Origin of the sequence: Clostridioides sp. ZZV15-6598, from assembly GCF_020657705.1 — a bacterium.
Lineage (GTDB): Bacteria > Bacillota > Clostridia > Peptostreptococcales > Peptostreptococcaceae > Clostridioides > Clostridioides difficile_F.
Window position 1 is genome coordinate 1 of the sequence record NZ_JAGWCS010000026.1, and the last position, 42827, is coordinate 42827.

General features: G+C 29.5%; 37 protein-coding genes. 33 read left to right on the forward strand and 4 right to left on the reverse strand.

Annotation, left to right across the window (positions count from 1 at the left end; all coding sequences use genetic code 11):
* Window positions 1–677 precede the first annotated feature (677 nt).
* From KGF50_RS07290 to KGF50_RS07425, 28 genes are all read left to right on the forward strand, one after another.
* A complete protein-coding gene (locus KGF50_RS07290; protein ID WP_227847447.1) occupies window positions 678–2003 on the forward strand; it encodes a solute carrier family 23 protein in 1326 nt (441 codons plus the stop codon).
* 374 nt (window positions 2004–2377) lie between these two features.
* Complete coding sequence (locus tag KGF50_RS07295; protein ID WP_413926803.1) at window positions 2378–2866, forward strand: (2Fe-2S)-binding protein; 489 nt, start codon at window positions 2378–2380, stop codon at window positions 2864–2866.
* A complete protein-coding gene (locus KGF50_RS07300; protein WP_227847448.1) occupies window positions 2859–5111 on the forward strand; it encodes a molybdopterin cofactor-binding domain-containing protein in 2253 nt (750 codons plus the stop codon). Before KGF50_RS07295 ends, KGF50_RS07300 begins: the two co-directional genes overlap by 8 nt.
* A 132-nt stretch (window positions 5112–5243) precedes the next feature.
* Entirely contained in the window at window positions 5244–5978 is a 735-nt protein-coding gene (locus tag KGF50_RS07305; protein ID WP_227847449.1) for an SDR family oxidoreductase, read from the forward strand.
* A 27-nt stretch (window positions 5979–6005) separates the two neighbouring features.
* Window positions 6006–6965, forward strand: coding sequence for a methenyltetrahydromethanopterin cyclohydrolase (mch, locus tag KGF50_RS07310; protein ID WP_227847450.1), 960 nt, complete (start codon window positions 6006–6008; stop codon window positions 6963–6965).
* 36 nt (window positions 6966–7001) lie between these two features.
* Window positions 7002–7982 (forward strand): thiamine pyrophosphate-dependent dehydrogenase E1 component subunit alpha, encoded by a 981-nt coding sequence (locus tag KGF50_RS07315; protein WP_227847451.1) that lies wholly within the window; start codon window positions 7002–7004, stop codon window positions 7980–7982.
* Window positions 7982–8959: an alpha-ketoacid dehydrogenase subunit beta gene (locus KGF50_RS07320; RefSeq protein WP_227827645.1), complete on the forward strand. Its 978-nt coding sequence runs from the start codon at window positions 7982–7984 to the stop codon at window positions 8957–8959. Before KGF50_RS07315 ends, KGF50_RS07320 begins: the two co-directional genes overlap by 1 nt.
* Before the next feature lie 17 nt (window positions 8960–8976).
* On the forward strand, window positions 8977–10242 hold the full coding sequence (locus tag KGF50_RS07325) for a dihydrolipoamide acetyltransferase family protein (RefSeq protein WP_227847452.1): 1266 nt from the start codon (window positions 8977–8979) through the stop codon (window positions 10240–10242).
* 138 nt (window positions 10243–10380) lie between these two features.
* The gene (locus tag KGF50_RS07330; protein ID WP_227847453.1) at window positions 10381–11778 is read left to right on the forward strand and encodes an amidohydrolase; all 1398 of its coding nucleotides are present in this window, start codon (window positions 10381–10383) and stop codon (window positions 11776–11778) included.
* A gap of 28 nt (window positions 11779–11806) precedes the next feature.
* The gene (locus KGF50_RS07335) at window positions 11807–12814 is read left to right on the forward strand and encodes a dihydrofolate reductase family protein (RefSeq protein WP_227847454.1); all 1008 of its coding nucleotides are present in this window, start codon (window positions 11807–11809) and stop codon (window positions 12812–12814) included.
* Window positions 12815–12872: 58 nt separating this feature from the next.
* Window positions 12873–14273, forward strand: a complete 1401-nt coding sequence (lpdA, locus tag KGF50_RS07340) for a dihydrolipoyl dehydrogenase (protein ID WP_227847455.1) — start codon at window positions 12873–12875, stop codon at window positions 14271–14273.
* A 107-nt stretch (window positions 14274–14380) separates the two neighbouring features.
* Window positions 14381–14728, forward strand: coding sequence for a TIGR03792 family protein (locus KGF50_RS07345; RefSeq protein ID WP_227847456.1), 348 nt, complete (start codon window positions 14381–14383; stop codon window positions 14726–14728).
* 163 nt (window positions 14729–14891) lie between these two features.
* Window positions 14892–16235 (forward strand): solute carrier family 23 protein, encoded by a 1344-nt coding sequence (locus KGF50_RS07350; protein WP_227847457.1) that lies wholly within the window; start codon window positions 14892–14894, stop codon window positions 16233–16235.
* 25 nt (window positions 16236–16260) lie between these two features.
* Window positions 16261–16935: a flavodoxin family protein gene (locus KGF50_RS07355; RefSeq protein ID WP_227847458.1), complete on the forward strand. Its 675-nt coding sequence runs from the start codon at window positions 16261–16263 to the stop codon at window positions 16933–16935.
* A gap of 231 nt (window positions 16936–17166) precedes the next feature.
* Window positions 17167–18456, forward strand: coding sequence for a hemolysin family protein (locus KGF50_RS07360; RefSeq protein WP_227847459.1), 1290 nt, complete (start codon window positions 17167–17169; stop codon window positions 18454–18456).
* Window positions 18457–18483: 27 nt separating this feature from the next.
* A complete protein-coding gene (locus tag KGF50_RS07365; protein ID WP_227847460.1) occupies window positions 18484–19164 on the forward strand; it encodes an HAD family hydrolase in 681 nt (226 codons plus the stop codon).
* Between the two features lie 101 nt (window positions 19165–19265).
* Window positions 19266–19799 carry a putative ABC transporter permease gene (locus KGF50_RS07370; protein ID WP_227847461.1) on the forward strand — a complete coding sequence of 178 codons (534 nt, stop codon included), beginning with the start codon at window positions 19266–19268 and terminating at the stop codon, window positions 19797–19799.
* A 196-nt stretch (window positions 19800–19995) separates the two neighbouring features.
* Window positions 19996–21012, forward strand: coding sequence for a Gfo/Idh/MocA family protein (locus KGF50_RS07375; protein ID WP_227847462.1), 1017 nt, complete (start codon window positions 19996–19998; stop codon window positions 21010–21012).
* A 46-nt stretch (window positions 21013–21058) separates the two neighbouring features.
* The gene (locus KGF50_RS07380; RefSeq protein WP_227847463.1) at window positions 21059–22030 is read left to right on the forward strand and encodes a Gfo/Idh/MocA family protein; all 972 of its coding nucleotides are present in this window, start codon (window positions 21059–21061) and stop codon (window positions 22028–22030) included.
* Between the two features lie 243 nt (window positions 22031–22273).
* Window positions 22274–23464, forward strand: a complete 1191-nt coding sequence (gene dltD, locus KGF50_RS07385; RefSeq protein WP_227847464.1) for a D-alanyl-lipoteichoic acid biosynthesis protein DltD — start codon at window positions 22274–22276, stop codon at window positions 23462–23464.
* Between the two features lie 120 nt (window positions 23465–23584).
* Window positions 23585–25099, forward strand: a complete 1515-nt coding sequence (gene dltA, locus KGF50_RS07390) for a D-alanine--poly(phosphoribitol) ligase (protein ID WP_227847465.1) — start codon at window positions 23585–23587, stop codon at window positions 25097–25099.
* On the forward strand, window positions 25099–26247 hold the full coding sequence (dltB, locus tag KGF50_RS07395) for a D-alanyl-lipoteichoic acid biosynthesis protein DltB (RefSeq protein ID WP_227847466.1): 1149 nt from the start codon (window positions 25099–25101) through the stop codon (window positions 26245–26247). Before dltA ends, dltB begins: the two co-directional genes overlap by 1 nt.
* 18 nt (window positions 26248–26265) lie before the next feature.
* Window positions 26266–26496, forward strand: a complete 231-nt coding sequence (gene dltC, locus KGF50_RS07400) for a D-alanine--poly(phosphoribitol) ligase subunit DltC (RefSeq protein ID WP_227434367.1) — start codon at window positions 26266–26268, stop codon at window positions 26494–26496.
* A 309-nt stretch (window positions 26497–26805) separates the two neighbouring features.
* Window positions 26806–27591 (forward strand): DeoR/GlpR family DNA-binding transcription regulator, encoded by a 786-nt coding sequence (locus KGF50_RS07405; RefSeq protein WP_227847467.1) that lies wholly within the window; start codon window positions 26806–26808, stop codon window positions 27589–27591.
* Window positions 27592–27856: 265 nt separating this feature from the next.
* Entirely contained in the window at window positions 27857–29767 is a 1911-nt protein-coding gene (gene phnW, locus KGF50_RS22535; RefSeq protein ID WP_227847468.1) for a 2-aminoethylphosphonate--pyruvate transaminase, read from the forward strand.
* 272 nt (window positions 29768–30039) lie between these two features.
* Window positions 30040–30873, forward strand: coding sequence for a hypothetical protein (locus KGF50_RS07415; protein WP_227847469.1), 834 nt, complete (start codon window positions 30040–30042; stop codon window positions 30871–30873).
* 39 nt (window positions 30874–30912) lie between these two features.
* Window positions 30913–31683, forward strand: coding sequence for a polymer-forming cytoskeletal protein (locus KGF50_RS07420; protein ID WP_227847470.1), 771 nt, complete (start codon window positions 30913–30915; stop codon window positions 31681–31683).
* Between the two features lie 7 nt (window positions 31684–31690).
* Window positions 31691–32311: a YhbD family protein gene (locus tag KGF50_RS07425; RefSeq protein WP_227847471.1), complete on the forward strand. Its 621-nt coding sequence runs from the start codon at window positions 31691–31693 to the stop codon at window positions 32309–32311.
* Window positions 32312–32536: 225 nt separating this feature from the next.
* Here KGF50_RS07425 and rbr read toward each other — a convergent pair whose 3' ends face one another.
* Both rbr and KGF50_RS07435 read right to left on the reverse strand, forming a co-directional pair.
* Complete coding sequence (rbr, locus tag KGF50_RS07430) at window positions 32537–33124, reverse strand: rubrerythrin (RefSeq protein WP_227847472.1); 588 nt, start codon at window positions 33122–33124, stop codon at window positions 32537–32539.
* A gap of 86 nt (window positions 33125–33210) precedes the next feature.
* Window positions 33211–33648, reverse strand: a complete 438-nt coding sequence (locus tag KGF50_RS07435; RefSeq protein ID WP_227847473.1) for a MarR family transcriptional regulator — start codon at window positions 33646–33648, stop codon at window positions 33211–33213.
* 120 nt (window positions 33649–33768) lie between these two features.
* Between KGF50_RS07435 and KGF50_RS07440 the strand changes: the two genes are divergently transcribed.
* A complete protein-coding gene (locus KGF50_RS07440; protein WP_227847474.1) occupies window positions 33769–34764 on the forward strand; it encodes a YhdH/YhfP family quinone oxidoreductase in 996 nt (331 codons plus the stop codon).
* A 199-nt stretch (window positions 34765–34963) separates the two neighbouring features.
* Here KGF50_RS07440 and KGF50_RS07445 read toward each other — a convergent pair whose 3' ends face one another.
* Entirely contained in the window at window positions 34964–35890 is a 927-nt protein-coding gene (locus KGF50_RS07445) for a carbon-nitrogen hydrolase family protein (RefSeq protein ID WP_227847475.1), read from the reverse strand.
* Between the two features lie 407 nt (window positions 35891–36297).
* Here KGF50_RS07445 and KGF50_RS07450 point away from each other — a divergent pair, with 407 nt between their 5' ends.
* Window positions 36298–37896 (forward strand): amidohydrolase, encoded by a 1599-nt coding sequence (locus tag KGF50_RS07450; RefSeq protein ID WP_227847476.1) that lies wholly within the window; start codon window positions 36298–36300, stop codon window positions 37894–37896.
* Between the two features lie 166 nt (window positions 37897–38062).
* On the opposite strand, the gene KGF50_RS07455 is transcribed toward KGF50_RS07450, so the two are convergent.
* On the reverse strand, window positions 38063–38605 hold the full coding sequence (locus KGF50_RS07455; RefSeq protein WP_227847477.1) for a helix-turn-helix domain-containing protein: 543 nt from the start codon (window positions 38603–38605) through the stop codon (window positions 38063–38065).
* A 370-nt stretch (window positions 38606–38975) separates the two neighbouring features.
* On the opposite strand from KGF50_RS07455, the gene serS reads away from it, so the two are divergent.
* From serS to KGF50_RS07470, 3 genes are all read left to right on the forward strand, one after another.
* Window positions 38976–40247, forward strand: coding sequence for a serine--tRNA ligase (gene serS / locus KGF50_RS07460; RefSeq protein WP_227847478.1), 1272 nt, complete (start codon window positions 38976–38978; stop codon window positions 40245–40247).
* A 198-nt stretch (window positions 40248–40445) separates the two neighbouring features.
* Window positions 40446–41939 (forward strand): histidine kinase, encoded by a 1494-nt coding sequence (locus tag KGF50_RS07465; protein ID WP_227847479.1) that lies wholly within the window; start codon window positions 40446–40448, stop codon window positions 41937–41939.
* 128 nt (window positions 41940–42067) lie between these two features.
* On the forward strand, window positions 42068–42766 hold the full coding sequence (locus tag KGF50_RS07470; RefSeq protein ID WP_227847480.1) for a response regulator: 699 nt from the start codon (window positions 42068–42070) through the stop codon (window positions 42764–42766).
* The last annotated feature ends 61 nt before the right edge of the window (window positions 42767–42827 follow it).

Here is a 42827-nt window from a genome sequence, read left to right on the forward strand (position 1 = left end):
CTTGTATAGGAATATTGTATCTTATTTGTTTTTAAATGTAAGTAGAGTACTTATCTAAATGTAGTAACCATTTATTTGAAACTTGTCTTTGGTAAGTAATTAGCTATTTAATAAAGGTTAGCTACTATTTCTTATTCATATAAAATGAAGATAAATATAATGTATATGAATATAATATGTATCAATATATATTATATTTACCGAAATAGCATTATATGGCGAAAATAAGAGATTGTATATACTTTATAAAAATAAATATTGAAATAAAATTTGATAAAAAAATAACGTGAATTTGAAAATTAAAGTATTTTAATACTGATTTTATTCTACAAATTGATTATTATTTTTACTTTAATAATTCTAAATAAAACTAAAATTAAATTATCAGAATAATCTTGACAGTCTAAAATCGTGACTGTATAATACAATTAAAAATCGGATTAATTACCTAGCTTACAAAAAATAAAAATAATGCTAAAAGCAAACGTTTTATTTTTTTAGTAACTAATCCTCCGCCACTCCTTAAATTAGAGCTTTTCTAATTTCAAAATGTATTACTACAATTTCATAATGTAACTGTGCAATATTTATTAGGCTCTAACTTTTAAGGTTACTAATAATTTATTACATGGCTCCATACATTTGGCGGCAATGGCGGGAGCGATAAGGGGTAAGATATGGAAAATTACAAGTATGGATTTAATGACAAGCCAAAGCTTCTAACAGCGATACCACTTAGTATGCAACATGTTTTTTCTGCTTTTGCAGGTACTATGTCGGGTGCTATTTTAGTAGCTGTGGGCATGGGTCTCTCACTAAGTGAGACTGCATTTTTGATTCAATGTTCGATGTTGATTGCAGGCGTGAGCACCATACTGCAATCTATGGGAATTGGACCAGTAGGGTCACGGTTACCAATTGTTACTGGTGGAAGTTTCACTTTTGTAGCACCATTAATTGCCTTAAGTACAAATAATGATGTTGGTATTGCTGGAGCTTTTGGAGCAGTACTTGTAGGAAGTCTAGTTTTAACTTTAGTAGGACCTCTTGCAGTAAAATATTTACATAAATATTTTACACCTACGGTTACAGGAAGTGTTGTTTTGGCAGTAGGTTTATCACTTATGAGTTCTTCATTTGACTATGCAGTATCTTTTGATGCTCATGGACCTAATGTAGTTGCTAATTTTTCTTTAGCTGTATTTACATTGTTGTTGACACTTATTTTAAATCAATTTGGAAAAGGTTTTCTAAAGGTGGCCTCTATAATAATCGCAATCATAGTAGGGTATGTGGTAGCAGTAGTATTTGGTATGGTTGATTTTTCTAGTATGGCACAAGCAAATTGGTTTGCAATGCCCAAACCTATATACTGGGGATTAGAATTTAATTTAGGAGCTATTGTAACCATATGTACAATTCATATTGTGACAATCATGGAGATAATAGGGGATACTACAGGAGTTGTCAGTTCTGTTGAAAACCGTCTACCTACACAAAAAGAATTGATGAGAGCTGTTAGAGCTGATGGAGTTGGAAGTTGTTTTGCAGCTTTGTTTAATGGGCTTCCAGTTATATCAGGTAGTCCAAACATAGGAATAATTTGTATGACAGGAGTAGCAAGTAGGTACATAGTAGCACTTGGAGGAGTAATGTTAGGTATATTAGCATTTTTCCCAAAGTTTGCCCAGATATTAGCTTTAACACCAGACCCAGTTATTGGAGGGACATTAGTTATGATGTTTGGAACAATTGCATCATCAGGTATTAAGGTTATTGGAATGGGAAAGATGACAAATCGTAATATAACAATTTTAGCAGTTTCGTTGGGCATTGGTATGGGTGGTTATTTTAATCAAGCTGCATTAGCATTTTTACCAAGCATTGTAGTCACTTTAATGACTGGTATATCTGGAACAGCTCTATTATCTTTAATACTAAATATTGTATTGCCTAAGGAAAAAGAAGATGTAGTGGAAAGTAAAGTAAGTTGTAAAGCTTAGAGAATGTAATTCTAAAGGATATCCAAGAAGGAGCGCCTTGCTTCTATTTTTTTTACCAAAAATAGGATTGAACTTTGAAGGAAACCTAATAGCTTGCATTTGAGCAGAATATAATCTGAAAGGATATCCAAGAAGGAGCGCCTTGCTTCTATTTTTTTTACCCAAAAACCTTAAAAAACAAAATAATCAAAAGATATGATACTCATTTTAATAAAAGTATAATCTAAAAGGATATCCAGGAGGAGCGCCTTGCTCCTCCTTTTTTAACAGTAATTATGGATTTTACTTGTCAAATAAGTATAAATAATTTAAGTAAATTAATCAAAAATTAAATCTCATAGAAAATATCAAAAATTAAATTATATGGAGAGAAGGTGGAGATTATAGATGTTATTGAGCTTGATATAAATGGCAGATTGAGAGAGGTGAGTATAAAAAAAAGCTGGACTTTACTTTATGTTTTAAGAGAAGTATTTAACTTAACTGGAAGTAAGTGTGGATGTAGTACTGGTGATTGTGGAGCTTGTAAAATAATTTTAGATGGAGAAGCAGTTAATTCATGTTTGATTCTAGCAAAAAACGCAGTTGGAAAAAAAATATTGACAATTGAAGGGTTGTCAGATGGAATCAATATACATCCAATTCAACAAGCATTTATTGATTGTGGAGCTGTTCAATGTGGCTATTGCACTCCAGGGATGATAATGTCAGCAAAAGCATTGCTAGATAAAAATCCAAATCCTTCTGAAGAAGATGTTAGAAAATCTATAGACAACAATCTTTGTAGATGTACAGGATATGTAAAGATTGTTGAGGCTATACTTTTATCAGCGAAAAGGATGGGAGGTATAACCTGTGAGTAATGATTTTAAAGTTATTGGTGAAAGAGTACCAATAAGAGATGCCATACTTAAAGCTACTGGTCAACTTAGATATACTGCAGATATGAAGGTTCCAAATATGCTCTATGCTAAAGTTTTATTCAGTCCTGTGGCACATGCAAAAATTAAAAAAATAGACACATCAAAAGCTGAGAAATTAGAAGGTGTAAAAGCTATAGCTACATATAAAAATTCACCTCAAAAAGCTTTTAATAGTGCTATGAGATTTTATGAACATGAGTTGCCAGAGGTTGAACATATCTTTGATGATACTGTTCGCTTTGTGGGTGATAAAGTTGCAGCTGTTGCAGCTGAAGATTTACAAACTGCTGAAAAAGCATTGAAGCTTATTGAGGTTGAGTATGAAGAATTACCCTCAGTATTTAATCCAGAAGAAGCAATACAAGAGGGTGCATATCCAATCCATAAAGGTGGAAACACGCTTGCAGTAAGTGTACAACAGTGTGGAAATATTGAAGAAGCCATGAAAAAAGCTGATTATATTTTTGAAGATAAGTATACACTTCCAGCTATACATCATGGTGCAATAGAAACTCATGTGGCAATTGCAGATTATGATTACAGTGGCAAACTTACTGTTTACAGTCCTAATCAAAATACTTTTGGTTTTAGGATAATCTTATCTAAGTTATTCGAATTACCAATGAATAAAGTTAGACTAGTAAGCCCAGCTATTGGAGGAGCTTTTGGAGGAAAGCTAGAACTTACAATTGAACCAATTGTAGCATTATTAGCAAAACTATCAGGTAGACCAGTTAAACTAGAACTTAATAGAAGAGAAACTATTGCTTCAACAAGAACTAGACATGGCGCAGTTGTGTACCTAAAAACAGGTGTTATGAAGGATGGTCAAGTTATAGCACAAGATATGAAAGTTCTAACAAATACAGGAGCATATGCATCAAGTGCTTTAAATGTAATTGGAGCAATGAGCCATAAAGTATTTAAAGCGTATAAGATTGAAAATATGAGATATACAGGAATACCAGTGTATACAAACACACCAATTGCAGGAGCGATGAGAGGGTATGGTTCTCCACAAGCTTTTTTTGCTCAACAATCTCAACTAAATAAAATTGCAAAAAAACTAAATATGGATATTTTAGATTTACAGCTTAAGAACTTAGTCGAACCAGATGGAATAGACCAAAGATTTAAAAGCCCCCATGGAAATCCAAGACCAATAGATTGTATAAAAAAAGGTGCTGAAATGTTTGACTGGAAAAAACAAGTTAGACAGCAAAATGAATCAAATGGTAGGTTTTTAATTGGTGTAGGCATGGCAGTTGGTTCACATGGAAATGGATGCTTTGGGGCACACAGGGATATAACAGCTTTAATGTTGAAAATGAATGAAGATGGTTCAGCTGTATTATATACAGGTACTCATGATATGGGAAATGCATCAGTAAGTGTCCAAGTGCAAATTATATCTGAAGTGCTTGGAATAAGTCAAGAAAAAATAGAATGTATACAGGCAGATACAGATGCATCACCATGGAATTTAGGAGATTATGCAAGCAGAGGGGTTTTCGTATCTGGAAATGCAGCTTTAAAAGTTGCAAATTCAGTAAAAAAAGAGCTTTTAAAAGAAGCATCCCAACTTTTAAAAGAGGATGAAGAATATATAGAGTTTAAGGATGATAGAGTCTATTCTATCAGAAATAACAACAAACAAGCCACGTTATGTGATGTCATGATACATGCACAAAGGGTAAGTTTAAGAGAGATTATAGGCGCTGAAACTTTTGCATCTCAAACTGGAGCAAGCTCATATGGTGTACATTTTGCTAAAGTTGAGGTCGATACTAAACTGGCAAGTGTAAGAGTTTTAGAATATGTTGCAGTCCATGATGTGGGTAAAGCTTTAAACCCGATGTCTGTAGAAGGTCAGATTGAAGGAGCAATTCAAATGGGAATAGGATATGCGTTGACTGAAGCACTTGAGTTTGATAGTAGAGGAAAGATAAAAGCTAATTCATTTCGCTCATATCATATGATAAAGGCTAGTGAAATGCCCCAAATAAAAGTAGGACTAATAGAATGTGGAGAACCTGGAGGTCCATTTGGAGCTAAGAGTATAGGTGAATGTTCTGTTGTACCATCAGCACCAGCAGTAGCAAACGCAGTAGCAAATGCGTTAAACTGTGATTTTCATAGTTTGCCATTAAAGAAAAATATTCTGGTGGAAAATATAAATAATTAATACTGTTTTTATCAGATAGAAACCAGTTATACAAGGTAAAAAAATATTTATTTAAGATATTTTAGATAAAAAATGTAAGGTTTTTTCTAAATTTAAGTTTAAATTATATGAATGTAGAGGGTGGGATGGATTGTGAACTTAAGATTCAAAGAAAAAGTGGTTGTGATAACAGGAGCAGGGCAAGGATTAGGAGCAGGATTTGCTTTAGATTTTGGTATAGAAGGAGCAATAGTAGTATTAATTGGTAGAACTAAAAGCAAATTAGATAATATTGCAGAAAAAATCATTAAATCTGGTGGTAAAGCCTTTGTTTCAGTTTGTGATGTAAGTAAACCTGAAGAAGTAGAAGTTTGCTTTAGCGAAGTAATAGATAAATTTGGGAGTGTAGATGTATTGATTAATAATGTTGCTCTCCATAAATCAGCTCCAGTAGTTGATACTACAATTGAAGATTGGGATGCTCAGATAAAAACTAATTTAAGTGGAACTTTTTATTGTACTAAGGCTGTTCTTAGAACCATGATTGATAAAAAGTATGGAAAAATAATAAATATTAGCTCTACAGCAGCAAAACACTTTTTTCCAGGTTTTGGGGCATATGCTGCTTCTAAAGGTGGGATGGTAAGTTTTACTCAAACTTTATCTGAAGAAGTAAAAGAGTATGGAATCAATGTAAATGCAATATATTTAGGCATGACTAACACAGAATATACAAGAAAAAGATTTGACTATGATGATGCAGTTACAATATCACTTGAGGAAATGTTGCAAGTGGAAGAAGTATCAAAAGTTGTAACTTTCTTAGCATCTGATGAAGCAAGTCCAATAATGGGAGCTGCAATTGATGTATGTGGTAAGAAGGCATAAATAAAATATATATTGAGAGGTATAAAGATGATAAGTTTAAATAAGAAAGCTATGGTGGTAGTAAGAGAGATACTGGAAGATGCAGAAGCATTGGGATGTGAAGTTATTAAGATGGATTGTGGAGCAACTATAATTGATATGGGATTAAATTGTAGTGGAAGCTGGAAAGCAGGTGTTTTATTTACTAGAGCTTCTATAGGCGACCTAGGAACAGTATCATTAGGAGATTTTAAATTAAATGATGAATATTCTTTCTCAGCAGTTGAAGTATTTATAGATAAACCATTGATTGCATGTATGGGTTCACAGATTGCTGGATGGAAACTTGGAGAAGGTGAATTTGCAACTATTGGGTCAGGGCCAGCAAGAGCTTTAGCAAGAGTTGAATCAGACTGGTATTTTGAAATGACGCCATATAAAGATAGTTATCATGAGGCAGTTTTATGTGTCCAAGATATAAAATATCCCAATAATGAAACAGTCTTAGAGGTTGCAAATGCTTGTAAAGTAAAACCAGAAGATACTTATATATTAATTTCACCAAGCACATGTATTGTAGCATCAATGCAAGTATCAGCAAGAATCATTGAGCAAGTATGCCATAAGATGTTTGAAAAAAACTTTGATGCAAGTCAAATTGTACTTGCGAGAGGGAAAGCACCAATAGCACCTGTAGTAAAAGATGAACTTAAGACTATGGGAAGAATAAATGATGCATTGATTTATGGTAGTGAAACTGAGTTTTGGGTAGATTCGACTGATACTGCTATTGCAAAAACTATACACCAGTTGGCAGGGAAAACTTCATCTCCAAATTATGGGGAATTGTTTGAAGATGTATTTGAGAAGGCAGGAAGAGACTTTTTCTATGTAGACCATGATGTACACTCAATAGGCAAAATACAGATACATAATATAAATACTGGGAAATCATTTTCGGCAGGAGAAATAAATTATTCAGTACTCGAAAAAAGTTTCTTAAAATAAACAACTTAAAAATTTATTGATTCAGGGGGAAATAAGATGGCATTAGGTAAGTTAAGATTAGAAAAATTATACCGTGACATGGTTATGATTCGCAGATTTGAAGAAGTAATAGAAATATATGCTGCCAATGGAACAATACCAGGATTTGTTCATTTAAGTATAGGGCAAGAAGCTTGTCAAGCAGGTATAGTTGATGCACTTAGAAAAACAGATTATAAGTTTCCAGACCATAGAGGTCATGGAACTATAGCACTTTGTGGTACTGACCCAAAACTTGTAATGGCAGAAATCTTTGCTAAGGCTACAGGAATAAATGGTGGCAGAGGCGGTTCAATGCATATAAATGATATTGAATGTAGGAATATGGGGTTTAATGGAATACAAGGTTCAACTATGGTAACTTGTCTTGGTACAGCTTTTGCATCTGTGTATAAAGAAACTGATGATGTTACAGCAGTCTTTCTAGGAGATGGAACTTTAGGAGAAGGAGCTTGCCACGAAAGTCTTAATATGGCAGCAACATGGAAGCTTCCTATAATATATTGCCTGCTTAATAATCAATATGCTATATCTACACACTATACAGATTCACATCCTCAAAAAGAGTTAAAAACTTGGGGTGAGGGATATGAGATTCCAAGTTATAGGGTAGATGGAAATGATGTAGAAGCAGTAATTGAGATAGTGGAAATAGCAGCAGATAGGGCAAGAAAAGGCGAAGGACCAACTTTAATAGAGTTTCTAACTTATCGTTGGCAAGGTCATTTTGCAGGAGACCCAGCAGCATATAGACCTGAAGAAGAAGTTAAGTATTGGAAAGATAGAGACCCAATAAAGTTAACTAGAAAGATACTTATTGAAAGAGAAGGTATGTCAGATGAAACACTTAAGCAAATAGAGGAGGAAATAGAGGATGATGTTCAAGAAATGCTGAGATTCTCATTGGAGAGTCCATCACCAGATATTAAAGATGCAGTTACACACACATATGTTGATAGAGAGGTGGAAATAAGATAATGGGAAGAAAACTTTCATATGGAATGGCAATAAATGAAGCACTTCATCAAGCTATGGAAAATGATGATAGAGTTTTTATACTAGGTGAAGATGTTGCTAAAATGGGTGGAGATTTTGGGATTACTAAAGGAATAATGGCTAAATGGCCAAATCGAATAAAGGATACAGCGTTATCAGAATCAGCTATATTAGGATTATCAAATGGTGCAGCACTTTGCGGACTAAGACCAGTTCCAGAAATAATGTTTGCAGATTTTTTGGGAGTTTGTTTTGACCAACTTGTAAATAATGCAGCAAAATTAAATTTTATGTTCCAAGGAAAAGCACATTGTCCAATTACTGTTCGTGCTGTACAGGGAGGTGGTATACGCTGTGCATATCATCATTCAGTTTGTGCAGAGTCATGGTTTATGAACACTCCTGGACTTGTAGTAGTTTCACCAACAACACCTTATGAAGCTAAAGGGATGTTGCTTTCAGCTATAAAAAACGATAATCCTGTATTATTTTTAGAACATAAAATGCTATACAATGTCAAAGGAGAAGTACCAGTTGAGCCATATGAGATTCCTCTATATGAAGCTGAGATTGAAAAAACTGGAAGTGACATTACTATAGTAGCTACTCAAATGATGCTAGGATTAGCACATAAAGCAGCAAGTCAACTTGAAAAAGAAGGGATTGATGTAGAGATAATCGACCTTAGAACTGTATTTCCTTATGATAAAAAAACTATAGTAGAGTCAGTCGCTAAAACTAGCCGATTGGTTATTGCTCAAGAAGGTCCAAGAGTTGGAGGATGGGCAGCTGAAATATCTGCAATGATAAATGAAGATGTATTTGAGTATCTAAGTGCACCAATAAAAAGAGTTACATCAATTGATGCTCCAGTAGCATATGCACCAGTTTTAGAGGATTTTGTTTTACCAAAATTAGAAAATCTAATTAAGGCTTGTAAGGAAGTTATGCAATATTAGTCAGGGGAGGAGAAATAATGATTACAGAGGTTAAGATGCCGAAGTTTGGTCTTTCTATGGAGGAAGGAACAGTTGGCACATGGTTGATTGAAGAAGGAAGCGTAGTAAATAAGGGTGATGAAATTTTAGAAGTTGAAACTGACAAGATTACTAATACTGTTGAAGCGCCAGAAAGTGGAGTATTGAGAAAAATATTTTTTGAAGAGGGCGATATTGCTAATTGTGGAGAGTTAATTTGTATAATTGCAGAAGCTAATGAAGATATTAGTGGATTTGATTTGATAGATAAAACTGATAGTAAAAAAGAGGCAGATATTTTAAATTTAGAAAATACAACTAAGAAAAAAAGTTTAGATATAGAGAAAAAAATAACTCCTAGAGCTAAAAAAATAGCTGAAGAAAAAGGAATTAACTATTCAAATATAGAGGGTACAGGAATACATGGTGCAATAACAATTGATGATTTGAAAAATTTCATGAACAATAATCCAGTAGAAGAAGTTATGGAAGTCAATCAAAATAAAGTAGTAGAAAAAGAAGTACGGCAAGAAGCTACCCCTATTTCTCAAGTTAATAACATTAAGGTGAATATAGGGGAAAATGATTTGGTAACTAAGATGACACCAATGCAAAATGTAATAGCAAGAAAAATGCATGAGAGTTTATTGACAACAGCTCAAACTACAATTGCCACTGAATTAGAAGTTACTAACTTATCAAAAGTATATAAAGGATTGAAAGAAAAGTATAAAAAAGTAGGCGTTAAATTAAGCTATACAGCTCTTATAATAAAGGCTGTGGCTGAAGCACTTGAAAATCATCCTAAACTTAGAACACAAATAGTTGATGAAAATCATTTTAAAGTAAGTAACGAAATTAATGTAGGTGTAGCTGTAGACATTCCAAGTGGATTGGTAGTACCTGTAATAAAAAATGCAAATCTAAAAGATTTAAAAACAATATGTATTGAACTAAGTGATTTAAGTGAGAGAGCTAAAAATAACAAATTAAATTCTGATGAAATGAATAATGGAACTATAACTATAACTAATTTAGGGATGTTTGGAATAACATACTTTACTCCAGTATTAAATACACCAGAAAGTGCAATTTTAGGGATTGGAAGTATAATAGAAAAGGTTCTTGTAAAAGATGGAGCATTTTATGCTGGTTCAATAATGAACATGAGTTTAACTCATGACCATAGAGTAGTAGATGGAGCTCCTGGAGCACGTTTTCTTCAAGAAGTTACACAAAGTCTTTTAGACTTCAGATGGATGTAATCCAGCTAAATGTAAAATAATTTTATAGTGAAACAGTAATCTGACAGATAGTTTGTTATGCGTTTCTCGAAAGATTTTTTCTCTCCAAACTATCTGTCAAAATTAAGATATGGCAGAAAATTATATGGAGGTTACTGCATGAGAAAAGTAGATTTGATAATTAAAAACGCTTATCTAATTTCAATGAATAATGAGAGGGAAATACTAAATGATGCTTGTATAATAATTGAAAAGAACAAGATAATTGATATAGGAAAGGCGAATTTACTAGAAAAATATATCTCTGAAAAAATTATAGATGCTAGGGGAAAATTTGTTTTACCTGGATTTATAAGTACTCATTCTCATCTATTTCAGACTTTGTTAAAGGGATTAGGAAGAGATAAATTGTTGTTAGACTGGCTTGATAGCTCTGTTAGAAGAGCTATACATAAAATAGATGAAGAATGTTGCTATTATGCAGCCTTAACAGGATGTATAGAAGCAATTAGAACAGGTACAACTACTATACTTGACTATATGTACTGTCATGGAAAAGAAGGTCTTGATGATAGCATAATTCAAGCATTTGAAGATTTGGGAATAAGAGGGATACTTGGTAGAGGGTTTACAGATACAAGTAAATTCCCAAAAGAATTTGGTTGTACTTATCATGATACAGAACAAAAGTTTTTTGATGATGTTAAAAGATTAGAAAAAAAATATAGAGACCACTCGAGAATAAGTTTAGCATTAGCTCCTGGGATTATATGGGATAACACAGAAGAAGGATACAAAGAAATGAGAAATATAGCCAATGAGCTTCATATTCCGATAACTATGCATTTACTTGAAACTGAGGACGATAATAAATACTGTTTAGAAGATAGAGGTATGAAGACTGTACCATATCTTGAAAAAGTGGGAATTTTAGGTCCTGACTTTATTGCAGTCCATTGCATACAAATGTCAGATGAAGACATAGAATTATTTAAAAAATATGATGTTAAAATATCTCATAATCCAGTATCTAATATGGTTTTAGCAGCAGGAGTAGCCCCAATTCCAAAGCTTATTGAAAATGGATTGACTATAAGTTTAGCTTGTGATGGTTCAGCGAGTAATGATACTCAAAATATGCTAGAAGTAATGAAAATGACTACATTATTACAAAAAGTTACTCATAGAGATGCAAAGCTTTTACCTTCATCAAGTGTGTTGGAAATGGCAACACTTGGAGGAGCAAAATCCATAAATAAATTAGATTGCTTAGGGTCAATAGAGATAGGAAAAAATGCTGATATTATAATTTATAATCCGTATAAAAGTGCAATTTCTGTACCAGTTCACGACCCAATTAGTTCATTAATATATTCATCTACTCCAAATAATATAGAAACTTCTATTATAGATGGAAAAGTAGTTATGGATAAGAATCAGATAGTTAATATAGATGAAGAAAAAGTAATATATAAAACTCAAAAAATATCAAGCAAGTTAATAGAGGATGTTGGTCTAGGAAATATGCAATGGGGAAAAAGAATTCATGGATTGTAAAGAATAATTGGGAGAGGGTGGTCAAAGTATGAATAAGCTTGAGTTTTTCAACATACCAAAAAATAATCTAAAAATAAATGTATTAAATAGAAATGAAAAGATATTAGATACTATAAAAGAAGAATCTAATGAAAATGTCTGTATACCGGATGCTTTAGAGTATTATACAGAATTGTTTTTTCCAAAATCAAAAGATAAAAGACCATATATATTTTCATCTATGGTGCTTTCATCTGATGGAAAAATGGCATATGAAGACAATAAAGCAGGGCCTTTAATTGGAAAGAATAATTTTGTTGATCCAGATGGAGCTTTGGCAGATTTTTGGGTTTTAAATGTTCTAAGAGCATATTCAGATGCTGTTATTATAGGGGCTAGAACGTTGCAAAGTGAACCTGGCATAACATGTCATGTATTTGATGAAAATTTGACACAGCAAAGAAAAGACTATTTAAATAAAAAATATCAGCCATGTGGAGTAGTAGTTTCTTTTGATGCTACAGATATTCCGTTTGACCATTATACATTTAATGTTGATAAGAATCAGGAATATAAAATGGTTATAGCTACATCTCCAAATGGTTGGGATTATATAAAAGAAAATTCTCCTTTAAAACACATATGTATAGGAAGCTTTAATTCAATTAAGGATGTTGATGATTGTAAATTTGAAGAATTGTATAAAGATTTTGATGTTTGTCCTGTAATTGTAACTGGTAAAGATAGTACTCCAGACTCTAAAATATTACTTTATGTACTTAAAAGTCTAGGGATAGAAAAAATGTGTATCGAATCTCCTTCATATTGTACTCATCTAATTGAAAATGAATTATTAGACGAATATTTTATGAATTATTCTATGGTATTTGTTGGTGGAAAAATGACTCCAGGTTGTACAACAGCTTATAGCTATTTAGAACATCCCCATTCGGAATTATTGACAGTGGGAATGCACAGAAATAATTTTATTTTTACACGTCAACAAATTTGCTATGGTATTAAAAATCAAGTAGATTTAACAAGCTATAAATATTGATACTAAAATTTTAATTATAGATATTAATATCTATAACTTAAAAGGAGGAAAAGTAAATATGAACACTGATTTAATCGTAATTGGTGGCGGTCCAGGGGGGTATGTTGCATCGATTCGAGGAGCTCAACTGGGGTTAAAAGTTGTAATCGTAGAAAAAAATGAATTTGGGGGTACTTGCCTAAATACAGGTTGTATTCCTACAAAGACACTGTTTAAAGATGCACAAGTTCTAAATTATTTTAATCATGCTGAAGAATATGGAATAAAAGTAGATGAATATAAATTAGACTTGGAAAAAGTGCAGAAAAGAAAGAAACATATAATTAAGACCTTAACTGGTGGTGTAAAAGGATTATTAAAAGCAAATAAAGTGACTGTAGAAAAGGGAAAAGCAAAGTTAATAAGTAAGGATTCTGTAGAGATAAAATTAGATGATGGTTCAAAGAAGATAATTAAAGGAAAAAATATTTTAATTGCATCTGGTTCAAAATCCTCTAAGCCTCCTGTTAAAGGAATTGATTTAGAGGGAGTAATAACAAGCAAAGAAGCTTTAGAAATTACTAATTTGCCTCAGAAAGTAGTAATAATTGGAGGAGGTGTTATAGGAATTGAGTTTGCAGGAATTTTAAATGAATTTGGTTCAGATGTAACTGTAGTTGAGTTCTTGGATAATGTAATTCCTATGGTTGATAATGAGGTATCTAATAGGTTAATTAAACTACTTAATAAAAGGGGGATTAAAATACTACTTTCATCAAAAGTAGAAGAAATATCTAAAAGTAATAAAGAACTAGTAGTAGATATAAATAAGAATGGAGAAAAAACAAAGATTGCTTGTAATAATGTACTTGTATCTACAGGAAGAGAGTTAGATGTAGAAGGACTAAATCTAGATAATTTAGGTATCAAATATGATAAAAAGGGAATAAAAGTTGATGAAAATTACTGTACATCTGTACCAGGTATTTATGCAATTGGAGATGTAATTGGAGGAATAATGCTTGCACATGTTGCATCTGAAGAAGGAAAAGTAGCTGTTGAACGAATTGTAGGGGAAAAAACAAGTGTAGATTATGATTTAGTACCAAACTCCATTTTTACTTTTCCAGAGGTATCTACAGTTGGATTGTCTGAAGAAGAAGCCAAAAATAAAAACTTAGACTATGTCGTTAGCAAATTTCAGTTTTCTGGTAATGGAAAGGCTCTTACAATGAATGATTCAGATGGTATGGTTAAGGTAATTGCTTCAAAAGATAAGACTACAATATATGGTGTTCATATCATAGGGCCTAATGCTAGTGATTTAATTCATGAAGCTGTAATTGCAATGAAAGCAATGTTGACAGTTGAAGAAGTTGCAAGCACTATGCATGGACATCCAACTTTACCAGAAGCTTTTGCAGAAGCAACTATGGGAATAGTAGGTAAAGCAATACACATACCTCCTATTAGAAAATAAATTTATAAAAAGTAAATATAAAATAAAGAGTAATTATATGTAAAAGTATTATGTTGAAAGCATTTAAATAAAAAATTAGTCAAATATTAAAGAGGGAAGTATATAATATGAAATTAAAATCATTTGAAAGACCTTTATTTATTGAAGAACTGACTTTTAGGATAAATACTGACTTAATAGAAAAGTACTTACAATTAGATTATGAAATCTGGGTTAAAGGTCTAGAATTATTAGAAGGATTTGCTGGTTCTGAGATATGGATTAGTGAAAGCAATCCAGGGGAGATAACATCAATAATATACTGGACAGACTACAAGTACTATAAAAATATTGATAAAGATTGGCTAAGTGATAGAAAGAAAAAAATGTCTGAGTTAATGGGTGAGGGAAATGTAGAGTTTGTAAGAGCAGAGCATGATGTAAATAAAAAGTATAAACTTAGAGAATATAAATAACAAGATTAAGTGCACTAAACAACTATACATAAATAATACTTTAGTTAAAATAAATATCATTTAAGTTAAGAATTAACTAGATTAAGATGTGTATAGCTCAAAATTAATTGTTAATAAATTCATGGTCGTAAAGAAAAATAAAATTTATGGGAGGATTTATTTTATGAAAGAGCACGATACATCAAAATTTCATCTAGAGGGAAAACCGCCTTTAAAGGAAGCTTTACCTTTAGGATTACAGCATTTTGTTTCAATGATAGCTGGTAATATGGTTCCAGCTATGCTTATATCGAATATAGTAGGGCTTGATAAACAGATGTCAACTATGCTTATGCAAGGAGCTATGTTGGTCGCTGGAATAGCAACCTTACTACAATTGTACTCAATACCACTATTTAAAGGGCATAGGCTGGGTTCAAAGCTTCCTGTAATAATGGGAACAAATTATGTGTTTTTAGGAGCGTGTCTTTCAGTAGCTGGCAAATACGGGCTTAAAGCTCTTTTCGGAGCTCAAATTGGAGGGGCAATAGTAGTGTTTTTTATAGCCTTTGGAATTAAGAAGATAAGACATTTATTTACTCCAATTATAGCAGGTACAATGATTGCTTGTATGGGGATTAGTCTATTTCCAACTGCTGTAAAAAATTTAGCTGGTGGAGAAGGTTCAGCTACATTTGGAGAACCTATAAATTTTGCAATAGGGCTTATAGTTGTTGTAGCTATAATTTTGCTTATGAAATTTGGCAAGGGTTTGGTCCAAGATGCTGCAATTTTAATAGGTATAATATTTGGTTATTTAGTGTCACTTGCATTTGGATTAGTTGATTTTTCTGCAATTCAAGGGACACCAATATTTTCTTTCCCAAAGCCATTGGCATTTGGTCTAGAGTTTAGACTTGATTTAATATTAATGTTTGCCATTTTATTTATGGTAGCTATAGCAGATATGATGGGAGCAGCAACAATTGCTACAATGGGAGCTATGAACAGAGAGGTTACAGATAAAGAGTTAGAATCTGCTACAATGGGAAATGCATTGACATCTATAATTGCATCTGTATTTAGTTCAATACCAACAGGTGTATTTGGTCAAAATGCTGCAATCGTAGCTATAAATAAAGTTACTAGTAGATTTGTATTATCGATTACAGGAGTGGTATTAATTTTAGTTGGATTTTCACCATTATTGGGAGCAATAATAACGACTATACCTTCATGCATAATAGGAGGGGTCACTTTAATCGTATTTTCATCAATTGCTATGGCTGGTTATGATATGATAAGTCAATGTGGATTTACATCAGATAACAATCTTATAGCAGGAGTTTCAATTACCTTAAGTATAGGTATAACTTCAGTTCCTCAGACTTTAGAAAAGTTTCCAGAGATTATTAGAACTTTAGTTGGAAATTCTTGTATAGTATCAGTATTTATTGTAGCGATGATAATTAAATATATATTATCAATAAAATCGAATAAGTCTAATGATATAAAAATAAAGGCTTAAATTAAAATTTGTGGGAGGTATAGTTATGGCTAAGATACTAGGAATATGTGGAAGTCCAAGAAAAGGAGCAACTGAATATGCAATACTACAAGCTTTAGAGGAAGCTAAAGAAATACCAGGTATAGAAACTGACTTTTGGACTGTAAGAGGAAAAAACATAGGTCCATGTATACATTGTGATGCTTGTATGAGAAAAGCAGAAAAATGTACTATACAAGATGATATGGGCGAACTAGAGAAAAAATTATTAGAAGCAGATGGATTTATAATAGGTTCTCCTGTCTATGATATGGGAATAACTGCTCAACTGACTGCTGTATTAAATAGATTAAGACATATGTATTTAGTACATGGATGTAATTTGCAAAATAAAGTAGGAGCTGCTATAACTACTGGTGGGACTAGATATGGTGGACAAGAAATGGCTAGATTACCAATAATAAATTTCTTTTTAATGCATGAGGTATTGGTAACAGGAGGCCTTATTGGAGGATATACTGGTGCCAGTATTTGGAGTAAAGATGCAAAGGAACAAGGTGCAAAAGATGATGAAGTAGGTATGAATACTATAAAAAGACTTGGCAGAGGTCTAGCTGAAGCTGTCAAAATATCTAAATATGGTCTTGAAAAGTGGAATATTGAAAAAGAAGAATTAGGAATAATAAGTGAAGCTGAAAAAAGTCCTGTAAAAGACCATTAAAATTTATATTGCCCATACGTAAAATTTAATTAACCCCTCTTAATATATGAGACAACCCATCATAAATATTAAGAGGGGTAATTTTGTATTTAAAATTATTTGTAATAAAATAAGATATATTAATAAATATGATAGAATATATATTATAAATTAAATTTTATAAATATAAGGGGGGAACTTTGAGTTCTTATAAATTTCTTGTGTTAATAAGATTATAAGGGCCAATATTTTATGCGGGAGTTATTAAATGTAACACTTATAATAGTACTTGTTTTAATAAATGCATTTTTTGTAGCTTGTGAGTTCGCTATGGTAAAACTTCGTAGTTCTAGGATAGATACTATGATAGCTGAAGGTAATAATAATGCAAAAAGGTGCAAAATAATAAAAGATAATCTAAATTCCTATCTTTCTGCATGTCAACTTGGAATAACACTTTGTTCGCTTGCACTAGGGTGGATGGGAGAATCTACAGTTAAAGGGTTAATATTGCCAATAATAAGTATATTTAATCTCAGTGAAAGTGTTATATATACAATATCAATTTCTATTTCATTTTTAATTATAACAATGGTAGAAGTTGTAATAGGGGAGCTTGTACCTAAAGCCTTAGCACTTTATAATACAGAGAGAATAATGCTAAAGACATCTTTTTTGTTGATTGGATTTTATAAATTGACATACCCAATAATATACTTTTTCAATCTAAGTACTGATTTATTTCTTAAACCATTTGGGTATTCACAAGCTGATGAAGTTGATGAACCACATACAGGTGATGAAATAAGATTATTAGTGGAAGAAAGTTATAAAAGTGGGCTTATAGATGAATCAGAGCAGAGATTAGTTGACAATATTTTTGAATTTGAAGAAAAGAAAATTAGAGAGATAATGGTACCTAGAACTGATATGGTCTGTATATATGAAAGTGACTCAGAGGAAAAGATATTATCTATTTTGAGGGATGAAGGTGTTACTAGGTATCCAGTATGTAAGAAAAATAAAGATGATATATTAGGATTTGTACATATAAGAGATTTGTATAATCAAAAAATAAATAGAAATAAAATTGAACTAGGAGAAATACTTAGAGATATTATATATATATCAGAAAATTGGACTATAGATAAGGCTCTTGAGAAATTAAGAAAAGAAAAACTCCAACTTGCTATAGTAGTAGATGAATATGGTGGTACATCTGGTGTAGTAACAATTGAAGATATACTGGAAGAAATAGTTGGAGAAATTCAAGATGAATTTGATAAAGAAGAAACCCATATTAAGAAAATAGGAACAAGTTCTTACTTGGTTGATGGAACTGAATCAATCAATGATATTAATAAGTATTTTGGTCTTGATATAGAGCATGATGGATTTGATAGTATAGGAGGTTGGATATCTTATATGCTTGGTTCAAACATTAAAGTAAATCAAAGTGTAACTTTTGAAAATTACAATTTTACCATATTAGAATTGGATAAAATGAGGGTTGTAAAATTAATCATAAAAAGTGTAATATAATTATATCAAAAACATTGGAGGAATTGTATGCAAAAAGTAGAAGGAATTATTTTTGATATGGATGGAGTTTTATTTGATTCAGAGAGAATCTCTCTTGAATTTTGGATAGAGACATTTGAAAAGTATGGATATACTATGACTAAAGAAATATATACATCTGTTATGGGAAGAAATCGTAAAGGGATAATAGAAGGTCTTACTAAGATATACGATAGTTCTGTGCCAATAATAGATTTGTATGATGAGAAAACTAAAAATATGATTGAATTTATGGATAGAGAAGGAGCACCTATCAAATTAGGAGTTAATGAATTAATATCTTTTTTAAAGAAAAATGGATATAAAATGGCAGTTGCAACATCTACAAAAAGAGAAAGAGCAGTTAAAAGATTGGCGAAAGCAGACTTAAAAGAATACTTTGATGCTATAGTTTGTGGAGATGATGTTGTAAATTCTAAGCCAAATCCAGAAATATTCCTAAAAGCAGCTAAAAAAATAAATGTTAATCCAGAAAATTGCATAGTTATAGAGGATTCCCCTATGGGAGTAGAAGCTGCTTATAATGGTGGTATAAAATGTATAAACGTACCTGATTTAAAAGAGCCAGATGAACAAATTAAAGCACAATCACATAAGATACTTGAAAATTTATTGGAAGTTAGAGAGTATCTAGAAAGTTTAGATTCTAAAGAATGTTGTAACCTATAGTATGAAATATTAAATCAAAGAATTCAAATTTAATTTCTTTGATTTAGAATAAATCCATGAATATGAGAAAAAATAATTATAAACAATTAGGAGGAATATTCATGGATAGTGTAGGTTCTCTATTATATTTTTTATTTAATTTTTTCTTATATGGTTTTATAGGTTGGATAATTGAAAATTTATATAGTTATTTTACTCAAGGTCATTTTCAAGAGGATGGATTTTTAAATGGTCCATTTAAACCAATGTATGCAATTGCAATGTCTATTATAATAGAGGTCTCAAGGTTTATTGACCCAAATAATATATTTGCATTGCTTTTACTATGTTTAGTAGTGCCAACAACAGTAGAGTATATCACAGGTATAATTATGAAGGTGTATTTTAATAAGGTCTATTGGGATTATTCAGACTATAAGTACAATAATAGAGGGATAGTATGTTTAAAATTTTCTATGTATTGGACTATATTGACTTTTATTGGAGTAAGGTATCTTCAAGTGTATGTAGTTGATAATTTGTATAGTATAATAATGCCTTATTGGCCAATTATAGCAACTGTGTTGTTGATAGCACTGTTTGTTGATGAAGTTTTTACTATAAAATTCTTGAGAGGAAATAGAGATATAATATAACTTTAAAAGTATAATATAAGTTTAGATTGTAGTTAAAAGAAAGCTATGCTAAAATGGTGAAATCATTTAAAGTTAGCTTTCTTTTTTATTTGATAAAGTTAACATTCTAATAAGTTTCAAAAGTTTATATAGAGTATTATTTATTATAAGATATTACTTAATTAAAATAAATTGTAAAGATAAGGGGGATTGAATAATGAGTAAAATAAGATTTTGTATTATTGGTACAAGTAATATAGCAAAACTATTTTTAAGAGCTGCATCTAGGATTGAAGAGTTTGAACTAGTTGCTGTATATTCAAGAGATTTAGACAAAGCTAAGGAATTTGGAAAGATACATGGAGCAAGTCTGTTTTTTGACGATTTAGAGACAATGGCCAAATCAGATGATATAGATGCTATATACATAGCTTCTCCAAACGCAATGCATTCAAAACAAGCTATTACCTGTTTAAAACACAAAAAACATGTGTTGTGTGAAAAATCATTAGCATCTAACTTAGAAGAAGTAAAATTAATGATAAAGGTTGCAAGGGACAATAATGTATTGCTTATGGAAGCTATGAGAATTACATGTGTTCCAAATTTTAAAGCAGTTAAAGCAAATTTACATAAGATAGGTAAAATAAGAAGATTCTTTGGAAGCTATTGTCAGTATTCTTCAAGATATGATAAATATAAAAATGGAATTATAGAAAATGCATTTAAAAAAGAATTGTCAAATGGTTCATTGATGGATATTGGAGTGTACTGCATACACCCTATGGTAAATCTATTTGGAGTTCCAAATTGTGTGAAATCATTTTCTCATATACTTAAAACTGGAGTAGATGGAGAAGGTTTAGCTATATTCCAATATGACGATATGGATGCAGTAGTTGAGTACTCTAAAATAGCTGATTCTTACATACCATCTGAGATACAAGGAGAAAAGGGAAGTATAATAATTGAAAAACTTAATTTGTTTGAAAAGGTAGTTATTAGATATAAAGATGGAACTGAAGAAGATATATCTGTTTTAAAGGAAAAAGAAGAAGATAAACCTAGGGAAATAGAAGGAATATATCATGAACTTATTGAGTTTATAACTCTTATAAATAATAATAAAATAGAGTCTGATATAAACTCACATGAAAATTCAAAGATAGTAATGGGAATTATGGATGAGATACGAAGACAAGGAAAGATTGTCTATCCAGCTGATAGTATGTAACTCATTTAAAAATATACAATAATCTATAAGATATGAGGTGGTAAGTATGGAGAATATAAATTGGGCTATATTGGGTCCTGGAACTATTGCATCAGAATTTGCACAAGCTATGAGCGAGGTGGATTGTAAAGTGTATGCTGTTGCTTCGAGAAGTCTTGAAAGAGCAAAAATCTTTGCAAATAAGTTTGGTATAGAAAATGTGTATGGTGATTATGATAAGATGCTAGAGAATAAGAATATAGATGTAGTGTATATATCTACTCCACATTGTAACCACTATGAATATATAATGAAAAGTCTAGAAAGTGGTAAACATGTGCTGTGTGAAAAAGCTATAACAGTAAATGGAAGTCAACTAAGTGATATTATAACTTTAGCTATTGAAAAAAACTTAATAGTAGCAGAGGCAATGACTATTTATTATATGCCTTTATATAAAAAATTAAAGGAGTTAGTAGAGTCTGGAAGTTTGGGAAAAATTAAAATGATACAAGTATCCTTTGGAAGTTGTAAGGATTATGATATTAATAATAGATTTTTTAGTCAAGATTTAGCTGGTGGGGCATTGCTTGATATTGGTACATATGCACTTTCCTTTACTAGATACTTTATGTCAACACAACCAAATGAAATTTTAACAACTGTTAAGAATTTTGAAACAGGTGTCGATGAACAATCTGGAATAATTTTAAAAAATTCTAATGATGAGATGGCTGTAATATCATTGACTATGAGAGCTAAGATGCCTAAGAGAGGTATTGTTGCATGTGAATTAGGGTTTATAACTGTAGAAAATTTTCCAAGAGCATCGAAGGCTACAATAACTTATACAAATGGTGGAAGAGTTGAAACTCTAGAATATGGTGACACAGAAAAAGCTTTAAAATATGAAATTGAATATGTTAACAATTGTATATCAAATAAAATAAAAGCCAATACTTTAGAATCATCTATAGATGTCATGAATTTAATGGATGAAATAAGAAAGCAATGGGGGTTAAGATATACTTTTGAATAAATTTAATTTTAAAATAAGTTAAATTGTATACACAATTAGGTATTAAAATGTCAGATTATAAAAAGAAGAAAATCACTAAAAAAGATTCCTTTTTCAGTGATTTTCTTCTTTTTTTTTACAAATTTGTAACAGAATAAAAAAAAGTTTTGGAGATTTTATTACAATTTTGTAGTTGAATATATACATTAAAACTAATATGATTAATAATAACATAAATTTGAATATTTTTAGAGGAGAGAAAATATGAGAAAATTGATATACTTTATTACACCATTTATAATAGGCGTAGTATTTTTATTTGGGTTAGACAAATTTCTTGATTCTAAAACTGATGAACTTTTGAGGGAGAAAAATCTACTTCCAATTATGGATGATACTTTAAGTGATATAAAGGATAAAGGTGTTACAGCAAATAATCATTTTTTAAGAGAAAAAGATATTATGATTTTGGGGTCATCAGAACTTAGTAATTCAACAAAACAACATCCAAAGTACTATTTTAATACAGATAGGAGTAAAAATAAGGTATTTGCAATTGGTAGAGCTTATACTCAGACATTACAAGATGCTGCAGTGTTAGGAAGTATGAATCCTAATATTGACAATAAGAAGGTTGTCTTGTTAATTTCTATGCAATGGTTTATGGAAAAAGATGGAGTCACAAGTCATCATTACCAGTCTAGGTTTTCACCAATACAATTTTATCGTTTTTTAGATAATCCGAAGATATCTAAACAAAATAAGATTGAATATGTAAAAAAATCAAGTAAGCTTTTATGGGGTAGTGAGGAATATAAGGCAGAAGCATTGTATGCCAAACTATATGAGCCTAAGACAGTGTATGAAAAAGCTGAGAAGGCGTTGTTAGAGCCTTATTTTCAAGGAAGAAAATACTGTATAGAGCTTAAAGAAAAAGGAATACTTTATAAGAAATTAATTAGGCTAGATAAACACAAAAAAGAAGGAAGAAGAAAACCTGTAAATTGGTCACATGAGAAAAAGAAAGCTATTGAAGATGCTAAAAAGAGAGTAGGTAACAATCCTCTAAACATTGACAAGTATTATTACAATGAACATTTTAAAGATGGTTTAGAACAGTATAGAGGAAGAGATAAGGGTATAAACTTGGTAACATCAAAGGAATTTGAAAGTTATAATCTTTTATTAAATGTATGTAAGGACTTAGATATTAAACCAGTTGTTGTATTAATCCCAAGTATGGGCAAATTTTATGATTTAACTGGTATCTCTGAGAAAGAAAGAAATCAGTTTTATGATAAGGCACAGAACATAGCAGAAAGTAAAGGTTTTGAAGTTATGAATCTTAAAGATAAAGGGTCAGATAAATATTATTTAAGAGATGTAATGCATCTTGGAACGAAAGGATGGGTAGATGTCTGTGAGAGATTATTTAAAATATTTAAAGAGCAATAAAGAACTAGTAACTAGTATTTGTTTAACTATGATTATAATATTGGCAATAGGTGTTTTAACATTTACACCATTTAAAGAGTTGCCATTTATTTATAATGGATTTTAAAGGAGAATTTTTATATGAAAATTATTGAAGGAATAAAAAAATATTCAAATACAGATAGAATAGCATTGTCATGTAATGGAGATAAACTTTCTTATAAAGATTTAAATGAGTGTTCAGATGCTATATCAGTATTTTTAAAAAATGTATACAAAGAAGAAGATACTCCTATAGTAATCTATGGTAATAAAGATAATATGATAATGGCGTGTATGATAGGAGCTTTAAAATCAGGTAGAGCGTATGTTCCTCTTGATATTAGCTTTCCATTAGATAGAGTTTTTGAAGTTACTAAGGAAGTAAAACCAAAGGTGTTATTTAACTTTAGTGATGAAAAAGATTTCGGCGATATCAATGTAATTGATAGGGATAAATTAAATGATGTAATAAGCGAATATAAAGGAAAGTCACTAGATAAAGAAAACTGGGTAAAAGATAATGAAAATGCATATATACTATTTACATCAGGTAGTACAGGAAAGCCAAAAGGAGTTCAGATAAGTTCAAATAACTTAGATAGTTTTGTAGACTGGATAAGCCCATATTTAAATATAGATGGAAGTGAAAAAGTAATAATGAATCAAGCAGCATATTCTTTTGACCTTTCAGTGACAACAATATACCCTGGTCTTGTTCATGGAGCTACATTATTTTCAATCTCAAAAGATGTGCTAGCAGATTATAAGGAGTTATTCAAACAATTTGGACAGTCTAATATTGCAGTATGGGTATCAACACCTTCTTTTGCAGGTGTATGTGTAACAGAGAAAGAGTTTAATAGTAAGATGCTTCCTAAACTTGAATCAATGATATTTATAGGAGAAGCACTTTCAAAAAATCTTACTAAAGAGCTTATGAATAGATTTCCAAATACAAGAGTTATCAATGGGTATGGACCAACTGAAGCCACTGTTGGTGTAAGTGTAAATGATATGACTCAAGAAGCTATAGATGATGAAAAGAGTCTTCCAGTTGGATATCCTATGCGAAATTGTAAAATAAAAATACTTGATGAAAATGGAAATGAACTGAAAGAAAATGAAAAAGGTGAGATTATAATAATTGGACCATCAGTTTCAAAAGGTTATTTCAATAATAAAGAGAAGACTGATGAAGTATTTTTCTATGATGAAATAGATGGTGTAAAGTGGAGAGCTTATAAAACTGGTGATATGGGATATCTCTTAGATGGAAATATATACTATTGTGGAAGAAAAGACTTTCAAATTAAGTTAAATGGATTTAGGATTGAAATAGAAGATATAGAAAATAATTTGAGAAAAGTTCATAATGTAAAAAACGCAGTAGTTTTACCAATATATAAGGATGAAAAAATTGCTTATTTAAAAGGTATTGTTGAGTTAAATGAGAAGAATGATTTAGGTAATATCAAAAATGGGATGATGATAAAAAAGGAACTAGGAAAGTATATACCTTCGTATATGATTCCAAGAAATATTGCAATAATTTCCGAGTTTCCAACAAATATCAATGGTAAAATAGACAGAAAGAAACTTATGGAGGAAATTTAATGATTTTTTCACAGTATGGAGATTATTTTTATCTTTACATATTATTATTAACATCAATACCAGCAGTGATTTTGGGCTTAATGGGTAAAAATATAAAGTATTATGGTATGTTGGCAAGTTTGTTTATGATATTTTTGATTGTAGGAATAGATGTTCAGTTTAAATACTTGTTGATATTTATCATTTTAGAAGTAATAATAGTCAAAGGATACGAATATGTAAGAAGAAAAACTAAAAACAAATATATATATTGGGGATTTTTGTTTGCATCAATGCTTCCAATAATAATTAATAAAATATCTCCAGTTGCCTCTTTTGGATTGATTGGATTTATTGGAATATCATACTTAAATTTCAGAGCTATACAAATGGTTATTGAAATTTATGATGGTGCTATAAAAGAGGTTAAGATTTCAAATATGCTTTATTTTATGTTATTTTTTCCAACACTGAGTTCTGGACCTATTGACAGGTCAAGACGATTTGAACAGGATTTAGAGAAGAAAATACCTAGAAAAGAGTATGTAGAAGAATACTTACTGCCTGGAATAAAAAACATTGTTATGGGAGTAGGTTATAAATTTGTTATAGCATTTTTGATAAATACATATTGGGTGTCAATAATACCTAAAGATATGAGGTTTATAAATGTTTTAAGTTACATGTACGCATATAGTTTATACCTGTTCTTTGATTTTGCAGGATACAGTTTATTTGCTATAGGGACAGGATATATATTTGGAATACAAGTACCTATAAACTTTGATAAACCATTTATAAGTAAAGATATGAAAGAGTTTTGGACAAGATGGCATATAAGTCTTTCAAGATGGTTTGGAGATTATATTTTTTCAAGATTTGTTATGTCTTCAATGAGAAAGAAAAGGTTTAAGAAGAGAACTACTGCTGCTCATGTAGCTCAGATGATAACAATGATAACAATGGGATTTTGGCATGGGCTAACGTGGTTTTACATTGCTTATGGTGTGTATCAAGGTTTAGCACTTGTCTTGACTGATATATATCAGAGAAAATCTAAATTTTATAAAAAACATAAAAAAGAAAAATGGTTTGAGAGAGTTCAAATTTTCATTACATTCCATATTGTATGTTTTGGATTATTGATATTCTCAGGATATTTAGCTTAATTTTAAGGAGGCAAATTTATGCAGGAAACAGTTATAGAAATATTTGAAGATGTATTAGGAACTGATGAGATAAGAGATGATTTAGACCTTAACTTATTTGAAACAGAGCTTTTAGACTCATTAGCTATAATTGAAGTTTTACTTGAGATTGAAAATAGACTTGGAATAGAACTTCAACCAACTGATTTAGAAAGAAAAGATATGTCTACTGTAAATAATTTAGTAAAATTCTTAGAGACAAGAAAATAAATCAATAACTAAACGTTTAATTATTGATTTACATAATGAAAGATTATAAAGTCCATCTAATATTGATATTTGATGGACTTTTTTATTGTAAAGAGATATAACTTAGCTGTATAAATATATAAAATAGTGAAAAATTTAAAGTATGAATGAAAGATTGCATGCTATATAAATTAATAGTAATATCTATTGTAAGATATACTATCTTCAATTGAGTGAAATATCTTTTGTCATATATTAGAATTAATTTATAAGATTAGATGTTAATTATAATCTTATAAAAGGAGAATACATATTTAGGAGGAGAACTTAATGTCTTTAAATTCAATAGATAGAAAAAAAGAAATATTAGAACTGTTAGATGCAAAAGGAAAGATAAATACTAAAGAATTAGTAAAAAAACTAGAAGTATCATCGGAAACAATAAGAAGGTATTTAGAAGAACTGGAAAGTGAAAACAAGTTGAAAAAGGTTTATGGTGGTGCTGTAAAAATAAATTATGGTGTAATTGAACCAGAGCACATAAAAAGAAATAGCACTAATCTAGAAAAGAAACAAAGTATTGCTAAGTATGCATCTAAATTTGTGAGTGCTAATGAATCAATTGTAATAGATGAAGGGACTACCAATTTACAAATTGTGGATTATATAGTTTCTGTAAAAAATCTAAAGGTTATTACTAGTTCTTATCCTGTGTTATCAAAGTTGATTTCATATGAAAACCAAGGAGTATTTGATGGAGAGGTTATATTTATTGGTGGTAAAGTAAATTTAAAACATCAAAGAACAGCATGTCAAATGTCAATAGATGCCATGAAAAACTTATATGTAGATAAAGCATTTATATCTAGTGAAGGTATAATTGATAGCTTTGGAATTAGTAGTATAGACCAAAATAAAGCATTATTGTCAAAAGAGTATATAAGAAATTCAAAGGAAAGTTTTGTATTATGTGATAGTTCTAAGATAGGAATTGTCAGTATGTACAAGATAGCTGATTTGAATGAATTAGATTTTGTTATTTGTGATGCAGAACCTCCAAATGAATGGAAAGATAAATTAAATGAATCAAATATAACATGGATAGAAGCAAAATAGAAGTAATAAATTTATAAAATTTAACCAATTCATAGATTTAATCTAGAAAGGAGATTATAAATTTCAAATTTTGTGTAGAGTTTTAGTGTAATTTTATATTAGATAGTAAAAACAAGCAGAATCAATTAAAAACAACTAAAAACATAAATTTAATATATATTTAACCTAAATATGATGTATAATTAACATGAAAAAGTTATACTTTAAAAGTAAAAACAATTAAAAACACAAAAATTCTAAATGAGAATCTATGGAGGTTATAAATATGAAAAAGTTATATGGAGAAAAAATAAAGGCAGTAGTATTTGACTGGGCTGGAACAACAGTAGATTATGGATGTTTTGCACCTCTTAATGTATTTATAGAGATATTTAAAAGAAGAGGTATAGATGTAACAATGGAAGAAGCAAGAAAACCTATGGGAAAATTAAAAATAGACCATATAAGAGAAATGTGCGAAATGGATAGAATAAAAAATATTTGGGCAGATAATTTTGGTGGATTTCCAACAGAGGAAGATGTAAACAAGCTTTATGCTGAATTTGAACCTATGTTATTTGAAACTCTAGAAGAGTATACAACTCCAATTCCTCATGTTGTTGAAACTATTGAGAAATTAAGACAAAATGGATTGAAAATAGGTTCTACAACAGGTTATACAAGAGAAATGATGAATATAGTTGAACCAAATGCAGCTAAAAAGGGATATTCACCAGATTTCCTTGTAACACCATCAGAAGTATCTCAAGGAAGACCATATCCTTGGATGTGTTATAAAAACGCTGAAGCTTTGGGAGTATCTCCAATGAGTGCTATGGTAAAAGTTGGAGATACGTTAAGTGATGTAAAAGAAGGTGTAAATGCAGGAATGTGGAGTGTTGCTGTAATAAAAGGTTCAAGTGAATTAGGGCTTACACAAGAAGAAGTAGAAAATATGAATAAAGAAGAATTAAAAATTAAGATGGAAGCAGTTTCAAAGAAATTTAAAGAAGCAGGAGCACATTTTGTTATAGAAACGATGGCTGAATTAGAAGATGTTTTAGTAAGAATAGAAAATGAAACAATTAAGTCAGATTTTGTACCAGAAAATGATTACATATTACTTACACCAGGGCCATTATCTACTACTAAGTCAGTAAGAGCATCTATGTTAAAAGATTGGTGTACATGGGATGTTGAATATAATGATTTGGTACAAGATGTTAGAAGAAGATTAGTGTCTTTGGCTACAAAAAATACAGAAAAATACACAAGTGTATTAATGCAAGGTAGTGGTACTTTCTCAGTGGAAGCTACAATAGGAAGCACTATTCCAAAGGATGGTAAACTTCTTGTAATTGCAAATGGAGCATATGGAAAGAGAATGAAGGACATATGCAATTATCTAAATATAGAATACGTTGATTGTACATTTAGTGATGTAGAAGCAGTTGACTTAAATAGAGTAGAAAATTTATTGAAAGAAAATAAAGATATTACACATATATCAATGGTTCATTGTGAAACTACTACAGGTAGATTAAATCCTATACAAGATGTAGGTAAGATTGCAAAAGCATATAATAAAATTTACATAGTTGATGCAATGAGTAGTTTTGGTGGAATTGAAATTGATGTTGAAGACTTTAATATAGATTTTCTAGTAAGTAGCTCTAATAAATGTATACAAGGAGTTCCAGGATTTGGTTTTATAATAGCGCACAGAGAAGAATTAGCTAAATGCAAAGGAATCGCTAAATCTTTATCTCTTGATGTATATGCTCAATGGGAAACTATGGAGAATAATAATGGTAAATGGAGATTTACTTCTCCTACACATGTTGTAAGAGCTTTTTATCAAGCATTACTAGAGTTAGAAGAAGAAGGTTCTGTAGAAAAAAGATATGCTAGATATAAAGAAAATCAATTTACAATATCTTCAAGATTAAAATCTCTAGGGTTTGATACATTGGTGAATGATGGTGCTCAATCACCTGTAATAACAACTTTCCTATATCCTAAGAATGCAAAATTTGAATTTATGGAATTCTATACTTATTTAAAAGAAAATGGATTTGTTATTTATCCAGGTAAATTGACTGATATAGATACATTTAGAATAGGAAGTATAGGAGAAGTTTATCCAAAAGATATGGATAGATTGGCTGATGTAATCGAGAATTTTATCAATATGTAGATTATAAAAGTTCATGGGTATATTATAAAGTTTAGATAGTTACAAGAAAAAAATATATATATAGTTAAATAATAGAGGAGTACTTTATTTGAATTGGAAACCTAAGAAAGAAGAATCCATAGTTCATATAAAATATCTTCTCTATTATTTTTTTATTTATCTGTCTTTGAAGGAGCATTGTTTTATTCATCAAGATTATTATGCTTGACAACGTAACAATGTTTTGTTATATTATATTCAAGAATAAAATAAGTTATTGAAAGGAAATCATTATGGATGGAGAATTACGTTCACTAAATTTTAATGGAATGGGAAAATGTAAAGGTGGAATTTTTGATGAAGTTAATATAGCAGGTACAGGAAAAATAGATGGAAATATAAAATGTAATAAATTTGATTCTTCAGGTTCAGCAAAAGTGATTGGAACAACAGAATGTAATGAATTTTTTACAGCAGGATTGAGTAAAATTGAAGGAAATATATTGGCATCACAAGTGACAATATTTGGACTTCTTAAATGTACTGGAGACATAAACTCAAGTAAAGTTAAATCTGGAGGAATTATCAATGTTGGAGGAAACCTAAAGTCAGATATTATTAGCGGAGAAGGATGTCTAAAAATCACTGAGAACATAGAATGTGAAAGTGTTGACTTAAGTGGAATTTTGGATTGTAATGGATTTTTAAATTGTGAAGAGCTTAAGATAAGTTTGCATGGAACTTCTAATCTAAACGAAGTTGGTGCAAGTAGTGTAAATATAAAAAAGGGACATGGAGATTATTGTAAAAAATTCTATAGAGCTGAAAATAAGACTGAGGATTTTGAAAAAACATCTTCTAATCTTAGAAATCTAGGTCTACTATCAGTTAAAAAATACACAGAAAGTAGATTGTTGGCAAATGTTATAGAAGCAGATGAAATCAGCTTAGAAAATAGTGAAGTTAAAATTGTAAGAGGTAAAAATATAAAAATAGGGAAAGGATGTTATATAGAGAGTTTGGAGTACAGTGAAAGTATAGATATTGATGAAAGCTCAATAGTTGTTGAAATAAAGAATATAAATGAAAAAGTAAATGAAAAAGTAAATCTAAATAAAGATAAGTAATACTTAAGTTTAAAATAAAATTTAAAATGAGGTAATAATATGGAAAATGGATCTATAACAATACTTGGAGAAGGATTTATCAATAGTGGAGAGTATGAAAGTATAAACATTATGGGAAGTGCTAGGTCAAAAGGAAATATAAAATGTAATGAAGTAAAGGTATTTGGAAATGTAAAGTTTGATGGAGACCTTAGTATAAAAAACTTTGTAGTAAATGGAAAAGCTACTATAAAAGGTAATCTTAAAGCGGAACGTGTAAGAGTTAATGGGCAACTTAGTATAGATGGAGATGCAGAAATAGATGACTTGGTTATAACTGCTCAACAGAAAATTAATGGAAACTTAAAGTGTAATAATGTTACAGTAAAAGGTCAATTAACTGTAAGTGAAAGTACTTATGCACAGGATATAAAAGTTTATGGTGAAATGAAAAATAAAGAAAATATAGAATGTGAAGATATAAAGGTTCATGGAGCGATAAAATGTGATGGTCTTTTAAATGGAGAAAACATATATATCTATTCAGGAGGAGGCTCTTATTGTAAGGAGATAGGAGCAACTAATATAGAAATAGGTAGAAGTAAAGATATTTTTACATTTGGGATTAAATTTATTAACATTTTTTCAGGCAAGTTTAAATGTGATTTGATAGAGGGAGATACTATTGAATTAGAAGATGTTTCAATAAAAGATATACGAGGAAAAAGCATCTCTTTAGTAAGCAATTGTGATGTTGTAAATATTGAATACAGTGACAAGTTGTTAGTTTCAGATAATTCGAGTGTAAAAAACAGTACAAAGGTGGGCTAGAAAAATTATGGAAGAATTGATATCTAAAAAGGATTTATTAAGCAAAACTAATATATCTTATGGACAGCTATATAGATGGAAAAGAAAAAATATAATACCAGAAGAATGGTTTATAAAAAAATCAGCTTTTACGGGTCAAGAGACTTTTTTTCCAAGAGATAAAATACTAGAAAGAATAGAGTTAATACTATCTATGAAAGAAGAGACATCTCTTGATGATATTGCAAATATGTTTACAAAAAAAGATACCAATAAAGAGTTTGATATTGACTTTATTTTTGAGAAGGAAGCTATATGTAACTATACAAAAGAAATATTTCAAAATTTGTATAAAAAAGAACAGAGTATAGGTAAAAAGGAATTGCTTATATTGAGTATAATAGAGAAGTTTTTAGTTAAATCCACAATAACATTTGAAGAATTAAAATTAATAGTAAATATAATAGAAGAAAATTTTAAATCAATATACAATGAAAATGGAAGAATTTATTTGTTTAGAAAGTTTGGTGTTCCATTTGTAATAGGATGTTTGGATTATAAACAAGTAAAATTTGAAAAGGATGTAGTTAAAATTGTTGAAATTGACTTAATGAAAGAAATAAATGATATAAGTATTAAGTTATCATAGTAGGTTAGTAGAGTACTTATTATAAGTAGATATAGATAGATTATAGTTTCTAAGAATTTACAATAAAAAATTACAAAATGAACCATATTGAATTATTATAAATTATAGAAAGAGTACAGTTATAATAATCTCTATGGTTCATTTTATTATTCAAATAATCTAATATTTATAAAATTGGTTAGTATCAATGTAATAAATTTCTTAAATACAGTAGATTATTTTTACTTATTCAAATAATGAATTTTTAAAGTCTAAGAAATATCCTTGTGGATGAAGGCAAACAGGGCAAGCTTTTGGAGCTTCCTTACCAATATGAATATGTCCACAGTTTGTACATATCCATTGGATATCTTCATTTCTTTTAAATAAAGTACCTTCTTCTAAATCAGTAGCATATCTACCAAATCTATCACCATGAACTTTCTCTATTTCAGCTATATTTTCAAATAATTTAGCTATAGCTTCAAAACCTTCTTCACGTGCTGTTTTTCCAAAGTTTTTATATACATCGTCCCACTCTTGAAGTTCATTATGTTGTGCAGCTTTAAGATGTTGAGCTGTCTTATCATATAAATCTACAGGATATGCTCCTGATATACTTATATTTTCTCCAGCAAATTCTTTTAATTTAGTAAAAAACTGTTTTGCATGTGACTTTTCTTGGTCAGCAGTATAATTAAATAAAGATTCTATTATATATAATCCTTCTTTTTTTGCTACAGATGCAGAAATATTATATCTATTTCTAGCTTGACTTTCACCTGCAAAAGCTCTCAATAAATTTTCTTTAGTTTTACTGTCTTTTAAATTCATATTATACCTCTCTATTAACAATAAATTTTTACAATATTTGATTCTTTTTATTTATTATTCCAAGACTAGATATAATTATGCTCAATTTAGTCGGCATTTTTGAAATTATTATTGATTTTTTTTAAGATTCTAAGGAATTCTTGCTTTTCCTTTTCTGTAATGTTAAAATAGGCTGTTTCTTTAACTTGTGATGAAATACTGTTGAATGTATCTTCTATTAGCATTGCTTTATCTGTAAGTTTTATATATGTAATACGTTTATCATTATCACACTTTTGCCTTTCTATATATCCTAGGCTTATAAGTTTATTAACTAATACTGTAACAGTAGATTTGTCTTTTCCTATTTTAGTTGCAATTTCTTTCATTGTAAGTATACCATTATTTTCATAAAGTGCAGTGAGTATATTTCCATGTGTAGGCAACAGTTCATTTAGACCATTTTTATTAAGTTTATTTTCAATAAATTTGAGCATATTAGCTTTTGTCTTACTTATGAAATGTATGATGTATTTATCTTCCATAAATTAATCTCCAATCTTTAAATTATTTGAAGTACTTTGAGATGAAAACTAGTTTGACATAAAACTATTTTTCAACTATAATTAGTTTAACATAAAACTAAATGTATTGGGAGGAAATTTATGAGTAAAAATTTTAAATCACTATATATTACAGAAGAAGAGGGAAGTTTTAAGAGAAATATAATAGAAAGAGATATAGATGCACTACCAGAAGGAGATGTTCTAATAAAAGTAAGATATTCTTCATTAAATTACAAGGATGCACTTTCAGCAAATGGAAATAAGGGTGTCACTAGAAAATATCCTCATACTCCAGGAATAGATGCATCTGGTGTAGTAGAATTTAGTAGTTGTGATGATTTTAAAGTTGGAGATGAAGTTTTAGTAACAGGTTATGATTTAGGTATGAATACCTCAGGAGGTTTTTCAGAATATATAAGAGTTCCTTCTAATTGGGTTGTCAAACTTCCAAATAGTCTTTCTCTAAAAGAAGCAATGGATTATGGTACAGCAGGATTTACAGCAGCTTTATCTGTATATAAATTTGTAAATACTGTAGACAAAGATATGGGAGATGTACTAGTTACTGGTGGTACTGGAGGAGTTGCTGTGATTGCAACTAAAATATTAATTAAGTTAGGTTATTCAGTTGTAGTTTCAACAGGAAAATTGGAAGAACAAAAAGAAACATTATTAAAGCTAGGTGTTAAAGATGTTATACATAGATCAGAAGTAGATGATAATTCAGGTAGACCTCTACTTAGACCAAGATGGGCTGGAGTAATAGATACAGTAGGAGGAAATACTCTATCAACAGCAATAAAGACAACTAATTATTGTGGAGCAGTTACAACATGTGGTAATGCAGGTGGAATTGATTTTACAAGTTCAGTATATCCATTTATATTAAAAGGTGTTACTTTATATGGTATAGATTCTGTAGAATGCCCAATGAATTTAAGATTAAAAATATGGGATTTATTATCAAATGAATGGAAGCTAGAAGACTTAGATGACATGGTAACTGTAGTATCATTAAATGAATTGAGTAAGAGCATAGATTCAATAATAGAAGGAAAACATGTAGGAAGAACAGTGGTTGATTTAGGCTTGTAGTTAAGGTTAGGTCTATAGTTAGGTTAACTAATTTTGAATATATAATTGATTTTTAATATATAGCTAAATAAGTTTTAATGTAAAACTATAATATCAAATCATAAAATAAAAAATGAGATACTTTAAAATTATTTTATTTAAGAGTATCTCATTTTAATTTTTATGTAAAAAATTTATGCAAAGGTTTTAGATAAAAAAACTATTCGTGAACAATTAATTCAAATACATCAGGTCTTGAATAGTGACCTTCTGAATCAAAATCTAATCTACTAAGAACTATTTGCTCTAAATCTAAATCAGCTATTAACATTTCTTCTTTATTGAAAACAGGGCCTGCTACATATTTTCCAAAAGGGTCAACTATACAACTTCCACCTGGACACATAATTTCTGGTTCTGCATCAAGTTCTCTATAGTAGTTAAGATCAGTCGGGTACATATTTTTTTCAACATATTGATTACATCCAATAACAAAGCATCTTCCTTCTAAAGCAATGTGCTTCACAGTTGATTGCCACTCTTCTCTTGAATCCGCAGTAGGAGCTATATATAGTTTTACTCCTTTGGCATAAAGAGCTGTTCTGGCTAATGGCATGTAGTTTTCCCAACAAATTAATGAACCCATTTTTCCATATGGAGTATCAACAACTGTAAGAGTGCTTCCATCACCTTCACCCCAAATGCATCTTTCTGTTCCTGTAGGTTTAAGCTTTCTATGTTTACCAATAAGTTTACCTTCTGGTGAGAAAAATAAGTTTGTACAATAAAGAGTGCAATTTATATCGTTGCCATCTCTTTCTGTTATTCCCATTGATAGATATACTCCTGCTTCTTGAGCTGCTTTTCCTAATAAATCTGTTGTAGCACTAGGTACTGGTACAGAATTATCATAGTATCTTTTCCAATCTTCTCTACCTTTCATTGTTCTACTTCCAACAACAAATCCAAATGAAAGCCCTCTTGGATATGCAGGTATAAACGATTCTGGGAAAACTACTATATTTGCCCCTTTTCTACCAGCTTCTTTAATTAATTCTAATGCTTTTTCAACAGTTTTATCTAGGTCCATTATAATTGGTGATGCCTGAACAACAGCAATTCTTACATTTTTATTTTCTTTACTCATAAAAACCTCCTAAAAATATTTGAATTTGTTGATTTGAACAGATTACATCAGGTTTTATTTGAGAAAAAGTATTTTATCTTGTAAATAATGATGTAACTGTATATTTAAAATGATACATCATGATTTAGCAAATTACAATTATACAAAAAAATAATTCATGCTAAATATCTTCTTTTATAAGCAGATAATATTAATTTTTCATGTTAATATGAGTACTATTAAATTATCACACTTATAATGAATAGTATTTATTTCTTGGTGAACAATAATTAAAAATAAGACTTTATTGCAGTTAATATATAGAAAAATAAGTCTAATAAAATGTTAATAAGTTTAATGAAGTATTAATATTTTATTAGAAAACAATAAAATAAATTTATCAAAATAGACAGTTTAAGGAGAATTTTATGAAAGAAAAAATTTATTATAATGGAAATATACTTACAATGGAAGATTCAATATGTGGAGATGCTATTCTCATAAAAGATAAAATAATAAAAAAAATAGGAACAAAAGAAGAAATTTTAGCTTTAAAAAATGATGAAACAGAAGTCATAGATTTACAAGGGAAAACATTGATGCCATCCTTTATAGATTCACACAGTCATTTGACAGCTTTTGCTACTACCCTAAGATTAGTTCCTTTAGAAGATGCAACTAGCTTTAAAGATATAGTAAAGAAAATACAAGATTTTAAAGATTCAAAGGATATAAAAAAGGGCGAATGGATAATTGGTTTTTCATATGATAACAATTTTTTAGAAGAAAATATGCATCCAGATAAAGATTTATTAGATAGCGCATCTTTAGAAAACCCAATACTAATTTCACATGCTTCTGGTCATATGGGAGTTGCTAATACTCTAGGATTAAAAAAATTAGGTGTTACTCATGAAACACAAGACCCAGAAGGAGGGCATATAGGAAGAGTCAAAGGGAGCAAAGAGCCAAATGGATACTTAGAGGAAAATGCCTTTTTTAAGGTATCATCTAAAATAAAACAGCCATCATTAGATGAAATTTGTAATCTAATTGAAAAAGTACAAGATATTTACTTAAGTTATGGTATTACAACAGTGCAAGAAGGATTAATGGCAGATAATCAATTTAATCTTTTAAAACTAATGTCAAATCAAAATAGATTAAAAATGGATATTGTCGGATATATAGATTTAAAAAATAGTAAATCTGTAAAAAATGATAATAAAAAGTTTGTAAAAAAATATGTGAATAGATTTAAAATAGGAGGATATAAGATATTTTTAGATGGCTCCCCTCAAGGAAAGACAGCGTGGTTAACGAAACCATATGAAAATTCAGAAGATGGTTATTGTGGGTATCCTATATATAAAGATGAAGAAGTAGAGAAATTTATAAACCTTTCTGTAGAAGAAAAAATGCAACTTTTAACTCATTGTAATGGAGATGCAGCAGCAGACCAGCTAATAAATTCATTTGAAAAAGTTATAAAGGAAAAAAATATCAAAGATGATATGAGACCTGTGATGATACATGCCCAAACTGTAAGAGAAGACCAAGTTGACGAAATGAAAAGAATAAACATGATACCATCATACTTTGTAGCTCACACATACTACTGGGGAGATATTCATATTAAAAACCTTGGAGAAGATAGAGCATTTAAGATTAGTCCTCTTAAAACAACTATAGAAAAAGGTTTGATTTATACTTTACATCAAGATACACCTGTAATAGCACCTAATATGCTTGAAACAATATGGTGTGCAGTTAATAGAATTACAAAAAAAGGAGTATTAATAGGTGAAAAAGAAAAGATAAGCCCATTGGAAGCTTTAAAGGGTGTTACTATAAATGCAGCATATCAATATTTTGAAGAAGATAAAAAGGGTTCAATTAAAGAAGGTAAACTAGCTAATTTAATAATTCTAGATGAAAATCCACTTACAGTTGACCCTCTTAAAATAAAAGACATTAAAGTTTTACAAACAATAGTAGAAGGTGAAGTATTATATTCCTTAAAATAGATATGAATTGTATTATTTTAGATATTATGTAAAAATATTGTGTAAAAATAAAATCTGATAAAATAGGTAGAATTAAATAATATTATATATGGCTGAATTGCTAGCTTATTAGGTATAAAGATTCATTGCCATAATTTTATTAATTCTACCTTAAAAATTTAAACTTTTAGGACACTACTATGTAGATTACTTTACTTTCAACTTCATTTGGATTTCCCCACCTATGTCTCATACCAAATGGTATTTTTACACTATCACCTTCATTTAATTCAAATATATCATCTTCCAAACTAAGCTCAACACTTCCTTTAAGTATATAAGCAACTTCGTCTCCAGCATGCCCATTTTTTTCTTTACAATAAGATTTAGGAGCTAAATTCATAATAGCAAATTCGAATTTATTAAATGGATTATTGGATAACATTTCATATAAAATATTTTCTGACTCTGGTAAAATTACTATTTTTCTAAGATTGTTTCTTACAACTAATTCTGAATTATCAATAGGAGGAATGAAAAAAGTAATTAATGGTACATTTAAAGCATTTGAAATTGATTTTAAAAAATTTATGGATGGATTTACACTTCCTTTCTCTATTTGACTAATTAAAGAAGGTGTAACTTTGATTAATTTAGATAAATCTTTTATACTAATATTCTGTTTTTTTCTACATAAAGTCAATTTTCTACCTATACTTGAATTACTCATTAAAATCCTCCTATTCTAACATCTGACAAAGAATATATAAAGAATTATATCATAAGGTAAAAAAATTTATATGAAAATTGATAACTATATAAGATTGATAAAGAAAAAGTCAAAATAGATAATTGATTGCTAAAATTAGTATAATTATAATGAGAATAAAAGTAAGATTAATGATGAAAAATTAAATGATATTAATTTAATTAAATATAATTTGACAATATATAAAAAAGTGAGTAAAATATAACTAAATAAAAATAATAGGTTCGGATAAGACAGAAAAAGATTTCTTAACCTTAAGCAAATATACTATTATCAAAGTTAACTGAGATTAAGAGATAACATCCAATCTTAAAGTATTGAGGAGGAAAAAATGCTTGATATAAAAAGAATAAGAGAAAACTTAGATTGTATAAAGAAAGCAATGGAAAGAAGGGGTGAAAAAGCCTTTAATCTTGATGAAGTAGTTAAGTTAGATGATGAAAGAAGAAAAATTCTTCAAGAAGTTGAGGTTATGAAAAATGAGTTAAATACTGCATCTAAAAATATACCAAATCTTATAAAAGAAGGTAAGGATGTAGAAAATGAAAAAGTTAAACTAAAAGAGTTATCTGACAAGATTAAAGTTATAGACCAAAACCTTAAAGATGTAGAGGAAAAGATGGAATATTTGTTAATGAGAATTCCAAATGTACCACATCCAGAAGTACCACAAGGGGAAACTGATGAAGATAATGTTGAAGTGAGAACTTGGGGTAAGACGACTAGTTTTGATTTTGAATCTAAAGCTCATTGGGAAGTAGGAACTGAGTTAGGTATACTTGATTTTGAAACAGCTGGGAAAATAACTGGTTCAAGATTCACTCTTTATAAGGGATTAGGGGCTAGGTTAGAAAGAGCATTATTAAATTTTTATCTAGATACAAATACAACAGTAAATGGATATACAGAAGTTATTCCACCGTTTATGGCAAATAGAAATAGTTTTTTAGGTACAGGACAATTACCTAAGTTTGAAGAGGATATGTTCAAGATAGAAGGATTAGATTACTTTTTAATTCCAACATCAGAAGTTCCTTTAACTAATATACATGCTAATGAAATACTTAAGTTTGAGCAACTGCCAATAAATTATACAGCATATACTCCTTGTTTTAGGTCAGAAGCTGGTTCTGCTGGAAGGGATACAAGAGGTTTGGTAAGACAACATCAATTTAATAAAGTAGAAATGGTAAAAATAGTAGCCCCAGAAGAATCTTACAATGAATTAGAAAAATTAACTAATAATGCCGAGACTATGCTACAATTATTAAACTTACCATATAGAGTAGTAAAAATATGTACAGGTGACTTAGGATTTACAGCTTCTTTTAAATATGATGTGGAAGTTTGGATGCCAAGTTACAACAGATATGTTGAAATTTCATCTTGTTCAAACTGTGAAGATTTTCAGGCTAGGAGAGCTGGAATAAGATTTAAAAGAGATAAAAATTCTAAAGCCGAATATGCACATACATTAAATGGGTCTGGATTGGCTATTGGAAGAAGTGTAGCAGCTATATTGGAAAATTACCAACAAGCGGATGGTTCTGTAATAGTTCCAGAAGTTTTAAGACCATATATGGGTGTTTCTGTTATTAAATAACAAGTAAAATATATATTTTTAAATGATAAAGTAAGTTATAAGTAATTAAAAAAATAATAATTAATATAATAATGTGTACAAACTAATGAATATTGATATAGTATAGCTATCATATGAAAGAGTATGTACACATTTTTATTTTCTAGTTTTTTAGAGATAAGTGAATATAAATAATCTATAGACAGAAAGGGTTTTTTTATGAAAATTCAAAATACTGAGTGGGGATATATTGAATGGAAACATACTTATGATGAGAACAACCCAAAACAAGCTATGAATATATACATTGCAGTTACCATGCCAGGTAAAAAACATTTTAATCATGTTCATTATGGTCAAGAGCAGATGATATATATTTTAGAAGGAGAAGGGTTATATATTATAAATGGAGTTTGGAAGCCATTTTCCCAAGGTATGATTTTTTACATAGAATCTGGTAGCACACATGAGTCTATAAACACAGGAGATAGACCAATAAAAGAACTTATTGTTTCAAATAATGTAGGTAATATAGGAGAAAGTGAAGTTATAGAAATCAATCCTAATAGTGATTTAAAAAAGACCTTAATAAATTATAGTGAAAGTACTTTAAACTTATATGCAGCAGTAGAATCAATTCGTGGTCAGTTTATTGACCCATTTAAAATTCCATTGATTATATATGATGATTCATGGAACATAGTTTTAAAAAATCCATATTTTCCATTATTTTGTTTTGAAAAGTGTAACCCTATGAAGTTTCCTAAAAACTGCGATTGTATGAATCAAAAAAGTAGCAATCAATTCGTATGTAAGTATGGGATAACTATATATAATATTCCAATATTATACAAGAACAATAGTATTGGAGTTATTAGAGGAGGGTATGTATTGTTATCTGATTTAAATCTAGATACTACTCATAGTAATTTATATGATATTCCAGAAGGTGCGGCTAGAAGTATAAAAAGATTATTAAAGCAAATATCTAAAAATATAATAAATTTTTGCTCATTTAATGATATAAGGAAAGATTTACAAGAAAAAGAACAAACCATTGCAAGGACATATCACTATGGAGAACAACTTGAAATGAATCTAAAGGTAGCACAGGATACAGTTACTAATTTGAGAATAAATCATCATTTTTTATTTAATACTTTAAATTCAATGGCAAGTATAGCACTTGATGATGATTGTTATGATTTATATAGTGCAATAATAGATTTGTCTAAAATGTTTAGATATACAATGAGGTCGGATTTAAGGTTTGTAGAATTAGAAGCTGAAATATTATATATTAAAAATTATTTAAATTTACAAAAGTTACGTTATGGTGATGCATTAAAAGTTGAATGTATTATTCCTAAAGATTTATATAAGATTTCTGTACCTTTCAATTTTATTCAACCTATTGTAGAGAATGCTTTTACACATGGTTTTAGAGATATTGATAAAGAAAAGCAAATTAAAATAGTTGCAAGTGTAGATTGTCAGTATGCTGTTATAGAAATTTGTAATAATGGAACTATTTTAGATGAAAGCATTATTGAAAAAGTGAAAACAGGTATTCGTAGCAATAATGGTCATGGTCTATCTTTAATATATACAAAGTTCACATCTGCTTATGGAAATGATTTTGAGATGGATATTAAATCAAATAGTAAAGGAGGTACTTACATAGTTATTAAAATTCCTATTGCAAATGAATAAAGAATATGTATAAAACTTAGATAAAATTAATAAGTTTTATCAGTATAAAGAAATATATTAGATGTTTCTATATTATTTTTTATATCTTACTTTTTTGTGCATCATTAAGCTAAAAGGGAGGAATTCTCATGAGAAGAGCACTAATAATAGATGATGAAGAAGCTGTTTTAAAAATAATAACACATTTTATAGAGATGAAAGATATGCCAATAGAAATTGTTGGGAGAGCAACTTCTGGTGATGAGGCAGTAGAAAAGATAATTAATTTAGAGCCAGATATAGTATTTATAGACATTCAGATGCCGATATATAATGGGTTGGAAGTAATAGAAAGAACATCTCACATATCTAAAAAAATAAAATTTGTAGTAATAACTGCCTTTGATTATTTTGAATATGCTCAAAAAGCTTTAAGATTAAATGTAAAAGATATACTTCTTAAACCATTAGACTTGAAAGAGTTTACTAGGTCTGTAGAAAAGATTATTGGTTATAAGTATACCAGTAATGATTTGCTAAATGAAATACTAGAATATATAAATTTAAATTATAGTGAGGATTTGAAACTAAATGATTGTGCTAAATTATTTTTAACTAATCCATCCAATATATCTAGGATTTTTAAAAGTAATTTGAATACTACCTTTATATCATATTTAAATCATATACGAATAGAAAAATCTATAGAACTGCTTGAAAATACTACAAAAAGTATAAATGAGATTGCGGAAATAGTTGGATATAACAGTCTAAATAACTTTTATAAAAATTTTAAGATAGAAAAAGGAATGACACCAAAAGTTTATAAATTGAATATTAAAAATTGAAATTGATAAAGAAAAAGTCAATATAGATAATTGTTTGAAAATGTCTGGATAAGTATACTTT

Excerpts from the sequence above, each read along its gene's own strand:
- KGF50_RS07355 (WP_227847458.1), top strand. The coding sequence starts at position 16,261 with ATGGCTAAGATACTAGGAATATGTGGAAGTCCAAGAAAAGGAGCAACT.
- KGF50_RS07465 (WP_227847479.1), top strand. The coding sequence starts at position 40,446 with ATGAAAATTCAAAATACTGAGTGGGGATATATTGAATGGAAACATACT.
- serS (WP_227847478.1), top strand. The coding sequence starts at position 38,976 with ATGCTTGATATAAAAAGAATAAGAGAAAACTTAGATTGTATAAAGAAA.
- KGF50_RS07365 (WP_227847460.1), top strand. The coding sequence starts at position 18,484 with ATGCAAAAAGTAGAAGGAATTATTTTTGATATGGATGGAGTTTTATTT.
- KGF50_RS07425 (WP_227847471.1), top strand. The coding sequence starts at position 31,691 with ATGGAAGAATTGATATCTAAAAAGGATTTATTAAGCAAAACTAATATA.
- phnW (WP_227847468.1), top strand. The coding sequence starts at position 27,857 with ATGAAAAAGTTATATGGAGAAAAAATAAAGGCAGTAGTATTTGACTGG.
- KGF50_RS07320 (WP_227827645.1), top strand. The coding sequence starts at position 7,982 with ATGGGAAGAAAACTTTCATATGGAATGGCAATAAATGAAGCACTTCAT.
- KGF50_RS07415 (WP_227847469.1), top strand. The coding sequence starts at position 30,040 with ATGGATGGAGAATTACGTTCACTAAATTTTAATGGAATGGGAAAATGT.
- dltC (WP_227434367.1), top strand. The coding sequence starts at position 26,266 with ATGCAGGAAACAGTTATAGAAATATTTGAAGATGTATTAGGAACTGAT.
- KGF50_RS07450 (WP_227847476.1), top strand. The coding sequence starts at position 36,298 with ATGAAAGAAAAAATTTATTATAATGGAAATATACTTACAATGGAAGAT.
- KGF50_RS07350 (WP_227847457.1), top strand. The coding sequence starts at position 14,892 with ATGAAAGAGCACGATACATCAAAATTTCATCTAGAGGGAAAACCGCCT.
- KGF50_RS07440 (WP_227847474.1), top strand. The coding sequence starts at position 33,769 with ATGAGTAAAAATTTTAAATCACTATATATTACAGAAGAAGAGGGAAGT.
- KGF50_RS07315 (WP_227847451.1), top strand. The coding sequence starts at position 7,002 with ATGGCATTAGGTAAGTTAAGATTAGAAAAATTATACCGTGACATGGTT.
- rbr (WP_227847472.1), bottom strand. The coding sequence starts at position 33,124 with ATGAATTTAAAAGACAGTAAAACTAAAGAAAATTTATTGAGAGCTTTT.
- KGF50_RS07380 (WP_227847463.1), top strand. The coding sequence starts at position 21,059 with ATGGAGAATATAAATTGGGCTATATTGGGTCCTGGAACTATTGCATCA.
- KGF50_RS07405 (WP_227847467.1), top strand. The coding sequence starts at position 26,806 with ATGTCTTTAAATTCAATAGATAGAAAAAAAGAAATATTAGAACTGTTA.
- KGF50_RS07455 (WP_227847477.1), bottom strand. The coding sequence starts at position 38,605 with ATGAGTAATTCAAGTATAGGTAGAAAATTGACTTTATGTAGAAAAAAA.
- KGF50_RS07370 (WP_227847461.1), top strand. The coding sequence starts at position 19,266 with ATGGATAGTGTAGGTTCTCTATTATATTTTTTATTTAATTTTTTCTTA.
- KGF50_RS07325 (WP_227847452.1), top strand. The coding sequence starts at position 8,977 with ATGATTACAGAGGTTAAGATGCCGAAGTTTGGTCTTTCTATGGAGGAA.
- mch (WP_227847450.1), top strand. The coding sequence starts at position 6,006 with ATGATAAGTTTAAATAAGAAAGCTATGGTGGTAGTAAGAGAGATACTG.
- dltD (WP_227847464.1), top strand. The coding sequence starts at position 22,274 with ATGAGAAAATTGATATACTTTATTACACCATTTATAATAGGCGTAGTA.
- dltA (WP_227847465.1), top strand. The coding sequence starts at position 23,585 with ATGAAAATTATTGAAGGAATAAAAAAATATTCAAATACAGATAGAATA.
- KGF50_RS07290 (WP_227847447.1), top strand. The coding sequence starts at position 678 with ATGGAAAATTACAAGTATGGATTTAATGACAAGCCAAAGCTTCTAACA.
- KGF50_RS07335 (WP_227847454.1), top strand. The coding sequence starts at position 11,807 with ATGAATAAGCTTGAGTTTTTCAACATACCAAAAAATAATCTAAAAATA.
- lpdA (WP_227847455.1), top strand. The coding sequence starts at position 12,873 with ATGAACACTGATTTAATCGTAATTGGTGGCGGTCCAGGGGGGTATGTT.
- KGF50_RS07330 (WP_227847453.1), top strand. The coding sequence starts at position 10,381 with ATGAGAAAAGTAGATTTGATAATTAAAAACGCTTATCTAATTTCAATG.
- KGF50_RS07375 (WP_227847462.1), top strand. The coding sequence starts at position 19,996 with ATGAGTAAAATAAGATTTTGTATTATTGGTACAAGTAATATAGCAAAA.
- KGF50_RS07470 (WP_227847480.1), top strand. The coding sequence starts at position 42,068 with ATGAGAAGAGCACTAATAATAGATGATGAAGAAGCTGTTTTAAAAATA.
- dltB (WP_227847466.1), top strand. The coding sequence starts at position 25,099 with ATGATTTTTTCACAGTATGGAGATTATTTTTATCTTTACATATTATTA.
- KGF50_RS07420 (WP_227847470.1), top strand. The coding sequence starts at position 30,913 with ATGGAAAATGGATCTATAACAATACTTGGAGAAGGATTTATCAATAGT.
- KGF50_RS07445 (WP_227847475.1), bottom strand. The coding sequence starts at position 35,890 with ATGAGTAAAGAAAATAAAAATGTAAGAATTGCTGTTGTTCAGGCATCA.
- KGF50_RS07435 (WP_227847473.1), bottom strand. The coding sequence starts at position 33,648 with ATGGAAGATAAATACATCATACATTTCATAAGTAAGACAAAAGCTAAT.
- KGF50_RS07345 (WP_227847456.1), top strand. The coding sequence starts at position 14,381 with ATGAAATTAAAATCATTTGAAAGACCTTTATTTATTGAAGAACTGACT.
- KGF50_RS07360 (WP_227847459.1), top strand. The coding sequence starts at position 17,167 with ATGCGGGAGTTATTAAATGTAACACTTATAATAGTACTTGTTTTAATA.